Origin of the sequence: Mycobacterium simulans, assembly GCF_900232995.1 — a bacterium.
Classification (GTDB): domain Bacteria; phylum Actinomycetota; class Actinomycetes; order Mycobacteriales; family Mycobacteriaceae; genus Mycobacterium; species Mycobacterium simulans.
In genome coordinates this window covers 1657195-1714081 of record NZ_OCVX01000003.1, presented here as the reverse complement: position 1 = coordinate 1714081, position 56887 = coordinate 1657195, and the positions used below count along the sequence as shown (strand labels likewise).

The following is a 56887-nucleotide window of genomic DNA, read 5'->3' as shown; positions in this document are numbered from 1 at the left end:
TTGGTGATACCCGAGGAGTTGGGCGGAGCCGGCGGCGAACTAGCGGATGCGGCAACGGTTTTGCAGGAGCTAGGCCGCGCGTTGGTGCCCTCTCCCCTGCTGGGCACGACGTTGGCAGAGCTGGCGCTGCTGGCCGCCCAGGATCCGGACGCCCAGACTCTGGAAGCACTGGCTTCCGGTAGGTCGGTCGGTGCACTGGTACTCGACCCCGATTACGTAGTTAACGGCGACGTAGCCGACGTCGTCATCGCCGCCGCGGACGGCGAGCTGACCCGGTGGACCCGATTCGACGCACATCCCGTTGGCACCATGGACCCCACCCGCAGGCTGGCCCGCGTTCGGCCCGAAGAGGCCGAAACTATAGGCACCGACCCCGGCCTTGCGGACGCTGCGGCAATCCTGCTGGCGGCCGAACAGATCGGCGCTGCCGAACGCTGCCTGGAATTGACCGTCGAATACACCAAGAGCCGGGTGCAATTTGGGCGCCCCATCGGCAGCTTTCAAGCGCTCAAGCATCGGATGGCCGATCTGTATGTGACAGTCGCCGTGGCCCGGGCGGTCGTCAACGATGCGTGCCACGAACCCACACCCACAAATGCCGCCACCGCGCGGATTGCCGCCACCGAAGCGCTGAGCAAGGTGGCAGCCGAAGGCATCCAACTTCACGGTGGCATCGCGATCACCTGGGAACACGACATGCATCTGTATTTCAAACGCGCACATGGCAGTATGCAGCTCCTCGACTCGCCACGAGAGTTGCTGCACCGACTGGAAGCAGAGGTCTGCCCGGAGGCACCCGCCCCGTGAACAATCGAGTTGCCCTGCGCGCCGGCATCCCACCGTTCTATGTGATGGATGTCTGGCTGGCGGCCGCGGAGCGTCAGCGCACTCATGGCGACCTGGTCAACCTTTCGGCGGGCCAGCCCAGCGTAGGGGCACCAGAGCCGGTGCGTGCGGCCGCGGCCGCAGCATTGCACCTCAACCAACTGGGTTACACCGTGGCACTGGGCATTCCAGAATTGCGCGCCGCGATCGCGGCGGATTATCAACGCCAGCACGGCATCTCCGTCGACCTCGATGCGGTGGTGGTGACCACGGGCTCTTCGGGTGGCTTTTTGTTGGCCTTTCTGGCGTGCTTCGATGCCGGCGATCGGGTGGCGATGGCCAGTCCCGGTTACCCGTGCTATCGAAACATCCTGTCCGCTTTGGGGTGTGATGTCGTAGAGATTCAATGCGGACCAGAAACACGCTTCCAGCCCACCGTACAGATGCTCGACGAACTCGACCCACCGGTCCGGGGCGTGATCGTCGCCAGCCCGGCCAACCCCACCGGAACTGTGATACCGCCCGAGGAATTGGCGCCGATCGCGTCTTGGTGCGATGCGTCCGGAGTTCGGCTCATTAGCGATGAGGTTTACCACGGCCTGGTCTACGAAGGGGCGCCGCGTACCAGCTGCGCGTGGCAGACATCGCGAAACGCTGTGGTGGTCAACAGCTTTTCCAAGTATTACGCAATGACTGGCTGGCGGCTGGGCTGGCTACTGCTGCCGACCGAACTGCGCCGCGCTGTGGATCGCCTGACCGGCAATTTCACCATCTGCCCACCGGTGCTGTCGCAGATCGCCGCGGTGGCGGCATTCACCCCAGAAGCGGCAGCAGAAGCCGACGGCAATTTGCAGCACTACAGCATCAATCGATCGCTGTTGCTCGACGGGCTGCGCAGCATCGGCATCGAACGGCTGGCCCCCACCGACGGCGCGTTCTACGTCTACGCCGACGTGTCCGACTTCACGACCGACTCGTTGGTGTTCTGCTCAAAGTTGCTGGCCGACACTGGCGTTGCCATTGCACCGGGCATCGACTTTGACACCGTGCGGGGCAACTCGTTTATCCGGATGTCGTTCGCCGGGCCCACCAGCGACATTGAAGAATGCTTACGCCGTATCGGCGGCTGGTTGCCAGGACAGTAACCGGTCGATACGAGCCTCGAGCAGGCTGCGCTCGCCGACGTCTGCCACGTTGATCCCGAACCGCTCGCTCAACGTATCGACAACCGCGGCGGCATTTTCGAGAGTAATTTTTTCGGTCCCCTCGGCGCGGTGGATGGCGAGGCTGCCGCCAGACAGGTTGAACCGCGCGTCCTGTGTGACCGTCGACGCCATCAAGCCCGTCACGAAGTGGGACGACGGATGGGTTGACACATACCAACTGCCGACCGTCAGGTCGATCTGTGGCCGGGTCTGCGTGGTGAATTCGTACAGCGTCTGCCACTCCTCACGGACCATGGCCTGCAGGATCAGTCCGTCGTTGCGGTCCTCGAGTCGGAACGGTTCGTGCGTGGTCTGCTGGACGCTGCCGGTCTCGAAGCGCAGCGGTGAGGTCGGTGTCTGACCCCCGAAGCCGACGTCAACGAGATAGGAACCTCGAGATCCAGGGAACGTGACGGCCAACACCGTGTGCGACTGAGCCGGCGGCGGTGCTTCCGGCGGGCGCATCCACACCACCCGGCCGGCAAATCGGCGCACCCGATAGCCGAGTTCGGCCAGCACGTAGCCCATTAATCCGTTGTGCTCAAAGCAGTAGCCACCCCGACCCCGATGCACGAGTTTGTCGGTGAGCGCCTCCGGATTAAGGTCGTCGACCGGCACGCCCATAAATGGGTCGAGATTCTCGAACGGAATCGCTCGAGTGTGGGCCGCCACCAGATTCTGCAGCACCTCAAGGGTTGGCTCGGTGGGGCCACCGTAGTTGATGCGGTCGAAGTATCCGGTCAGATCCAATGCCATAGAGCCATTCTGTCCTGACCGCCGAGTCAAAGCGCGGCGGAAGCGGTTTCAGCCTCACGATCCAAGATGTGATGCATCCACCGGGGCTGATTGCCCGATCGGGCACGGCTCACCTCGATGCTCGTGGTGGAAATCTTGGTCAGGCACTCCGTATGACGCTATCGCGGTGTCACGGAAAGCTGCGGCCGAGGGCGGCAGATATCTATTCGCCATCCAACCGATTGCAATCGGTCTGACCAGTTCGTCGTCGTCGACGGGGATCTCGACGACTTCTGGAGGTGGTGTCGGCTCCCGCGGCATGATGCCGACTCCCAGGCAGGATCCAATGAGGCCTCGCAGCATTGCCATGTCGGTTCCCTCGAAGGCGATAGTGGGCGTGATGCCATGGCGCGAACAGGCATCGTCGAAGATCCTGCGCAGGGTGTAGCGCTGGTCGAGGGCGACGAAGGGTTGGCCGGCGAGTTCCTCAAAACCGACCAGCTCGCGGTCGGCGAGCGGGTGGTTTCGGTTGACGACTGCGACGAGTGGTTGGGTGAACAGACAGTGCCACTTCACGCCCGACAACTCGTCAAATGCCATCGGATAGCTGAGGCAAATGTCGATGAGACCGGCGGCCAGATCACGCACCAGCGCGGAGCCGGGATTCGAATGCAGCTCAAAGCGCGCTGCGGGATATTGATCATGATGCTGGCGGATCAGCCTGGGCACAGTCGTCACACCCAGCGAAGTGAGGAAACCGAGCGCCACGGTTCCAGCATCGACGCCCGCAAGCCGACGGACGTCGGCGACCGCGGTTTCGAGGCTTCGCTGAACCGCGAGACTCGACCGTAGGAACGCCTGCCCGAAGCGGTTGAGCACCTTTGCCCTGCCGCGCCAGGTGAACAGCTCAACCCCAATCTCGGACTCGAGCTGGGTGATGGCTCGGCTGACCGATGATTGAGAGACCGCCAACTGTTCAGCGGCATCACGCAGCGTGCCGGTCTCGGCGACGGCTTGGAAGTAGTGCAGCTGATAGAGCTCCACCTAATACACACCCTTTGACTGGACTGCAGCTACGGGGGTTCGTACTTCGATGGCTCCCGTGCGGGCCGCATCCATTGCGACCCCGTCGGCTCCGCTCGTGGTGTCGTTGCGCTCGCCAAAGCTCCCCAAGAGCTTCCCGTTCGCGTCGAACTTCAGGATCGGATCGAGCGCCGATCCTGCGCAAGCGCAACGCTTGGCAACCCATACCGTGGTGCCCCTATTCTGGTTACCCCTATATGGATTCCGCAGAAAATTGGCGGGAGCCGCCGAAGCGACCGGAGATTTCGAAGCACTCGGTTGATGCGAGGATTGGCAAACACAATAGAGCGAGTGGTTGCAGAACGCCATGTCGGGTACTCCAAGGGACTGCTGACGGATTTTCTAGAGCAAAGGTCGCAGCACCACAAATGCGTGGCCGTACTCGCAATCCGTCACACTAAATATGCGCCAGTACATTTGCTGGACCAATACCTGCAATCGTCAACATCGACTACTTTTGTCCACCAACGTTCTCCAATACAGCGAACAAATTCGCAGGCACGCATACGCAGTTTATCCGTGGCATGCTCTGGGACAATGGACATGCTGCTGAAGCGATGGCCCGAATATCCGTGCAGAATGCACAGCGGATCGCGCTGGTCGCTTGCCGCGGCTTCGGGAAGTAGCCCGGGCGCCCTGCTCCGTGTGGCGTCGCCGGGGCTACCGTCCGGGTGCCGGGCCGGGCTCCGGTGGCGCCAGCTGGTCCGCGTTCACCGCGTGACTGCCGGTCTTTGGCCCAATGTCGGAGACCTGCCAGCCGTCACCGACCTTGTTGACGGTGATTTGCAACAGGATGAGCGACACCCGCGGCTTGGGGTTCTGCAGGTTGCGAGTGGTCTGGGCGGCCGACACCACCACCTGGTATACCTGGCCGGGCTGGACGACGGCATCGGTCGCGAGCACCTCACCGGTGGAGGTGACCTGCGCCTGCAGCATGACGCCCTTGAGGATGTCGGTGGCATTGACGTACTTGTCTTTGAGTGCCTGCGAGACACCGCCCTCCACAGATCGGAAGAAGGCATCCGGATCCTCGAAGCTATAGGTGAGTGACTTCAGCGCGTATTCCTTGGCGAGCTTGGCCGCGGCGTCGCGATCGGATTCTGCCCGACGTAGAGCCGCCAATTCATCGGCGACGCTGCTGTATTCGTCAAACCCAAACACCCCGCCGGCGATCAGTACCGCCAGGGCAAGGGTAGAAACCCACCGCTTCCTCGGCCAACGGAACCTCGGCTGGTGTTCCTCAACAACCACGGCGCTCGGCTCAGCGTGCTCAGCCACTTCGGTCTCATCGACGGTGTCGATCGTCATATTCGATCCTTCACTGTTGGTGCCCCTCTGGCACATTCACCTGCACACGCAGTCCACCGGCGTCGTTGAAGGTCGACTCCCAGAAATCCAGCCAGTGCCCGGCGTTGATCTTGAATCCCCGCAACGGCGCCGTCGCCGGCTCCAGGACCGCGGCGAAGGTACTCAGAGGTCCGGACAACATGTCTACGTACTGGCCGAGGTTGGCGACCAAGGTCGGGATCGGAGCGCCCGGTGCAAAGGCTCCGTCGCCGGCGCGTGTGTACTCATCGGTGTCGCGGACCAGCTTGGTCAACGCCAACACCGCGCCCGGCAGTAGCGTGCCTGCCTCGCTCAGCACTGCGCCGGCGTGCAGCTCGTCCAGATCGGTAGTCAGCGTCGAGACATTGCCGAAGAGGGTCGCGAGCAGTTGTCGGTTCTCCCACTCCATCTTGGCGACCAAACCCGCCGCTGTGGCCAACGAGTCCAGGGTGTCGTCGTTGCCGGCGAGCGCCTGCGAGACTTCTGCGACGATGGTGCGGACGTAAGTCGGATTGAGCGCCGAGAGCAGTGTGTTGGCTCTGGCCAGCAAGTCGCTCACGGTGACGGCGCGAGCGACTCGGTCGGCGGGAACGACGGCCCCGTCGCTGAAGTACGGCGGCGTAATGCGTTTCGGCTTGAAGTCGATGTACTGCTCGCCGACCAGGGAGAGGTTTTGCACGCTGATCACGCTGTCCGCGGGAACCGGATGAGCCCCGTCGAGGTCGATCGCCACTTTCAGCCCCGTCGCGGTGGTGCGGATTCCAGTCACCCGGCCAACCTGGATGCCACGCATCGTCACCTGCGATGTGGGCAACAGCCCGCCCGAATCGTCCAGCATGAGCGTTAGCCGGGTTGCCTTTTGGGTGGGATCGATGTTCAGCACGCCGAGCGACAGATAGCCCGCACCAAGGACCGTCATGATCGCCAGGATCACCAAAGTGGTTGCGGCATTCACCTTCATGGGAGCATCCCCATCGTCCGCATCGCCGAAATCGTCTGGTCGGCCCTGGCTCCGGGATCAACCGAGACACTGAATTTCGGTCCGCCATTTCCGAAGAACGGAATGAGTTTGTCGCGGATCAGCCCGACCACCTTGTCGGCAATGAGCGGCACCGTGGTGTCAGCAGTCGCCACGGATCCGACCAAAGGTGTTATGTAGGAGAGCATCTCGATCACGTCGGGCGCATTGGGCGCTAGCAGTTGTCCACCGCTTCGGCCCAGGTCCTGGAAATCGACGACAAGTTCGATAATGTCGGGTAGTACGCCGGCCATCGCCTCTAGCTTGCCCGGGCCTTCGGTGATCAGCCGATCGAACACCCCGGTGTTGGCGATCAGGCTTCTGCCGATATTCTCTGTGCTGGATAGGATTTCGTCGATGGTGTCTTGGTTCGCCGCCAGGTCGTGCAGCACCGTCGCCAATTTCCGTCGGATCCGGTCCTGTTCGGCCGGGTCCTTCGGAAACGCCTTGTTGAAATTGATCACCGCGTCTTGCAGGGTGTTCAGCGAGCCGCCCGACACCAGGTTCGACACTCCCCGCAAGATGTCCTCGACATTGTCGGCCGGGGCCGTATTGCGCAGCGGGATGGTGTCACCGTCATGCAGCGGCGTTGCCGCTGGGTTGTCCGGTGGCAGCAGCGCAATATAGATATCGCCCAGGACCGTTGCCTGACGCAGTTCGGCACGGGTGTTCTGCGGCAGCTTTACGCTCCCGGACACATCGACGTAGGCGACCGCGGTACTGCCGACCAGCTGAACCCGGTCCAGGACACCCACCCGTACCCCGCCGAAGTCCACCTTGGCCCTGGCGGGCAGGTTCAGCACACTCGAAAATTCGACCTTGATCGTGTACTTGTCGCCGGGGACATAGGAACCGGGTACCGGTAAGCGGGTGGGGTCCAGTGAACAACCGGCTGTCAGGCTGACTAACAGGGCACCGAGCAGTGCCGCGATCGATCGTCGGGTCATGGCAGTGCCGCCCCAAGAATGAGATCGGTCAGGCCCAGCGTGACCGGATCGGAGGTTGCGCCGGGTGCGCACGCCGCTTGGGATCCAGGGGTGTTGCGTTCCCGCAGGACAGTACAGATGGCATTGGCCTGCGAGGGTGAAACCGACACCTGTGGAGGCAGATACGTGACATTGTGCGTCCCCCAAGCCGGCTCGTATTTCGAGGCGAGCCAATTTGTCACCGGTGGCAAACCGTTGATGACACCGACGATCTGCGGGGTGAAGGCGTTGAGGACATCTCTGATCCAGGGGATCAGCTTGTCGGTAACGTTGTGATACACGCGGGGCGCGAACCGATTCAACGCCTCGACCAGGATCGGCAGCGAATGTGCGAGATGGTGCAGCGCCGACCCGAAGCCGTCCGCCAGACCCTCGATCATTCTGAGGCTGTCCGGCAGGGTCTGCATCACGGTGGCCACGGTGCCCCAGTTCTGCAGCAGTGTCGAAGTGAGGATCTCGCCGTTCTCGATGAGCTGCCGGTAGTCGGCGTCTGCCTGGTAGGGGTCGCCGATGATGGCGACCAGGTCCCGCAGTGCCGTATTGAGGTGTGGTCCGGTGCCCTCCAACGACCGACTTGCCGCTTGGAGGCTGTCATTAATGGCCTGGGCGCCGGGCGAATGCGACGGGTCCGCTGAGGATCCCAAGATTGCATTGGCGAGTTTGTCGACGGCAGCGAAGGTTTCGCTGACACCGATCGGAGTCTTGGTGGATTCGAGCTTGATGCACTGCGAGCCGGTGAACTTGGGGCCACTCGCGTACGGTTTGGTCAGTTCGACATGTCGATCGCTCACGATCGACTGCGAGTAGGTGACCGCCCCAACGTCGGCCGGCAGGTCGAGATCCTTGGAAACGGTGAAGTCGACCTGGACGTGATCGGGCTCGTTGGTGACCGCGGTTACCGATCCGACCTCGATGCCCAACAGCTGCACCTTGTTGCCCGGGTAAAGCCCGACTGCGTCGGTGAATTCGGCGCATAATGCCCTGGTGTTGTTGAGCTCGGGCAGCACGACCTTGACGCCGATCACACCGGCGATCCCAACGCCCGCGGCTACGGCGATGGCAATCATGGCACGCTTCTTCCTCATATCAGCAGTGCCTCATGATGTTTGGCAGACAGAGATTCTGTCCGGACACCAACCGGCGGCTCTGGTCGAGGACGACACCGTTTCCGCTGAGCATCGGGCCAACGATGTTGAGGATTTGGCCGAGGCCCTCGGCCGCCCTGCCGATGCGGTCGGGATGGGTAAACAGGGTGTCGAAGATGTCGTCGATACCGTTGAGTGAGGGCGCGACCTCTCGGTCGTAGAACACCATGATGCGGTCCACGATGCGGGTCAGTTCCCTTAGCAGGGTGAAGAACTCGACGATATCGACGGACTTTGCGGTGTAGCGTTGCCCAACCAGTGCGAATTGGTCGATCAGCGCGACCAGCTGCTGGCGACCCGCGGCCAGCGCACCGGTGGAATTGTTGACGAAGTCCAGCCCGCGATGCAGGTCGCCGGTCATCTTGCTCAACAGCCTGGTCAACTCGGTGGCGGACTGCAGAATATCCCGCACCGCATTGGGATACTTATTGGCGGCTACGGCGACCTCGGTGAAGGTGTCGTGGATGATCTGGCCGTTGACTTCCTTGATGAACGGCGTGATCTCCTGGATCATGTCGCTGCCCTCGAACGGCGATTTCACGCGCTGCGGTGGAATCGCACTGTGGCCCAACCGTGTGCCGCCCTGCGGATCGAGCGCCACATAATGGCCGCCGAGTGGGGTCAGCAGCTTGATCTCAAGGGTGGACAGCGCACCGACGACCACCGACCGCTTGACATCGAACTTTATTTCGACGACGGTCCGGTTCAGCCGGACGCTGGTGACCTTCCCGACTGGGACACCGGCGATGCGGACTTCGTCGCCGGAGCGCACACCGCCGGAGGTGCCGGCGTTTGCGGTGTAGCTGGCCTGTCCGGTCGGGTTGAGGTAGGCGAGCCCGGTAGTCGCCAGAACGGCGAAGACGACGACGATACCAACGACCCCGAGCCGACGGCTGCGGGTCGCCGCGGCGCGCTCATCGAGGACCCGATGGTACCTGCGCAAGATCATTACCTGCACACCACCAAATCCTGTTGTGCGAACGACACTTCGCCGATTCCCGGGAGATGGACTTGACCGTGGGAGCAGTCAAAGGTCGCGGTCGCCTGCTGATCGTCGACGAGCGAGTCGCGCAGCCCCTGAATCAGCGACGGCACCAGGGACAGACTGGCGATGATGGTTGGCGTCTGCGGAAACATCCGGCTCGTAACGTCATAGAGCGGGACGGTCGATCCGTCAAAGGTGCGTTCGGCATATTGCAGGATGCGCACCAAGCTTCTCAGCAAAGGCAGCTCGATGTCGATCGAGGCGCGAAAATCGTCGGCCTTGGACGTGAACGTGGTCAGCAACTGGGTCAGCGTGGCGATGAGATGGAACAGCTGTTGCGACTTGCCGCCGAGATCATGCGAAATCTCGCCGAGGTTGCGGATCAGCACGGTGATGGCAGCCTGACGGTTGACGGCGAACTTGGAGATGGCGTCCAGATCGTGCAGCACCGGGCCAAGCCCAGTGTCGTCGCCTTGAATTAGCCGCAACAGGTTCTCGCCGAACTGGTTGAGCTGGGCCGTGTCGAGCGTGGCGAATACCGGCCGGAACCCATTGAACAGCTTGGTGATATCGAATGACGGAACCGTCTGCCCGATCGGAATCGTTGCCCCCGCGGCCAACCGTTCACCGCCCGCGGCCGGTTGCACCAGCTCCAAGTACCGCTGGCCCAAAAGGTTCTGAAAGCGCACGGCGGCAACGGTATTCCGATACACCGCGTGTTCGTTGAGCGCGCTGAAGTCGACCTTGGCAGCACGGCCGTCGAGACGAATGGCCTCGACCTTGCCCACTTGCACACCGGAAATGCGGACGTCGTTGCCGACGTCGAGGCCCGAAACATCAGTGAAGCTCGCAGTGTAATGCGAGACCGGGCCGTTGACCGGACTACGCAGTGCGGTGACCACGACGATCGCGCACACCGTGGCGATCGCCGTGAACACGGTCAGCCACAGCACCGATCCGGACACCTTTCTCAACGGCCACCCCCAGGAGCTTGAAGGATGACCTCGGTGCGCATCCGGACCTCGCCGTCGATAACCGGAAAGGCGGCACTGGTGCGATCGAGGAGGCCGGAAAGCCGGTCATAGGCCGGTGCCAGACTGCCCATGGCGTACATGGCCGGGATCTCGATGTTCATGATCGCGCCGACCAGCTGGATGAGCCACTCGTTGTTGCGCACTGAAATCTGCCCGGCATCCCGCAACAGCCGACCGGTTTGGCGCATAACCAGATTCGTGCGATCGACACCTTTTGAACCGCCCGGTGCTACCAGCGGGTCCAGTCCGTCGAGCAGATCGGGTGCCAGCTCAAGCGCCGGCATGGCGGCGCCCAGGCCGTTCAAGAACGACGCTAGGACCGAAAGTGATTGGGAGACAGGCATGGTCTGGGAGTCGGCCATGATCCTCGCGAGATCTAGCCCGGCCCTGGCCGCCGGCTCGACGATGTCGGCGTGCCGGCGCAGCACCTCGATCACGTGGTCGAATTCGGGCGTATCCAGGATCCGGCTAACCCTTTGGCCCTGTCGCAGCAACCCGGTAACCGACGCCGCCTGGGCGTCGGTGCGCAAAACCAAGGTTTGGTTCGCGGGCAACCGGGGGCCCCTGCCCTCGCTGACGAGTTCAACTGCCGCCGTGCCAAAAACATTCGACGACGTGAACCTGGCTATGGTGTCGGCGGTCAGCACCTTCGCCTGGCCCGGGTCGAGCAGCACCGTCATCGTCTGCTTGTTGTATCCCGTCGATTCCAGCGTCTTGACCGATCCGATGGCCAGCCCGTGGAATTTCACCTCCGCGCCGGGGGCCAAGCCTTCGCCTATCGTGTTGGCGACCACGGTCAGCTTGAACGTGTCGTCATACTTGCCGGTGGCCGCCTGATACAAAGTGATGCCCGCGATTGCCAGCACCACGGACACAATCAGGCCCCTGATTCGTAAGGACCTTCGCAGCGCTTGTGAACTGGGTGTCCGCATGCCTTACCCCGACAGCCTCAGGCCGGGGTTGTTGCCCCAAAACAGCAGTGTCAGCACCATGTCGGCGATGACGACGGTGATCAGGCTGGCGCGGATCGCTCGACCCGAGGCGTGCCCGACTCCCTCGGGACCACCGCCGGCGTAGTAACCCTCGTAACAGTGGATAGCGACGATGAGGGTCACGAAAACGATCGCCTTGACCACCGAGAAACCCACGTCCGACGGTTGGATGAACGAGTCGAAGTAGTGGTAGTAGGTGCCCGACGCTTGATGCAGGTCGACCACCAGCGCGCAAGACAGATAGCTCAACGCAAGGGCCAACAGGTACAGCGGAATGATGGTGATCATCCCGGCGATGACGCGGGGCGTCACGACATATGGGATGGACGGGATGGCTTGGGCCTCAAGCGCATCGATTTCCTCTGCGATGCGCATGGCGCCGATTTCGGCGGTCATCCGGGTACCGGCTTGGGCTCCGAAGCCGATTGCAGCGATCATCGGGGCCATTTCCCGGGTGTTCGCATAGGCGGAGATGAACCCGGTCAGTGGCCCCATACCGACCATGTCCAGGACGGCATATCCCTCGACCCCGACCGAACCCCCTATCGCGGCACCCATGAACGCCAGCACGCCGATGGTGCCGCCACCTACCACCAGCGAACCGTTGCCCCAGATCATGTCGACCAAGATCGCTCCGGTCTGGCGCCGGTAGCGGGCGACTGTCCGCGGAATCGCGCCGAGCACCAAAGCCACGAAGGTCGCCTGATGCCCGAGGCGCTCGAACATCGAGCCGCACCTCTCGGCGACCCGCAGAGTCGTAGCCAATCCAGGCGGCAGATGCCGTGCAGGTGTTGCCATCAGCCCACCTTCGTCGGCATGAACAGGGTGACAAACTCGGTGATCACCAGGTTGAGCACGAACACCGTGACCACCCCGAGGACGACGGCCGCGTTCACCCCATCGGCCACCCCTCGCGGGCCGCCCTTGGTCTCCAGACCGCGCTGACACGCGATCAGCGTCACGATCACCCCGAAGAGCCAGGTCTTCAGCAGCGCGACAACAACATCCGTGATCGTGGCGAACGATCCAAACGAGGCGATGTAGCTACCGGGAGTACCGGACTGAAACCCCACATTGATCACATAGCCCGCCGAGAGCCCCATGAAGACGATGAAGATGCACAACGCCGGCGACACCAAGATGATCGCCGCCAGCCTTGGCGTGACCAGTCGTTGAACCGGGTCGATACCCATGACACGCAACGCGTCAACCTCGTCGCGGATGCTGCGAGCGCCCAGGTCGGTGGTTATCGCCGCGCCGGCGGCGCCACCCAGGAGCAATGCCGCGACGATCGGCGCGGCCTGGCGGATGACGCCAAGGCCGCCGGCCGCACCGGAGATCGATGTCGCGCCCACCTGCTGGATGACGCTGCCCACCTGCACGGCGACGATAACCCCGAACGGGATGGATATCAGTAACGCCGGAATCGCTGTGACACCAACGATGAACGAAGCCTGGGTGAGGGTGTCTCGCCACGGATGACGTAACCGGAAAATGTCGGTGATGAGGTAAATAGCGGACTGTGCGGCCAACTCGAAGAAGCGGCCCAGCGTCTGCAACGATCCGTCGGCCTGTCGTAGGACGTGGCGCCACGATCTGATGGCCATCACTACCAGGGGCCGCGCAATCGGTGATCTTTTTGGCCGGTCGTCCGCCGCCGACGCAGCCAGGAAGTCTGGCTTTGTAAACAAAAGCGACATGGCGGTTCCCTTGATCACTTAGGTGCTTCACGCGTGATTTACGGATGGTATTGAGTTCGCAACGAACCGCACCGGACGTTATAGAACAGAGACTGATTCGTTATATATCCGTTATAGATTGCTAGCGTCAACACATTTGACAATGTCGCAGCTCAGCCGGAGGAATAGATCACCATAATGTAAATGATCTTGACAATCGTCCCGGCAATCTTTTTTCTCAGCCAATTCGACCCAAACAGCGACGCCGGGGTCTACGCTGCCGTACTTATTCATGAAACGGAGGTTGCAATCATGACGGAAATAGCCGCGGCTCTGGCGACATCAACGAGTGCGCTACGCAGCGAGTACGACGTCTTGATCCTCGGCTCGGGCTATGGCGGCGCCATCACCGCCGCGCGACTCGGGGTCGCGAATGCAGCTGCCGGCGGCAAACTCAACATCGCCGTTTTAGAACGCGGCGCCGAGCATCCGACCGGCACCTTCCCGGAGAGTGAGACGGCCGCCGCGGCCGAACTTCGTTCACCCTTGAATCCGTTGGGGCTCATTGGGATTGAGCGATTCAAGACCATCGACGTGATTCACGCGAACGGGCTCGGGGGGACCTCGTTGATCAACTTCAATGTGGCGATCGTGCCCGATCGGGAAGTGTTCCTGTCGTCGTGGCCACGGGAGTTCCGCAAGCTCGTCGAGCAACAAACCGATGGAGTGGGCGGGCTGGCGGAATACTACGCGCGAGCGCGCCACATGCTCGGCGCGGTGCCTTACGCGGAGCATGTCCCGCTGCCCCGAGTGGAGGCATTCAGGCAGATCGCCAAAAACGCCGGCGCTCAGATGCAGGTCCTCGACATCACGGTTAGCACCGAGGATCGGGTGACCAAGTACGGCGTACAGCGGCGGCGCTGCCCCAACCATGGTGGCGACGGTACCGGCGACAACACGGGTTCGAAGAACACCTTGATGACCAACTACCTACCGATGGCGGCACACTTCGGCGTTCGGTTGTTCGCGGGCATCGAAGCTCAACGCATCGAACCGACCACCGATGGGCGGTGGCGGGTGATCGCCCGTCGCACCGGCGCAGAAAAGGAGGCCGACGAGGTCCGCGAGATCGTCGTCACCGCCCGTCGCGTCGTGGTCTCCGCAGGCACCCTCGGCAGCAACGGAATCCTGCTGCGTTCGCGTCGGGCGGGACTGCCGCTGTCGACGCGGTTGGGCAAGAACTTCAGCGGCAACGGCGACAATTTCGGCATCGCGTACAACACCGACATGCAGACCGACACCCAAACCTGGGCGACCACCGACGGGCCGCCCCGATCGGAGCTCGCATGCGGGCCCAGCATTACCGCCGTAATGCGTTTCGGCGCAGACCAATCCGACTTGCGCAAACGGTTCGCCGTGCAGGACTTGTCGCTGCCCCGCGCGCTCATCGACAGCTTCCGTTTCGGGTTGATGGGGCTTGCCGCCACTAGCTATCGCGACTTCCGGCGGGCCAAACTCGACCGGTGGCGCCGCGACATCATGTTCAACACCGACGGAGCGATGAACCACTCACTCGGATTCTTGATCATGTTGCACGACAACTCCGATGGCGAACTGGTGCTTCGCAAAAACGGCACGGTCAAGATCGACTGGCCGGGGGCGCCGACAGAGCGGATCTACCACGACGTCGACGCGATCATGAAGCCGGCGGTCGAGGCCATCGGCGGGACGTACATGAAAAACCCGCGATGGGACAAGCGCATCCTCGGCAAGCACTTGATCACCGCGCACCCGATGGGCGGGTGCGCCACCGCAGACAACGTCGACGCGGGCGTGATCGACCACGCCGGACGAGTATTCCGGCCCGACGGCGGCACGTACGACGGGCTCTATGTCTGCGACGCGTCGGTGATCCCGCGCGCGATCGGGGTCAACCCATTCCTGACCATTTCGATGTTCGCCGAACGCACCGCCGAACTGCTGCGGAACGAGCTTGGCCTGCCCGGCTACGACCCCGGCGCCGAGGCCGACGACCGGGTCTGAGCGGCTAGGTGCGCAGGGCGAAGAAACCGATCATCGCGTAGCGGTTGCGGGGCAGCCGGAAGAGAATCTTTCCCAGATACGTACCCGGCACGACCTCGACCAGCTCGTCGCGGATGCTCCTGATGATTAGCCGTGGGTTGTCGCCGACCTCGGCGTAGTCGATGACCATCACCTGCACGTCGGGATCATGCTTGCCGGCGTCGGTAAAGGTTTTGAAATCGAAGGCGAGTTTTCCGTCGGCGGCATCCTTCATCTTGTACAACGGCCACAACAACTTCGACGCGATCCTTGCCCCGGAGGTCATGCGGTTGTCGCCGGTGCGCTTCGCCGCGTCGAACCGCTTGCCCTGCCACGGCATCCACAGGCTGGTGACCAGGCGAACGGCCGCGTCCAGGACCGGGTTGATCGTCGTCATCACGAGGATGCCGTTGGTCGGTCCGTCGAGACTTGTCGGCGGCGTGCCAAGTCTGAAGATCGCGTTGAGTTGCGCGTCCGCCGCGGCGCCGTTCGACTTCGCCTGTTCCTTGAGGTCGACTATCCATTGCCAGGCTTCGGCGGCGGCATCGCGGTTTCGGAGATCGGAGACGCGAGATTCAGCGGTTTGGAGTGACATTTTCTTACCCTTATCTGTGGTCAGGAACTCCCAGATGTTAGCGCCGCAATAGGTGCATCGGAATAGCTTTTTCTAAAAATGTTTGCGCAGCTCACAATGTCAAAATATTTGACAAATTGATTAACGACCGGCCGCGCGCATAATTGCCCAGCAGACGCAAAAGCGCCCGAAACACCGGCGAAATGGGGCTTTTGCGTCTGCTCGCCGGACTAAAGCCAGGTGTCCTTGGTGGTGGTGGTGAGAAACGCTTCCAGGTCGTCGCGCCATTGAGCTGGCGTGGTCTTGTCCGGCTCGATGCCGGTGTAGTCGCCGCGATAGAAAAGCAGCGGCCGCGGCTTAATCTTGGGAGCCTCAGACAGCGATTCGACCGCACCGAACACCACAAAGTGGTCGCCGCCGTCGTGGACCGACGCCACTGTGCAGTCGATGTATGCCAGTGACCCGTCAATGATTGGTGAGCCGAGTTGTGAAGGGCGCCAATCGATACCGGCGAACTTATCGGCTTCCTTCGACCCAAATCGCGCCGACACGTGCTTCTGCTTCTCAGTGAGCACGTTGACACAGAACCGGCCGCTGGCCTCGATGGCCTTCCAGGATCGCGACACCTTGGTAGGACAGAACAGCACCAGTGGCGGGTCCAGCGACAGCGCCGCGAACGACTGGCACGCAAAGCCGATGGGTGCGTCGTCGTGGACGGTGGTGATAATGGTGATCCCGGTGCAGAACTGGCCCAGCACGTTGCGGAACATCCGCGGGTCGATCGGCGCCCCAGTCATTTTCGGCGTCAGCCGCTTATGCCGACCGTGAAGTCGTGACCCCACAGACTGACGGCCGTACTTTCCCGGGCGATCCAGTCGCGGTCGTCGACCTGTCTTCCCTCGCAACCGAATTCGACATCGAATCCACCGGGGGTCTTCATGTAGAACGACAGCATCAGGTCGTTGACATGGCGGCCGAGGGTAGCCGACATCGGCACCTTCCGGCGCAGCGCGCGGTCCAGGCACAGACCTACGTCGTCGGCGTTTTCGACCTCGACCATAAGGTGCACGATGCCGCTGGGCGTCGGCAGCGGCAGGAAGGCCAAGGAGTGGTGGCGCGGGTTGCACCCGAAGAAGCGCAGCCACGCCGGCGGCCCGTCGGCAGGCCGTCCCACCACCTGCGGCGGCATGCGCATAGAGTCACGCAGCTTGAAGCCCAACACATCTCGATAGAAATGTAACGCCTCGGCGTCGTCGCGGGTGGTCAGCACGACGTGGCCCAATCCCTGCTCACCGGTGACGAACTTGTGCCCGTACGGGCTGACGACGCGGCGATGTTCCAGGGCGGCGCCGTGGAAGACCGCCAGCGGGTTGCCCGACGGGTCGGCGAACAGGATCATCTCGTCGACTCGCCGTTCCGCCAATTCCGCGGCGGTGGCTTCCTTGTACGGCGTGCCCTCCACGTCGAGTCGATTGCGGATCTCTTGCAGGCCTTCGGCATTCGCGCATTCCCAGCCGGCCTCTGCCAGTCGGTCGTGCTCACCGGGCACGATCACCAACCGGGCGGGAAAGTCGTCCATGCGCAAATACAGGGCACCCTCGGTGGTCCCCTTACCCTCGACCATGCCGAGAACCTTCAGGCCGTACTCGCGCCAGGCGGCCATGTCGGTGGCTTCGATGCGCAGATAGCCCAGCGACCGGATGCTCATCTCGCACCTCCTAAGAAATCGATCGTCAGCTTGTTAAATTCGTCGAACTTCTCCACCTGCGCCCAGTGTCCACACTGCCCGAATACGTGCAGTTGCGCACGCGGGATGGTCTTTAGCGCGACCAATGCGCCATCGAGCGGGTTGACCCGGTCCTCACGGCCCCAGATCAACAGCACCGGCTGACGCAGCCTGTACACTTCGCGCCACATCATGCCCGCTTCGAAATCTGCTCCGGCGAAAGACTTTCCCATCGCCCGAGTTGCCGTCAGCGATTCCGGGGTGCTGGCCAACTCGAAACGCTGGTCAACCAACTCACGCGTGATCAGTCTCTGGTCGCAGACCATGACGCGCAGGAACGCCTCGAGATTTTCCCGGGTGGGCTCGATGGAGAACTTGCCCAGCCTCTTGACGCCCTCGGTTGGATCGGGCGCAAACAGATTGATGCTCAGGCCACCCGGACCCATCAGCACCAAGCGTCCGGCCAGGTCCGGGTAGTCCAGTGCGAACCGCACCGCGGTGCCGCCACCTAATGAGTTGCCCACCAAAGGAACCCGTCCCAGGCCGAGCTGTTCGAACAGACCCTTGAGCGCCCTGGCGGCATAGCGGTTGAACTGCCCGTGCTCGGCACGTTTGTCGGAGTGGCCGTACCCGGGCTGATCGACGGCCAGCACATGAAAGTGCTGAGCCAGCACCGCAATGTTGCGCGAGAAGTTCGTCCAGCTGGACGCACCGGGCCCACCGCCGTGCAGCAGTACCACCGTCCGGCCGCTGCCTGCAAAGGACGAGCCCGCTTCGTGGTAGTGCAACTTCAGCGGTCCATCCACGTCCACTTCCACATAGCGCGAGGTGGATTCGAACGTGAGCTCCTCTGCAACTGTCATGGCCTAGACCATGGTGTCGCCGGGCGGCAACCCGAACTCGTTGTTCCCGAAGATCACATACGCCCGCTCTGGGTCGTTGGCCGCGTGCACCCGACCGGCGTGCGCGTCACGCCAGAACCTTTGAATCGGAGCGTCATTCGACAGGGCCGTGGCACCCGAAGCTTCGAACAGCCGGTCGATGGAGGCGATCGAGCGCCCGGTCGCGCGCACCTGGTCACGACGCGCCCGGGCGCGCAGTTCGAAGGGAATCTCCTTGCCGGCGGCCAACAGTGCGTACTCGTCGCCGACGTTGCCCATCAGCTGACGCCACGCCGCGTCGATGTCGCTGGCCGCTTCGGCAATTCGCACCTTGGCGAACGGGTCGTCCTTGGCCTTCTCCCCGGCGAACGCGGCGCGCACCCGCTTGCCCTGATGCTCCACGTGCGCGGCGTACGCGCCGTAGGCCATGCCGACGATCGGCGCCGAGATGGTGGTGGGATGCATTGTGCCCCAAGGCATTTTGTAAACCGGAGCGGTGTTGGCCTGCAGGCCGCCCGCGGTGTGGTCATTCATTGCCTTGTAGGACAAGAACCGATGCCGGGGCACGAAGACATCCTTGACCACCAGCGTGTTGCTGCCGGTGCCTTTCAAACCGACCACAAACCAGGTGTCGTCGATTTCGTATTCAGTCCGAGGGATCAGGAAGCTGCCGAAGTCGACCGGCCGGCCGTCCTTGATGACAGGGCCGCCGACGAACGTCCAGGTGGCGTGATCACAGCCCGACGACCAGTTCCACGCCCCGTTGACCAGATAGCCGCCGTCGACAACCACCCCCGCCCCCATCGGGGCATACGACGACGAGATCCGTGTTTTCGGATCCTCGCCCCAAACCTCTTCCTGAGCCCGTTGGTCGAACAGCGCCAGATGCCAGTTGTGCACGCCGACGATCGAGCTCACCCAGCCGGTGGAACCGCACGCGCTCGCCAGCCTGCGCGTCGCTTCGTAGAATAGCGTGGGATCGCATTGCAGGCCGCCCCACTGCGCGGGCTGCAACAAGGTGAAGAAACCGATGTCGTCGAGCGCCTTGACGGTTTCGTCGGGCAGTCGCCGCAGCTCTTCGGTCGCCTGAGCGCGGTCCCGAATCTCCGGAAGCAGATCGTCGATCGCAGCGAGGACAGACTGCGCATCACGCTGTTGAATGGACGTCACTTAGTTTTGCCTCCTGGGCCGGACTTACGCAGCGGACTTACACAGAAGACTAGAACACGTTCCGATTCGTGTCGAGCAGGGTATTCCTGCGGCTGGTGGCGACACCAATTCGGTTTTTTGTAACATGTTCTAGTTGGGAGAAAGAGAGGGCAGTTCTTGACATCGGATATCCCCGGGGGCGTTCGCGACGAGCCACTCGGCGACCACGTCCTGGAACTGCAGATCGCCGAGGTAATCACCGAAACCGAGGATGCTCGATCGCTGGTGTTCGCGGTACCGGATGGACCAGACGATCCGAAGATCCCGCCGGAGCGGCTGCGCTACGCGCCCGGCCAGTTCCTGACGCTGCGTGTTCCCAGCGACCGCACCGGCTCGGTGGCGCGCTGCTACTCGTTGTGCAGCTCACCGTTCACCGACGACGCGCTCACGGTCACGGTCAAACGAACCGCCGACGGATACGCGTCGAACTGGCTGTGCGACAACGCCCACAAGGGCATGCGCGTCCACGCGCTGGCCCCGTCCGGCAACTTCGTACCCAAGACCCTCGACGACGACTTTCTACTGCTCGCCGCGGGTAGCGGAATCACGCCGATCATGTCGATCTGCAAGTCGGCACTCTCCGAAGGCAGCGGGCAGGTGACGCTGTTTTACGCCAACCGCGACGACCGCTCGGTCATCTTCCGCGACGCGCTGCGCGAACTGGCCGACAAGTATCCGGACCGGCTCACGGTGGTGCACTGGCTGGAGTCACTGCAGGGCTTGCCGAGTGCGCCCGCGCTGGCGAAACTGGCCGACCCATACACCGACCGGTCGGCATTCATCTGCGGGCCAGGTCCGTTCATGGAGGCGGCGCGTGTTGCCCTCGAAACGCTGAAAGTTCCGGCCCAGCAAGTGCACATCGAGGTGTTCAAGTCGCTGGATTCGGATCCGTTCGCGGCCGTCAAGATTGAGGACACTGGCGACGAGGCGCCCGCCACCGCCGTGGTAGAACTCGACGGTGAAACCCACACCGTGTCCTGGCCGCGCAACGCCAAATTGCTCGACGTCCTCCTCGCCAAGGGCCTGGATGCGCCATTCTCCTGCCGGGAAGGCCACTGCGGTGCGTGTGCCTGCACGCTGCGCAACGGCAAAGTCAGCATGGAAGTCAACGACGTGCTCGAGCAGCAGGATCTCGACGACGGGCTAATTTTGGCCTGTCAATCTCACCCGGAATCTGATTCGGTAGAAGTAACTTACGACGAGTGAGTCGAGTAGTCGCCGAGCTAAGGGGTTCACGATGAGGTGGCTGGTATCGGGCGTTACAACACTCGGACTCATGCTGACGTTCTTCGCCAGCTCGATTACACCGATTTCCAAGGCGGCAAGCAACAGCGCCACAACCCTTTTCCCGGTCGACGACGCAACCCAGTTGGAGACGCACGCTTTCGTCGATTGCCACTCGAACGGCAGCTGCGACTTCGTCGCAGGCGCGAATCTGCGTACGCCCGACGGCCCGGCAGGGTTTCCGCCCGGTCTGTGGGCGCGCCAAACGACTGAGATCCGGCCGACGAACAGACTGACCTACCTGGATGCACATGCCACCAGCCAGTTCGAGCGGGTCATGAAATCGGGCGGGTCCGACGTGATTACCACCGTCTATTTCGGCGAGGGCCCACCGGACAAGTATCAGACGACCGGCGTCATCGACTCGACCAGTTGGTCGACCGGCCAACCGATGACCAACGTCGGCGTCATCGTGTGTACCCATATGCAGGTGGTCTACCCGGGCGTCAACCTCACCTCGCCCAGCACCTGCGCGCAGACGAACTTTTCTTAGACGCCGAGACTGTAGATCTGCAGACAAAGTGCGAGTAAGGGCCTGCAGAAGTACAGGCTCGGCGAGAATCGACTCAACGGGGCAGACCTAACAACCGCTCGGCGGCGACGGTGAGCAGGATCTGCTCGGTACCGCCGGCGATCGTGAGGCAGCGGGTATTGAGGAAGTCGTGTACCGCGGTGTTCTCGACGAGGCCGCCAGCCTCGGACGCGTCCATCATGAACTCGGCCAGCGCCTGACGATACCGGACTCCGATGAGTTTGCGCACGCTTGATTGCGAACCGGGATCCTGGCCGCCCAGGGCCAGTTGCGCGATCCGCTGGTCCAACAGCGCACCGGCCTGAGCCAACAGGATCAGCCGGGCCAGCCGGTCCTGTTGCGCGACATCGAGTTCCATTTCGGCCAGCACCTTGAGCAGCTCTTCCATCGGGTCGCCCAAGGCAGTCCCGGTGGCCATCGCGACGCGCTCGTTGGCCAGCGTGGTGCGGGCCAGCCGCCAGCCGTCGTTCACGGTGCCGACGACCATCTCGTCGGGAACGAACACGTTGTCCAGGAACACCTCGTTGAACAGCGAGTCACCGGTGATTTCACGCAAGGGGCGGATCTCGATGCCGGGTGAGGTCATGTCCACCAGAAAGTAGGTGATGCCTTTATGTTTCGGCGCATCCGGATCGGTGCGCGCCAAGCACACACCCCACCGCGCCTTGTGCGCCGCCGACGTCCACACCTTCTGACCGGTGAGCAGCCAGCCACCCTCGCCCCGTATCGCCTTGGTGCGCAGCGAAGCCAGGTCGGAACCGGCTCCCGGCTCGGAAAACAGTTGACACCAAAGGAATTCACCGCGCAGGGTGGCGGGCACAAAACGCTCAACTTGTTCCGGCGTGCCGTGCTCGAGGATGGTCGGCGCTGCCCACCAGCCGATCACCAAGTCCGGCCGCACGATGCCGGCCGCCGCCATCTCCTGGTCGATCAGCAGCTGCTGCGCCGGTGACGCGCCGCGGCCGTACGGCGCCGGCCAGTGCGGCGCCAGCAGGCCGGCGTCGGCCAGGGCCACCTGACGCTTCGCTAAATCTTCGCTGGGCAGGGCTGCAATTTCGGCGACGGCTGTGGCGATCTCAGGTCGCTGGCCCTCGACCTCGGACAGCTCGATGCTGAGACGACGGCGGACACCGGCCTGGGTCAGCGTGGTAACTCGGCGCAGCCACCGCTCGGCGCCGCCGAGAAAGCGGCCGATGCTGTGGGCGCGCCGCAGATACAGGTGCGCGTCGTGTTCCCAGGTGCAGCCGATGCCGCCGAGCACCTGGATGCAGTCTTTGACGTTAGCCTTGGCGGCGGTGATACCGATGCTGGCAGCGATCGCCGCCGCAATGGAGAACTGGGCGTCCTCGGAGTCCCCGGCGGCGCGCGCCGCGTCCGAGGCGGCCACCTCGACCTGTTCGGCGCGGCACAGCATCTCCGCGCACAGATGCTTGATGGCCTGAAAGCTGCCGATCGGTTTGCCGAACTGTTCACGCACCTTCGCGTAGGCCACGGCGGTGTCCAGCGCCCATCGGGTCACACCAGCCGCCTCGGCCGCAAGCAGCATCGCGGCCAGGTCCTCGACACGTCGCCCCGATACCGGAGTGGCCGGCGCGGCCGTCAGCACGACCCGAGCCAGCGGCCGGGAAAAGTCGGTGGCGCGCAACGGTTCCACCAGCACACCGTCGCCGCCGGTGTCGACCAGCAGCCAATCGGTGCCGGCCGGTAACAGCAGCACGCCACCGGGTGCGCCACCCAACACCCAATCGACGACGCCGGATGCCGTCTCGCCGTCGAACCGAACGTCACCTTCGAGCGCGAGCCCGGCGAAGCGTTCACCGGAAATCAGCCCGTCGAGCAGTTCGGGATCCTCGACGACGAGGGTCGCCAGTGCGGTGGTGGCGACCGGCCCGGGTACCAACGCCTGCGCCGCTTCCGACACCATGGCGCACAGGTCCTCGACGCTGCCGCCGGCGCCCCCGCGGTCCTCCGGGACGGCGACGCCAAAGAGTCCTAGGTCGGCCAGACCCGCGAAGACGGGCCGCCAGGCATCGACGTCGCCCCGTTCGATCGCGCGGCAAGCCGCCGTCGCCGCCTCTCCTGAGGCCGCCGTGCGGGCCCAGTCGCGCACCAACTCACGGGCGGCGAACTGTTCGTCGGTGACGGTCGCTACCACGCTGCAGCCCTCCGGATCATCAATTCACAGGACAATAAATCCTTGTTGCCCACTAGAACGTGTTCTAATAGTGGAGGCGACCAACCGTCAAGTTGACGCCTATTACGCCAGTACACGCCGTTGTCTCGGCAGCAGGGAGGTGGGAGATTAACGCTGCGCATGCGTATCGTTTGCGGTCGAACCGCCCGGAAGAGGAGCTGCCCACTAGATGTCACAACCCCGCGAGGTCATGAACGTGGCAGTACTGGCTGAGTCCGAATTGGGTTCGGAGGCACAGCGCGAACGCCGTAAACGAATCCTGGACGCCACCATGGCCATCGCGTCGAAGGGCGGGTACGAGGCCGTTCAGATGCGTGCCGTGGCGGACCGTGCCGATGTCGCGGTCGGGACGCTCTACCGCTACTTCCCGTCGAAGGTGCATCTGTTGGTCTCGGCGCTGGGCCGGGAATTTAGCCGCATCGACGCCAAGACCGACCGTTCCGCGGTTGCCGGCGGAACGCCGTTTCAGCGGCTGAACTTCATGGTTGGCAAGCTCAACCGCGCGATGCAGCGCAATCCGCTGCTCACCGAGGCGATGACGCGTGCATATGTCTTCGCCGACGCATCGGCGGCCAGCGAGGTCGACCAGGTCGAGAAGCTCATTGACAGCATGTTCGCCCGCGCGATGGCCGACGGCGAACCAACCGAAGACCAGTACCACATCGCGCGGGTGATCTCGGATGTGTGGTTGTCGAACCTGCTGGCCTGGCTTACCCGCCGAGCCTCGGCGACGGACGTCAGCAAGCGTTTGGACCTGGCCGTGCGGTTGTTGATCGGCGACACTCAGGAGGGTTAGGCAGGCGGGCCCGCGGTACGGCCGCGGATCAGTTCGGTGTCCAGCAGCTCAACCACCGGCAGGCCGGAACGCGGCGGCTTCTGCAGCAGCTCGCCCGCCCGTCGACCTTTTTGCAGGCTCGGCTGCGCCACGGTGGTCAACCCCCGGCTGATCGCTTCGGGTACGCCGTCGAACCCGGTGATCGCCATCTGGCCCGGCACGTAAATGCCATGTCCGCGTAGATAATCCATGGCAGACAGGGCCAATATGTCCGCGGTGCACATCAGCGCGGTGATCCGCGGATTGGCCTCCAGCGCCACCTTGGCGGCATCGCCGCCCGACGCGGGCTGATGCTCGTAGCTTTCCACTACGGTCAGCGAATCCGGGTCAACGCCGGCGGCGGTCATTGCGTCCCAGACGCCGAGGATGCGTTCGCGTTGCACATCGAAGGTCGGCGACTTCAGCCGTTCGGAGTCCACCAGGTCTTGACGCCGGTCCCGACCCAGGCGCATGGTCAGCAGCCCGATCTCGCGATGCCCCAATCCAAGCACGTAGTCGGCCAGCTCGCGCATTGCCGCCCGGTCGTCGATGCCGACCCGGGACACTCCGGCGAGGCCCTTGGGCTGGTCGACCACAACCACGGGCAACCGCCGCTGCAGCACCACTTGCAGGTAGGGATCGTCGTCGCACACCGAGTACACCACGAAGCCGTCCACTCCGGCACCCAACACCGCGGCCGTGCCTTCCTCGAGATTCCGGCTGGAGCCGACGGCCACGAGCAGCAGACCCTGACCGACCTCTTCGCATGATTGCGCAACGCCCGCAACGAAATCCCGCGCCGCCGGATCACTGAAGAAGTAGGTCAACGGCTCGGCCATCACCAATCCGACCGCACCGGCTTTGCGGGTCCGCAACGATCGCGCCACCGGGTCGGGGCCCGCGTAACCCAACCGCTTTGCGGTGGCGAGCACCCGCGCCCGGAGATCGGCGGACAGCTGATCCGGGCGGTTGAACGCATTCGAGACGGTGGTTCGCGACACCTTGAGCTCGGCCGCCAACGACGCCAGGGTTGCCCGGCGCCGCGGTGTGGGACTCACGTTCGGTGAGGCTACAGCGGGTTCGTCAGCGCGGCTACGCGGCTCCGCCGCCGAACTTTCTAATGGAAACGATTTTCATTTACTATGTGGTCGGCTGGGCGGCCGGCGAAAGGGAAACATGAGGTGCGTATGGCGCTAGTCAGGCCGGCGCATCGGTTGCCGGCCATTCTCCTCATTGGTTCGGCGGCGCTGATCGGCTGCGGGCCCGCTGGTACAGCGCATCCGGGCGCTACTGCGGTGGTGGCGTCCACCGACGTGTGGGGCAGTGTCGCGCGCGCTGTGGCCGGCGGCCGGATCGCTGTGAAGTCCATCATCACCGGCGTCGAGGTCGATCCGCACTCGTACCAGGCGACTCCAGCGGACGCCGCGGCGGTCGCCGACGCGGATCTGGTCGTCTACAACGGCGGCGGTTACGACCCGTGGGTGGACAGAATGCTGGCCGGCCATAGGGAAATCCCGGCGATCGATGCCTACTCGTTCCTTGGGGCCGGGAACGAGGCACCCGACGAGCACGTCTTCTACAACCTGAGCGTCGCGAAGTCGGTCGCTGCCACGATTGCCGACCGGCTGGCAATCATCGACCCTGGCAATTCCGCGTATTACCGCGCCAACGCGGCTGAATTCGGCCAGGGCGCAGACGCGATCGCCAATTCCGAGCGCGCCATCGCCACCGCATACCCGGCCGCCGGAGTCATCGTCACCGAGCCCGTCGTCAACTACCTGCTGGCGGCGTCCGGGCTGATCAATCGCACCCCGATCACCTTCGCCATGACCAATGAAAACGACGGCGATCCTTCCCCAGCCGACATGGCATCGGTCCTCGACCTCATCGACCACCGCGAGGTCGCGGCGCTGTTGATCAACCCGCAGACATCGAGCGCCGTGACCAAGGACCTGCAAGCTGCGGCCCAACGCGCCGGCGTACCGGTGGCCGAGGTCACCGAGACACTACCCACGGGCACCGACTACCTGACCTGGCAGCGCGACACCGTCAACCGACTGACCGCCGCGTTGCGGTCGAGCCGCTGACCCGACCGTGAGCCACCAAGCGGTCGCGCTCACCGGCGCCAGATTGGCTTTCGGTGATCGCGTGCTCTGGGATCAACTCGACCTGTCGGTGTCGCCCGGGGAGTTCATCGCGGTGCTGGGCCCAAACGGCACCGGCAAGACGTCGCTGCTCAAGGTGCTGCTCGGACAATTGCCGCTCACTGCCGGCCTCGTGGTCGTGAATGGCCGCATAGGTTTTGTGCCGCAACACCATCCGATCGATCGGGAAGTAATGCTGCGCGGGCGCGACCTGGTCCAGCTGGGCGTCGACGGGTGCCGCTGGGGTGCCACGCCGGTGCGATCCGCAGGCCGGGACCGCCGGCGCGAGGCGGTGCGGCTGGCGCTGCGACAGGTCAACGGGGAACACCTAGCCAACGTTCGGGTCGGGCTCATGTCGGGCGGGGAGCTGCAGCGGGTGCGCGTCGCCCAGGCGCTAGCCGGCAACCCGACACTGATGCTGTGCGCCGAGCCGCTCTTGACCCTGGATCCGGCTAACGCCAACCTCGTCGCAGCGCTGATCGATCAACGCCGTCGGGAAGCCGGAACCGCGGTGATCGTCGTCACCCATGAGGTCAACCCGATCTTGCCGTATGTGGACCGGGTGCTCTATCTGGTCGACGGCCGATTCCGGATCGGCACCGTGGAGCAGGTGATGACCTCGGAGACACTGTCAGCGCTTTACCGGTCCGACATCGAGGTGGTCAAGGTCGTCAAAGACAACCGCACCCGCTATGTCGTAGTCGGCGAGCCCACATGAACGACCGGCTCGCCGACATGCTGGACCATTTGTTCTCCTTCGATCTGACTGTCCACCTGCTCAGGCACGACTTCGTTCAACAAGCACTGGTCGCGGCCGCACTACTGGGCCTGGTGGCCGGACTGATTGGGCCGTTCATCGTAATGCGGCAAATGTCGTTCGCCGTACACGGTTCGAGCGAATTGTCGCTGACCGGAGCCGCATTCGCCCTACTCGCCGGCTTCGGAGTGGGTGTGGGCGCGCTGATAGGCAGCGCCCTGGCCGCGGCGATGTTCGGCATTCTCGGCCAACGCGCCAGGGAGCGCGATTCGGTGATCGGCGTGGTGCTGGCGTTCGGGCTGGGCCTGGCGGTGCTGTTCATCCATCTCTACCCGGGCCGGACCGGGACTAGCTTCGCACTGCTGACCGGACAGATCGTCGGGGTGGGCTACTCCGGGCTGGCCATGCTGGCGGTGGTTTGCCTGGTTGTCATCACGGTATTGGCGGTTTGCTATCGACCGCTGCTGTTCGCCAGCGTCGATCCGGAGGTGGCCGCCGCACGCGGTGTGCCGGTGCGCGCCCTGGGTATCGTGTTTGCCGCATTGGTCGGTGTGGTGGCGGCCCAGGCTGTGCAGATCGTCGGGGCGCTACTGGTGATGTCGTTGCTGATCACACCCGCCGCGGCAGCCGCCCGGGTGGTCGCCGCGCCGGCCCCGGCGATCGTGACCTCGGTAGCGTTCGCCGAGGTCGCCGCCGTCGGAGGCATCGTGCTGTCGCTGGCACCCGGGGTCCCCGTATCGGTATTCGTGGCGACCATCTCGTTCCTGATCTATCTGATTTGCTGGTTGCTCGGGCGCCATCGGCAGCTCTGAGATTAAGCTTGTCGCACATAGTTCGGGGAGGAAGCAGTGCGCCAGCAAATAGCCACGATCGCCGCGCTGGCCGGCGCGTGCGTGCTTGTCGCCGCTTGCACGGACACCGTTGACGGCAGTCCCGTCGCCGCCGACACGTCGGGCCCGATGAATCAAACGCCGATTCCGGTCTCAGCCCTGGACGGGCTGCTGCTTGACCCCGGGCAGATCAACGCCGAGCTGGGTGCCACGTCGATGAAGGTGTGGTTCAACGCCAAAGCGATGTGGGACTGGAGCAAGAACGTAGCCGACAAGAACTGCCTGGCCATAGACGGCCCCGCTCAAGACAAGGTGTATGCCGGCACCGGGTGGACCGCTATGCGCGGCCAGCGACTCGACGACAGCGTGGACGACTCCAAGAGGCGCAGTCACTACGCCATTCAGGCGGTCGTCGGATTCCCCAGCGCCCGAGACGCCAACTCGTTCTACAGCGATCAGGTGCAGAGCTGGAATTCCTGTTCGAACCGCCGGTTTAGCGATGTCGGCCCAAATCAGCCCGACACCATCTGGACCGTGGCCGGCGTGACAAGCGATAACGGAACTCTCAGCACCTCGCAGGTCCAAGAAGGTGGCGAGGGATGGGACTGTCAGCGCGCCCTGACGGTTCGCAACAACATCGCCATCGACATCGTGACGTGCGCCTATAGCCAAAACAGTTCGACGGCAATCGATATCGCTAACCAGATTGCGGCCAAGGCCGCTAAGCAGTAGGCGCTGAAGTCAGTCTGAGCAAGGGTATGTGCAGGGCAATTCGATGGCCGGCCATCCTGCTTGCAGCGGTGTTGGCGGTCGCGGGATGCACCGCCACGGTCTCTGGAACCGCGCTACCAGCGACGACCCTCGGCCACACCACGACGACCGCCACCACCGGCCCAACACCGCGCATTATTGGCGTGTCGGTACTCGAAGGCTTGCTGCTGACTGGGGACCAGATCGTCGGTCTGGTCGGCGGTACGAACATGGTCTCGGTCGGCACGATCAACAACACGTCGGATGCGGCGACGATCATTGACGACCGAACGTGCATAGGCATCGGCTCGATCGCGGATATGTCGGTCTACTCCAACAGTGGCTGGCGATACAGCTTTCACTCCTCCAACGGCAATCACAGTTCCATGGACACCGGATCCGTTCGGGGCAGCGGCTCCCGCATGGACGTGTTGCTGCGCCAGGAAGAAGACCCGCGGTGGGCGTGCACGCATGCGATGGCTGTACAAGACTCGGTCTTCATCGAGGCGCGGGTGTGCTTGCTCAATAAGGACAGCACCGCGGCCGTCAACAATCTCCTGGATCAGGTAATCGCCAGGATCCCGCAATAAGCTAGCCTGCGTGGCTGCTATCGACCTCAATGCCGACTTGGGCCAGGGATTCGGCGTTTGGCGCCGCGGTGATGTAGATGCCATCACTGTGGAATCGATTTGCGTGCATGGCGATTCGCCGACCAAGGCGCCCCGCTAATGCGGCTGAACCGCCTAAGACTTAGTCGCCCCGACCTCGTCCGGTATTCGGATCGGTTCAGCGTGCCTGCGGCGGAGACCGATGCGCCGCTGTCGGTGACATGGATGGGCGTGGCGACGCTGCTGATCGACGACGGATCCTCGGCGCTGATGACCGACGGCTACTTCTCGCGTCCCAGCCTGGCGAAGGTGGCGGCCGGCAAAGTGTCACCGTCAGCGGCGCGCGTCGACGGCTGTCTGGCGCGGGCCAAGGTTTCCCGGCTTCTCGCCGTCATCCCGGTCCACACTCATATCGACCACGTCATGGACTCCGCGCTCGTCGCCGACCGCACCGGCGCCCGGCTGATCGGCGGCGAGTCCGCGGCCAACGTGGGGCGCGGATACGGGCTGCCCGAGGACCGAATTGTCGTTACCGCTTCCGGTGAGCCAATCACGTTGGGCGACTACGAAGTAACGCTGGTGGAATCGCGCCACTGCCCACCCGACAGGTTTCCCGGGGTGATCAGCGCACCGGTGATACCGCCGGTGCGGGCATCGGCCTACCGCTGCGGTGAAGCGTGGTCGACGCTGATTCACCACCGGCCGTCAGGGCGGCGGCTGCTGATTCAAGGCAGCGCGGGTTACGTCAAGGGCGCGTTGGACGGCTGCCGCGCCCAACGCGCCGAAGTCGTGTATCTCAGTGTCGGCCAGTTGGGCCTGCAGCCACGGTCGTACCTGGTGGAGTACTGGACCGAGATCGTGCGGGCGGTGGGCGCGCGCCGTGTGGTTCTGATCCACTGGGACGACTTCTTCCGCCCGTTGTCAAAGCCGTTGCGGGCCTTGCCATATGCGGGCGACGACCTAGACGTATCCATCCGTATCCTCGACGAGCTGGCCACAGCAGATGGCGTCGCGCTGCAGATGCCGACGGTGTGGCGGCGCGAGAACCCCTGGGCCTGAAGCGACATGAGACCTTGACGCTGACCGTTGCCCTGATACTGCTTGTCGTTGTCCTCGGGTTCGCGGTTGCCCGCCCGCGGGGTTGGCCGGAGGCTCTGGCGGCGGTGCCGGCGGCCGGCATCCTGATCGCGATCGGGGCGATCTCGCCGCAGCAGGCGGCGGCACAGGTGTCCGGGCTGGCGGGGGTGGTCGCGTTCTTGGGTGCGGTGCTGGTGCTGGCCAAATTGTGCGACGACGAGGGCCTGTTCGAGGCGGCCGGTGCCGCGATGGCGCGAACCAGCGACGGTCCGCACAGCTTGCTGCGGCAGGTGTTCGTCATCGCCGCCATCATCACCGCGGCGCTCAGCCTGGACGCTACGGTGGTGTTGTTAACCCCGGTGGTGCTGGCCACCGTGCGGCGGCTGCGAACGCCGGTGCGCCCCTATGCATACGCCACCGCCCACATGGCCAATGCCGCCTCGCTGCTGTTGCCGGTGTCGAACCTGACCAACCTGCTCGCATACCACGTCGCCAATATCTCGTTCACCAGGTTCACCATGCTCATGGCGTTGCCGTGGCTTTCCGCGGTGGCCACGGTGTATCTGGTCTTCCTCTGGTTTTTCGCCCGGGATCTGCGCGTCGAGCCCGATCGTGAGCAAGTCGGTCCACCACCTCGGCCGCCGGTGTTTGTTCTGGCGGTGGTAGCGCTAACGTTGGCCGGGTTCGCCATTGCCGAGTCGGTGGGAATAGCCCCCGCGTGGGCCGCGCTCGCCGGCGCGTCGATATTGGCGGTGCGAAGCCTATGGCGCAGGCACACCTCGGTCCGAGACATCGCGCGGTCGGTGAACGTGTCGTTTTTGGTGTTCGTCCTCGCACTCGGCGTCGTGGTGCACGCGGTCATGCTGAACGGGATCGCCACCAAGATGTGTGCCGTGTTGCCGACCGGTTCGGGGCTGCCCGCACTGCTCGGTATCGCGGCGGTGGCGGCGGTGCTGGCCAATGTGGTCAACAACCTGCCCGCGACGCTGGTACTGGTGCCGCTGGCGGCAAGCGGCGGGCCCGCAGCCGTCCTGGCGGTGCTCATCGGGGTCAACATCGGGCCCAACCTGACCTACGTCGGCTCGCTGTCCAACCTGCTATGGCGGCGCGTGCTACGAAAGCACAACGCGGCGGCCAGCATCGGCGAATACACCCGGCTTGGGTTCGTTACTGTGCCTACGGCTTTGGTGGCCGCGGTGCTCGCGCTGTGGGCAAGTGTGCGGCTTTTAGGGATCTCCTAACTCCCGTGAGCAGACACAAAAGCCCCAGAAAACCACGGTTTTCGGGTGCTTTTGCGTCTGCTCGCGGGAAAAGTCAACTCCTGCGCTGGCGGGCGATTTCCGCGAGCACCACCCCGGCGGCCACGGACGCGTTCAGCGATTCGGTCTGACCTGCCATTGGGATGGACACGACTTCGTCGCAGTTCTCCCGCACCAACCGGGACAGCCCCTTGCCTTCCGAGCCGACGACCACCACCAGCGGGTCGTTGCCGTCCAAGTCGTCCAGCGCGGTGTCGCCGCCGGCATCCAGGCCCACCACGCGCATCCCGCGATTGGCCCAATCCTTCAGTGTCCTAGTGAGATTGGTGGCCCGTGCCACCGGAATCCGGGCGGCCGCCCCGGCGCTGGTGCGCCACGCGACCGCCGTCACAGAGGCCGAGCGACGTTGCGGGATCAGCACGCCATGGCCACCGAACGCCGCCACCGACCGCACGATCGCGCCGAGGTTGCGTGGATCGGAGATGTTGTCCAATGCGACCAAAAGCGCCGGCGGCGCGTTGATGGCGGCCGCCAGCAGGTCGTCCGGATGTGCATAGTTGTACGGCGGCACCTGCAGCGCGATGCCCTGGTGCAGGAGGTTAGCGGTCATCCGGTCCAGATCGGTGCGCGGTACCTCAAGAATTGAGATCCCCAAATCGGATGCCCGGGAAACAGATTCGGTCAGCCGCGGGTCAGCTTCGGTGCCGAGCGCGACGTAGAGCGCGGTAGCCGGCACGCCGGCGCGCAGGCATTCCAGCACCGGGTTGCGGCCGAGTACGGTCTCGGTTTCGTCAACGCGCTTGGCGGGACGGCGTGGCTGTTTGGCGGCCCGCTTGGCTGCGGGATGGTTAGGACGCATATGCGCCGGCGGTGTGGGACCACGCCCTTCCAGACCGCGACGGCGCTGGCCCCCCGACCCGACCGTAGGGCCTTTTTTGGTGCCGGATTTGCGAACGGCCCCCCGGCGCTGCGAGTTACCAGGCATCTACTTACTGTCACCACCCAGCGACCACTGCGGCCCGTCGGCGGTATCGGTGACCTCGATGCCGGCCTTTTTGAGTCGGTCGCGGATCTCGTCGGCCAGCGCCCAGTTTCGCTGCTCGCGGGCCTTCTCCCGGTTCTCCAGCTCGGCCCGAACCAACACGTCAACTGCGGCCAGTGCGGCCGAGGTTTCGTCGCGAGATTCCCAGCGTTCGTCGAGCGGGTCACAGCCCAGGATACCCATCATCGCGCGAATTGCGCTGGCGCTCTTCAACGCACCGTCGTGGTCGCCGGCGTCGAGCGCCCGGTTGCCTTCCGCGCGCGCATGGTGAATCTCGGCCAGTGCGATCGGGACCGAGAGGTCGTCGTCTAGCGCTTCGGCGAATCGCGGGGTCCACTCGCCCGGAACGACCGCACCCGCGCGGCTGCGCACCCGATGCAAGAATTCCTCCACTCCCACATAGGCTTTCACCGCGTCCTGCAGGGCGGTCTCGGAGAATTCCAGCATCGACCGGTAATGGGCGCTGCCCAGGTAGTAGCGCAGTTCGGCGGGCCGAATCCGTTGCAACATCACCGGTATGGACAACACGTTGCCCAACGACTTGCTCATCTTCTCCCCGCCCATCGTCACCCAGCCGTTGTGCAGCCAGTAACGGGCGAAGCCATCTCCGGCGGCGCGGCTCTGCGCGATTTCATTTTCATGATGGGGGAATACCAAATCCATTCCGCCGCAATGGATATCGAACTCGGGTCCCAAATAGGCCCGGGCCATCGCCGAGCACTCCAGGTGCCAGCCTGGACGTCCGCGGCCCCACGGCGTCGGCCACGAGGGTTCGCCGGGCTTTTCGCCCTTCCACAAGGTGAAGTCGCGCTGGTCGCGCTTGCCGGCGGCGACGCCCTCGCCCTGGTGGACGTCGTCGATCTTGTGGCCGGACAGCTGGCCGTACTCCGGGTAGCTCAGGACGTCGAAGTAGACGTCGCCGGCAGCGGCATAGGCGTGGCCCCTCTCGATCAGGCGCTCGATCATTTCGACCATCTGGGTGATGTGCCCGGTGGCCCGGGGTTCTGCCGACGGCGGCATCACATCCAGGGCGTCGTAGGCAGCGGTGAAGGCGCGCTCGTGGGTGGCGGCCCACTCCCACCACGGCCGGCCCGCCGCGGCGGCCTTGGTCAGGATCTTGTCTTCGATGTCGGTCACGTTGCGGATGAATGCGACGTCGTAGCCGCGCGCAAGCAGCCAGCGGCGCAGGATGTCGAACGCCACCCCGCTGCGGACGTGCCCGATGTGCGGCAGCCCTTGCACGGTGGCGCCACACAGGTAGATGGAGACGTGCCCATCGCGCAATGGAACAAAGTCACGCACGACGCCGGTCGCCGTGTCATGTAGCCGCAAGCGGGCGCTATCGGTCACGACGTGCCAGCTTACCTGGCCAATTGCCGCGATCCGCGCGCAGCGAGCGCTCGCGAGCGTCACGTCAGCGTGGCGGTCGGCGCCCAGCGCCACGCTAGCGTGACGCTCGGCGCGGTATTGGGCCGCGCCGCGAGCTATCGAAGCGAAACCACCAAGGCCGTCGCGATGGCGGCCCGACCCTCGCCGCGCCCGGTGAGGCCGAGCCCGTCGGTGGTGGTGGCCGATACTGCGACCGGCGCATTGAGGTCGCGCGACAGCACCGCCTGCGCCTCCAGACGGCGCCAGCCGATCTTCGGCCGGTTAGCGATGACCTGCACGGCAGCGTTGCCGACCCGATATCCATGCTGATTGATAAGCCCGACGACATGGCGCAGCATCGCGGCGCCGCTGACGCCTTCCCAGCGCGGATCGTCGACTCCGAACACGTCGCCGATATCGCCGAGCCCCGCGGCCGACAACACGGCGTCGCACAGCGCATGCGCGGCGACGTCACCGTCGGAGTGGCCGGAGCAGCCATCGGCACTCGGGAACAGCAGCCCCACCAGCCAACACGGCCGCCCGGGTTCGATCGGGTGCACGTCCACGCCCAAGCCGACGCGTGGCAGCTCGATCACCGGCGCACAATCGCTTGGGCCAGCAACAAATCCAGCTGGGTAGTGATCTTGAACGCCAACGGATCGCCGTCCACCACTTGGACCTGGGCACCGATATGTTCGACCAGGGACGCATCGTCGGTGAATCCGGCGGCGTCGCCTTCCCTGGCGCCCGAATAGGCGTGGTACGCGCGCACCAGCAGGTCGGTTGCGAACCCCTGCGGGGTCTGCACCGCCCGCAAGCCGGCACGCTCGGGTGTGCCCAGCACCACCCCGTTGGCGTCCACGGCCTTGATGGTGTCAGGGACCGGCAACGCGGGCACCACGGCGGCGTTTCCGGACCGCAACGCGTCAACCACACGCGCAATCAACGCCGGGGGCGTCAGCGGCCGTGCCGCGTCATGCACTAGCACAAACTCCGGCGCTGAAGCCCCAGACAGAGCCGCTAAAGCCAAGCTGACGGATTCGCTACGGTTGGCCCCGCCGGCCACGATCGTGGCCTTGCTGCCGAGGATCAGCTTTGCCTCGTCGGTGCGGTCCGCGGGTACGGCTACGACGACGGCGTCGACGACCCCGGAATCGAGCAGTGCCTGCACGGCCCGTTCCACAAGGGACTGCCCATCAAGCTGACGAAACGCTTTAGGCACACCGGCAGCCAGCCGCTCACCCGAACCTGCGGCAGGGACGATTGCGACTACGGTGCCCGATTCCCCGACCACCTACAGCCCTGAGCGTATTCAGGACGCTTTAGGAAGCCGCCGCCAAAACCTCGTCGAGGATGGTTTCCGCTTTGGCGTCATCGGTGCTCTCCGCCAGCGCCAGTTCCCCGACCAGAATCTGGCGGGCCTTGGCCAGCATCCGCTTCTCGCCGGCGGACAAGCCCCGTTCCTGGTCGCGGCGCCACAAGTCGCGCACCACTTCGGCCACCTTGTTAACATCCCCGGAAGCGAGCTTCTCGAGGTTGGCCTTGTAGCGGCGCGACCAGTTGGTCGGCTCTTCGGTGTGCGGTGCGCGCAAAACCTGGAAAACCTTGTCGAGGCCTTCTTGGCCGACGACGTCGCGAACTCCGACGTATTCCGCGTTCTCAGCGGGCACTCGAACGGTCAGGTCCCCCTGCGCCACTTTCAAGACGAGATATTCTTTTTGCTCCCCTTTGATGGTCCGGGTTTCGATCGCCTCGACTAGCGCAGCACCGTGATGCGGGTAGACAACGGTGTCGCCGACCTTGAAAATCATCTGATTCGAGCCCCTTTCGTTACTACATGCTAACACGGGCCTCTCACGGCCGCCGAACAACGGTGCAGGTCAGGGGCACCGCCGGTGAACATTGGGGGTTGACAGGCGGGCCAAGACGTGCAATGCACAAGCTCCGGCGCGGTCAGTCACCTTGGCAACAGGCGTCCCAGCAGCGTCTGCGTGGGCGCGGGGCTGCGCTACCGTCGACGGCACCTAGCTACTACTGTGCATAGTTGACCGCAGCCAAGATGATCCCGGCCCAGCAGGAGGCTTTGAGTGAACCGCTTCAAGATCCGCCTCCCATCGACCGTCCTGATTGCGGTGGCCGCCGTCGCGCTCAGCGGCTGCGGCGCGGGTCAGGTATCCCAGACCGCAATGCAGGAACCCGCCGTCAACGGCAACAAGGTGACCATCAATAACGTTGCCCTGCGCGATATCCGGATCCAGGCTGTGCAGACCGGCGACTTCATCCAGCCCGGCAAAGCCGTCAACCTGGTGCTGGTCGCGGTGAACCAATCTCCGGATTTGGCGGACCGGCTGACGGGGATCACCACTGACATCGGCACGGTGACCATTAGCGGCGATGCGCGGCTGCCCGCCGGCGGGATGCTCTTTGTCGGTATGCCAGACGGTCAGGTCGTAGCGCCGGGCCCACTGGCATCCAATGAGGCGGCGAAGGCGAGCATCGTATTGACCAAACCCATCAGCAACGGCCTCACTTACAACTTCACCTTCAAGTTCGAAAAGGCCGGTCAGGGAAGCGTGATGGTGCCTATTTCGGCCGGACTGGCCACGCCGCAAGAACTGGCGCCGGCTCCGGCCAACCATTCGTAGCGATCTCGGCGATCTCGGAGCTGTCACACCCTCCCGATACGGTCGGGGCGTGGTCAATACGCGTTCGCAGTACCGATGCTCGGAATGCCGCCATCTGTCCGCCAAGTGGGTGGGGCGCTGCATGGAATGCGGTAGTTGGGGCACCGTCGAGGAATTGACCATCCTGAGTGCGGTCGGGGGCGCGGGGGTTGGCAAAGGCCGCCGCACCGCAGCTCCGACATCGCGAGCCGTTCCGATCCGTTCGGTCCAGCCAAACCTCAGCCGGCACCGGCCCACGGGCGTAGCCGAACTCGACCGGGTGCTCGGCGGTGGTGTGGTTCCCGGCTCGGTGACGCTGCTGGCCGGTGATCCCGGAGTAGGCAAATCGACGCTGCTGCTCGAGGTCGCCCACCGCTGGGCACAGTCCGGGCAGCGCGCGCTGTATGTCTCCGGCGAGGAGTCGGCCGGCCAGATCCGGCTCCGCGCCGATCGGATCGGTTGCGGCGGCGGAGAGGTCTACCTGGCGGCCGAATCCGATCTGCTTGCCGTGCTGGGCCACATCGATGTGGTGCGGCCCGCATTGGTCGTCGTGGACTCCGTGCAGACGATGTCCACCAGCGAGGCCGACGGTGTCGCGGGTGGGGTGACGCAGGTGCGTGCCGTGACGGCTGCGCTGACCGCCGCCGCCAAGGCCAACGGGGTCGCGTTGATTCTTGTCGGCCACGTCACCAAGGACGGGGCCATCGCCGGACCTCGCTCCCTGGAGCACCTCGTCGATGTGGTGCTGCATTTCGAAGGCGACCGCAACGATACGTTGCGGATGGTCCGCGGGGTGAAGAACCGATTCGGCGCGGCGGACGAAGTCGGATGTTTCCTGTTGCACGACAACGGAATTGAAGGCGTCGCCGACCCGTCGAACCTGTTTCTGGACCAGCGGCCAACACCGGTCCCCGGCACCGCGATCACGGTAAAGCTCGACGGAAAGCGGCCGCTGATCGGGGAAGTTCAGGCATTGCTGGCAACACCACCTGGCGGCTCGCCGCGGCGGGCAGTCAGCGGGATAGACAATGCCCGGGCCGCAATGATCACCGCAGTTCTGGAAAAGCATGCGCGGCTGAACGTCGCCGTCAACGACATCTATCTGTCCACGGTGGGCGGCATGCGGTTGACGGATCCGTCGTCGGACCTCGCGGTGGCGATCGCGCTGGCTTCGGCGTACGCGAACTTGCCGCTACCCACCACCGCGGTGATGATCGGCGAGGTGGGCCTGGCGGGCGACCTGCGACGGGTCAACGGCATGGACCGGCGGCTAGCCGAAGCCGCCCGTCAGGGGTTCAACATCGCGCTGATCCCACCGGGCTGCGACGCCGCCCCGCCGGGGCTGCGTGTCCTGTCCGCACCCACCATCGTCGCCGCGCTGGAGCACACGATCGACATCGCCGACCACCGCAGCAGCACCCCCGCTGGGCCGCATCGACTAGACACTCCTCCATCGCACGCCCGCCGGGCGTAGCAGAATGCACGCTGTGACTCGTCCGACCCTGCGCGAAGCCGTCGCCCGCCTGGCACCGGGCACCGGGCTGCGAGACGGCCTGGAACGCATCCTGCGCGGCCGCACCGGTGCCCTGATCGTGCTCGGCCACGACGAGAACGTCGAGGCCATCTGCGACGGCGGCTTCTCCCTAGATGTCCGGTATGCGCCGACGAGGCTGCGCGAGCTGTGCAAAATGGACGGCGCCGTGGTGCTGTCCGCAGACTGCAGCCGCATCGTGCGGGCCAACGTGCAACTGGTCCCGGATCCGTCCATACCTACCGACGAGTCAGGAACACGTCACCGCTCAGCGGAACGGGCCGCGATCCAGACCGGCTATCCGGTGATCTCGGTCAGCCATTCGATGAACATTGTGACGGTTTACGTTGGCGGGGAGCGCCATGTGCTGACCGACTCGGCGACCATCCTGTCGCGAGCCAATCAGGCCATCGCAACCCTGGAACGGTACAAGACCAGGCTCGATGAGGTCAGCCGGCAACTCTCGCGGGCGGAGATCGAAGACTTCGTCACGCTGCGCGACGTGATGGCGGTGGTACAGCGGCTCGAGCTGGTGCGCCGCATCGGTCTGGCGATCGACTACGACGCCGTCGAACTCGGCACCGACGGGCGTCAGCTGCGGCTACAGCTGGAGGAGTTGCTGGGAGGCAACGACATATCCCGGGAGTTGATCGTGCGGGACTATCACGCCAACCCTGAACCGCTGTCCAAGGTGCAAATCGATGCGACCCTGGACGAGCTCGATTCCCTGTCGGACTCCGACCTGCTCGAGCTCACGGCATTGGCAAAGATTTTCGGATACCCAACGACGGCCGAGGCCCAGGATTCGGCGCTGAGTCCACGAGGGTACCGCGCGATGGCCGGGATCCCCAGGCTGCAGTTCGCTCATGTCGACCTGTTGGTCCGATCATTCGGAACGCTGCAAGGCCTCCTGGCGGCAAGCGCCAGTGACCTGCAATCCGTCGACGGAATCGGCGCTATGTGGGCCCGCCACGTGCGCGAGGGGTTGTCACAACTGGCGGAGTCGACGATTGCCGACCACTGAGCTCAATTAGCCCCCGTTGCCCTGTCCCCCGGCCGGCGGCGCCTCAGGCGGTGGCGCTAGCGCCGGACCCGGGGCAGGAACCGGCCCGGGTGGTGGCGGCGGCTGGTTGAGCACGAACGGAACGGGCTGCGACCGTAGATTGCCCAACTGGACGACCAGGTTGTAGGTACCCGCCCCAATCGCCGGCCGCGGCAACGGACAATGCGGCGCCGATCCCATCCCCGTCCAAGTCACCGCCGTCGTCACCTGCTCCCCCGGCGTAAACGTCTTGACCAAGGTCTCATTGGACGGCGCGCAGTCGAGGTTGGACCACAGCCGCTTGTTGTCCAACGAATACACATATGCCGCGAGCACCGCGGCTCCGACGTCGCGCTTGCAGGACACCAGCCCGATGTTGGTGACGACCATGGTGAATTTCGGCTGGTCACCGATGTAGTACTGCGGCGAGTTGGTCAGGCCCTTGACGGCCAGTGTCGAATCAGGGCAGTCATCGCCGTCTTTGAGCACCGGCGGCGGCTGCACCGCGGCGGTGGGCGTGGGCGTCTCCGGGTTTGGGCCCTGAGGCGGTGCTGCAGGAGCGTTTCCCTCGGTTTGCCCGGCCGGCTGCGGCGGCGCCTGGGCCGCCGGTGAATGCCCTTGCGCGGTAGCCGGTTTCTCGGCATTGGCGGGTTTGGCCCCGGCGCTGCTGCTGACAAATGCGATGACCGTGGCGACCGCGATACCGATCACGACGACCGCGATGCCCAGGGCTAGCCCCCTGCGCCGCCAGTAGATCTCGGTAGGTAGCGGGCCACGCGGTTCCAGATCCAGCACGTTTACACCGTAGGCCCAGGTCACGTCGTCTCGTTTGACCCGCTTCGGCGTGTCGCGAGGTTAGCTGGGCCCTAGCAGTGTTAGGAGCGGCGGAAAATCAGAGTTCCGCACCGATGTCGCCGATGTGACCGCGCAAGACCGCCCGCCCGTCGTCGAGTTGATAGGTGACACCTACGATCGCTAGGTCACCGGCCGCCACGCCCTCCGCTATCGCCGTCGAACGCGCCATGAGCTGCGACATCGTCTCGTGTACATGTCGTTCCTCGAACTCGTCAACTCGACTGAGGCCGTCACGCCTGCCCAACAGGATGGACGGCGCCACCCGTTCCACTACATCCCGCACGTAGCCGCCCGGCAGGTTGCCCTCGTTGATCGCCGACAGCGCGGCGTTGACGGCGCCGCAGCTGTCGTGGCCAAGGACCACGACGAGCGGTACGCCGAGCACTGTCACCGCGTACTCGACGGAGCCCAGCACCGCCGAGTCGATGACATGGCCAGCCGTACGCACCACGAACATGTCGCCCAGGCCCTGATCGAAGATGATCTCGGCTGCGACCCGGCTATCCGCGCAGCCGAAGATCACCGCCGTCGGCTTCTGCCCTGTCGCAAGGCGGGCTCGATGGTCGACGCTCTGGCTGGGATGCTCGGGCTTGCCGGCGACGAATCGCTCGTTACCCTCTCTGAGTGCTTTCCATGCGGTTACCGGATTGGTGTTGGGCATGGCACACATTGTGCCGGAGCCGCCGGTGACTGGCGCTTCGTCCATATCAGTTACCAATCTTGTCGACTGGTACGACCGGACACGCCGCGACCTGCCTTGGCGGGAAGCCGGCGTCAGCCCATGGCAGATCCTGGTCAGCGAGTTCATGCTGCAGCAGACGCCGGTGTCGCGGGTGCTGTCGATCTGGCCGGCTTGGGTGCGGCGCTGGCCCACCCCGTCGGCTACGGCGGCGGCCAGCGCCGCCGATGTGGTGCGCGCTTGGGGCAAACTGGGCTATCCGAGACGCGCCATGCGCCTGCACGAGTGCGCCACGGTTATCGCGCGTGACCATGGGGATGTGGTTCCCGACGATATCGAGGTCTTGCTCACCCTGCCGGGTGTGGGGAGCTACACCGCGCGGGCGGTGGCCTGCTTCGCCTACGGCCAGCGGGTACCTGTGGTGGACACCAACGTGCGCCGGGTGGTGGCCCGGGCGGTCCACGGTCGCGCCGACGCCGGTGCGCCGTCGGCTCCACGCGACCACGCCGACGTCGCGGCGTTATTGCCGAAAGATGGAGCGGCACCACTGTTTTCGGTGGCCTTGATGGAGCTCGGCGCCACGGTGTGCACCGCTAGGACGCCACGCTGCGGGTTATGCCCGCTGGTCGGGTGCGCCTGGCGGCATGCGGGTTACCCGCCCGCCGACGGTCCGCCGCGACGGGTCCAGCAGTATGCCGGAACCGACCGCCAGGTTCGCGGGCGGTTGCTGGATGTGCTGCGCGCCAAGGAGTTTCCGGTTACCCAGGCCGAGCTGGACGTGGCGTGGCTGACGGATAGCCAGCAGCGCGACCGGGCGCTCGAGTCGTTGCTCGCCGACGGCCTGGTGACCCGCACGGTCGACGGCCGGTTCGCGCTGGCGGGCGAGGGATTTTAGCCCGGTTGACCGTCGGCGCCGGCGGCACCGAAGCCGCCGGGATCGCCGGGCTGGCCAGCAACCGTCCCAGATCCCGCGGCGCCACCTGCGCCGCCGGTTCCGCCGGCGCCGCCGTGACCCCCGGCACCGCCTGCACCTTGGACACCCGCGTGGCCGAACATTCCGGCAGCGCCTGCCGCGCCGCCGGCACCACCGTTGCCGCCGGTTCCGCCCGCGCCGCCTGCACCGCCGTTGCCGCCGTCACCGCCGACGCCGGAGACCTGATCGTTCTCGTCGGTGCCGCCGTTGCCCCCGACACCACCGTCGCCGCCCTCGGCGCCGATGCCGCCGACACCTCCGGCACCTCCTGCACCCCCGTTACCGCCATCGCCGAACAGCAGCCCGCCACGCCCGCCGGCACCCCCGACACCGCCGTCGCCCCCGGTGCCGGCGTTATTTGCGCCAGCGCCGCCGTCACCGCCGTCGCCTCCGCTACCGCCAAGCGACGGGCTGCCATCCAATGAGCCGCCACCTCTGCCGCCGGCGCCACCATCAGCGCCGGTGCCGCCGCGACCGCCGGCGCCACCGTTGCCCCCGGCACCGGTGCCATCGCCGAACGCTGCGGCGCCGCCGCCGTTGCCGCCAGCACCACCTTCGGCGCCGGCCCCGCCGTCGCCGCCGTTGCCGCCGTTGCCCCCGTAGGCTCCGCCGACTTCGTTGAGACCGCTGCCGCCGGCACCGCCCTTCCCGCCGGGCGCGCCGGAGGCTCCGTCGCCTCCGTTGCCACCGTTACCCCCGGTAACGGGGCCTGGGATGTTGGTGCCGGCTGAGCCGCCGTCGCCGCCGTCGCCGCCGGCCTGCCCCACTCCACTGCCCGGGTCACCAGGCAGGCCGGGACCTCCCGCGGCTCCGAAGCCCGACTCACCATCATTGCCGTCTGCCGCCTGCCCGGTCTGGTTCGGCGTCGGGTTCACCCCGTTGGCTCCGGTGGCGCCGACCCCGCCGACGCCGCCGTCGCCGCCGGTTCCGATCAGGCCCGCGTTGCCGCCAGCGCCCCCATTGCCACCTGCACCGCCATCACCGAACAGCCAACCGGCCCCGCCCGCCCCGCCGACACCACCGGCGCCGCTCGCATTGGTGCCGCCGGCGCCGCCGTTGCCGCCGCGGCCGAACAGCCCGGCGGCACCGCCGTTTCCACCGGCACCACCAACACCGGCTACGCCGGACCCGCCATTGCCGCCATTGCCCCACAGCAGCCCACCGGCCCCGCCGGCCTGCCCGGTCCCGGGCGCCCCGTCGGCGCCGTTGCCGATCAGCGGGCGCCCCAGCAGCGTCTGAGTGGGCGCGTTGACCGCGTCGAGCAGAATCTGTTGGATGTTGTTCGCCTCGGCGCTGGCATAGGACCCCGCGCCTGACGTCACGGCCCGCACGAACTGGTCGTGAAACGCCGCTGCTTGGGCGCTTAGCGTCTGATATTCCTGCGCGTGCGAGCCGAACAGCGCCGCCACCGCCGCCGACACCTCGTCCTCGGCCGCGGCCAGCAACGCCGTCGTCGGGCCTGCAGCCGCGGCGTTCGCCGCGCTAAGAACCGAACCGATACCGGCCATATCCGAAGCCGCTGAAACCAGGGCGTCCGGCACCGCGATCACAAACGACATCAGCCACCTCCACTACCACAAGGCCAGACGCCGATCGTATCGTCAACCTGGTCTCGTCATGCGTTCTTTGCCGCAAGAGGCCGAATAACCAAGCGGCGTCATTGTTTTCAGTAGCTCTGATGGAGTGCGCCACGTTCAGGTTACTCGGGAAGCGACCCCTCAGATCCGCGGATGGCTGGCGGATATGTTGCGCGCCAAGGAATTTACCGTCACCAGAGCCGAACTCGACGCGTTGGCGTGGCTGACCGATTGCGCGCAGCAAATAGCTCTCTTAGCCAGGTTGGCCGTCGGCAAGGGCTTATAGGTAGACTTAGTTCATGACTAAGTCCGCTCCGGCGTCCAACGCTATCAGGGTCGGCGTCCACGAAGCGAAGACCCGTATGTCGGAGCTGCTGCGACTGGTCGACAGCGGTCAGGAAATCGAGATTGCCCGCGGCGGTGAACCCGTGGCAAAGCTCGTGCCGTTCCACCCCCGCGAGACCCGCCGCTTAGGTATAGACCAGGGCGTGTATACCGTGCCCGAGGATTTCGACGCTCCGTTGCCGGACGATGTCCTTGCGAGCTTCAATCGGTGAAGCGCTACCTCGTAGACACCCATGTTTGGCTGTGGATCCAGTCAGAGCCTGACCGGCTTCGCGACGAAACACGGGCAATCGTTGCCGACGTCCGCAATAACGTCCTTTTTTCGGCCGCCAGCGCCTGGGAGATCGCGATCAAGTATCGGCTCGGCAAGCTCGCGTTGCCCGAAGCACCGGCTTCGTATGTGCCCGATCGCATGCGTCGCTCCGGAACGGCAGCGCTGCCGGTCGAGCATGCGCACGTGCTGAGGACCGCCGAGCTTCCGGATCACCATAGGGATCCGTTCGACCGTGTCCTCGTCGCCCAAGCACAGCTGCTCGACCTGACGGTCGTCACCGCCGATGACCAGTTGTCTGCCTACGATGTCGCGGTCGTCGCCGCCTAGTGTCCCGACGCGGACCCACTCGGCCATCCCAAGAAGGACTCGACGGCCTGCCGGTATGTCTCCGGCGCTTCGTCGTGCACCAGGTGACCCGCCTCGGCGACCTTTAAATATGTTGTTTCACAGCCTGTTTCGGCCATTTGCAGCATCTGACCGGGCGGCGTGACCGAGTTGCCGGCCTCGATGAGCAATGCCGGCGAACGCACGGCCCGCCACTGCGCCCAGTAGTCGCGGGTGCCCCACTCGGCGGCGATCTGGATCCATCGTGAGGTGTGGCCATGCAATCGCCAGCCGGTGGCGGTGCGGTCGAAGGCCTCCAGAAAATACTGGCCAGCCACCGGTCCGAACTCCGCGAATACTTGTTCGGCAGAATCGAATTCGACCGGGAGGGCATGCAGCCACGGCTCCCATGGACCGGTCGTGCGCCCCACGAAGTCCGGCGCCATGTCCTCAACCACCAGCGCCGAAACCAACTCCGGACGCTGCGCGGCCAGACACCACGAATGCAGGGCGCCCATCGAATGCCCGACCAGTCTGACCGGCACATCCAACGCCGTCACGGCATCACCCAGATCGGCGACGAAACGCTCGGTGCTGATCGGGTATGGATCGTCGACATCGCGGCCTCGATGCCACGGCGCATCGTAGGTGTAGACACTGCCCAGCCGGGTCAGCCACGGCAACTGACGCGACCAGGTGCTACCCCGGCCCATTAGGCCATGTACCAGGACCAATGGCTCGCCCAGTCCACCGCGATGGGTCAACAGATCGGTGGGCATGCCGGGCACGGTAGCCTAGCGACATGCCAGTGGTGAAGATCAATGCCATCGAGGTACCCGCCGACGCTGGCCCTGAACTGGAGAAGCGTTTCGCCCACCGCGCCCACGCGGTCGAGAACTCTCCCGGTTTCCTCGGCTTTCAGCTGCTGCGTCCAGTCAAGGGTGAAGACCGCTACTTCGTCGTGACGCACTGGGAATCCGAGGAAGCCTTCCAGGCGTGGGCGACTGGGCCCGCGATCGAAGCGCACGCCGGACACCGGGCCAACCCCGTGGCGACAGGGGCGTCGCTGCTGGAATTCGAAGTTGTGATGAACGTTGGCGGGACCGGCAAGACTAAGTAGTCGCCGGGTGACTCAGCGCCGTGGGTTGGCGTTGGGCGTCGCAGCTGCATTGGTAGTGACCCTGGCGCCGGGTTGTGCGTCCTCCCCTACGCCGTCGGCGAACGCAGCAAACCCCGGGCACCGCATCGACACCAGAACCCCGCCCGGTCTACGGGCCCAGCAGACCATGGACATGCTCAACTCCGACTGGCCGATCGGCCCGGTCGGGGTTGGCACCCTGGCCGCGGCCGACAAGGTCGACTCCGTCGAAAGAACAATGGAAGAGCTGTGGTGGGATCGTCCCTTCACCCTCGACAGCGTCGACATCGGCGCCAGTGTGGCCACACTGCACCTCATTTCCTCCTACGGCGCGCGACAAGACATCCGCATTCACACCGACGACGGTGGCTGGGTCGACCGGTTCGACCTCAATACGCAGCCACCACCGTCGATCACCTCGTGGGGCGACGTTGACGCCGTGTTGAGCAAGACAGGTGCCCGCTACTCATATCAGGTCGCCAAGGTCAACAACGGTCACTGCGACCCGGTGGCCGGCACCAATACCGGCGAATCTCTGCCGCTGGCATCGATTTTCAAGCTGTATGTACTACACGCACTGGCCGGCGCGGTCCGCAACGGTACGGTGTCCTGGGACGATCAGCTGACGGTCACCGCCAAGAGCAAGGCAGTGGGCTCCTCCGGCCTGGAATTGCCTCCGGGGGCACAGGTTTCAGTTCGCACGGCCGCCGAAAAGATGATCGCAACCAGCGACAATATGGCCACCGACCTGCTGATCGGAAGATTGGGCACGCGCGCAATCGAGGAAGCCCTGGCCACCGCCGGCCATCACGATCCGGCGAGCATGACGCCCTTCCCCACCATGTATGAGCTATTCTCCGTCGGCTGGGGTCAACCGGATCTGCGCGACCAATGGAGGCGGGCGAGCCCACAGGTCCGCGCCCAGTTGCTGCAGCAGGCGAATTCCACTCCCTACCAACCTGATCCAACTCGAGCTCACACGCCTGCCTCTAGTTTCGGCGCGGAGTGGTACGGCAATGCCGAGGACATCTGCCGAGTGCACGCGACCCTGCAGGCCGATGCGGTCGGACGGGCCGTACCCGTCAGACAGATCCTGTCGGCCGTCGCGGGTATCCAGCTGGATCGCGACGAATGGCCCTATATCGGCGCGAAAGCCGGTGGCCTGCCGGGCGATCTGACGTTTAGCTGGTACGCCGTTGACAAGACTGGGCAGCCATGGGTAGTGAGCTTCCAGCTGAACTGGCCACGCGATCACGGTCCCACGGTTACCGGCTGGATGCTGCAGGTCGCCAAGCAGGTCTTCGCGCTCGTGGGCCCGAAATAGCTAGAGCCGCAACGTCCAGCGCTGTCCGCGGTAATGCATGACAGTGTGGCTTAGCGGCGCAATGTCGATGCGCCAGAACGATTTTGGTGGGATATCGAGTGCAACCAGGATAGCTGCGCGAATCACTGCTGGATGCGTGACCGCCACCGTATTGCCCGCCAGCGACTCCAGCCACCCGCCCACCCGAACGATGAGGTCCACGATCGACTCTCCGCCGTGGGGCGCTTGGGCCGGATCGGTGAGCCACACCTGCAGCTCGTCGGCGTCCAGGTTCTGCAAGGTTTGGCAGCGCCACCGTTCGCAATCGAGGTCGGCGAGTCGCGGCTCCGTTGTGGCGTTGAGGCCCAACAACTCCGCGGTCTCCCGAGCACGCCGCTCGGGACCGGAGAGCTGGGACATGTGGTCCCGGATGTCAAGGCGCGCAGCGGCTTCGGCCTGCCGGCGGCCGATGTCGCTGAGCGGTTCATCGGCGGGAAAACGCGCGGCTGCCATGGCCTCAGTCATCGCGTGCGACACCAAAGTCAGGCGGATGACTCGACCCTTTCGGCACGTTTACCCAGCAGCCGGCCCGCGAGCACCGCGAAGACCAGCCCGATGGTTACCCACAGCACGAGTTGCGTGCCAAGCGAAACCAACCTGAACTCGTAGAGAACGTCGGCGGGAAAGCCGGGATAGATGATCGCTCCCGAGGCGTCGCGAATCGGTGCGGGCGTCTCGTCCACGGTCGGCAACACCAGCATGACCATCGTTATCGCCACTAGGTAGGCCGCAGCTGCGCTGAGTCCGGCGTTGAACGCGTCAAGTCGCGCCCCGAGCCGTCGCGCCAGCCACACCGCCGCGATCGCCAGCACCGCCGACGTCAGCACCATCACCAAATACCACAGCGTCCGCGATCCGATCGTGTCCGCCTGACCGACAGCCGGCGGATTGGGCGGATACTTCACAAACGGCACCAGATACACCACCGTGAAGGCTCCCGCTGCCAGCCGGAGTGAAAGATCCCGTGGTGCAGCGCTTTCCACGCGCACGTAGACAAGGCAGAACGCAACCGCGAACAGCGCACCCACGGCAATGCCGAATATCAGTACACCGAAACCCAATCCGGCATTGCCCTGCACGCCGCGGGTGAACAATTCGACGCCATGCTCGTGCACGCCCTGCGCGTGCGCGGCTTCGGTACGCCCATCTTCATATTCGATTGCACGGCCGATTACGGGCTCGGCGAACAAGCGGGCGAAGACAAACGCCAGCACCGCGGCTACCGCGCCCGCCAGCAGACCACGTGCTATCAGACGCTTCTCCACGACAGCGTCTTAGTGGCAGGGGAAGCCGAGTAAATGCCTTGCGTCGTGGAAGAACTCGTGCAGGTGCGAGGCGCTGCCGAACCGCGATACCGCCCCCTGGTCGATGCCGACGAAGTACAGCGCCATTAGCGCCAGGACGGCAGTGGCCGCCAACCAGAGCGCCGACCTTGCAGCCGAAAGATCAACCGATCCGACTTGGGTTGCCGGGGAGTTCGCCACCATCGGCTCCTTTCGGGGACCTCGTTGCTACTCGGCCGACCCTTCGCCGCCAGCGCTGTGCGCTCCAGCCTTGGCCAGATCGGTCTCGGCGGGCGGCTTACGGGTTCCGGTGAAGGTGAAGACCGCGTCCTCACCGGCGCCTTCGCCGTCCCAGTTGTCGACGTCGACGGTGACGATCTGTCCCGGCCCGACCTCCTCGAAGAGGATCTTCTCGGACAGCTGGTCCTCGATCTCGCGCTGGATGGTGCGCCGTAGCGGACGTGCACCCAGCACCGGATCGAAGCCACGCTTGGCCAGCAGCGACTTGGCCTTGTCGGTCATCTCCAGAGCCATGTCTTTGCTCTTGAGCTGGCCGGCGACCCGGCTGATCATCAGGTCGACCATCTGGATGATCTCTTCGCGAGTCAGCTGGTGGAAGACGATGATGTCGTCGATGCGGTTGAGGAACTCCGGCCGGAAGTGCTTCTTGAGTTCGTCGTTGACCTTCTGCTTCATCCGCTCGTAATCGTTCTCACCGCCGCCCTTGGTGAAGCCCAGGCCGACGGGCTTAGAAATATCGGATGTCCCCAAGTTCGACGTAAAGATCAGCACGGTGTTCTTGAAGTCCACTGTGCGGCCCTGCCCGTCGGTGAGCCGGCCATCCTCGAGTACCTGCAACAGGCTGTTGTAGATCTCCTGATGCGCCTTCTCGATCTCGTCGAACAACACCACGGAAAACGGCTTGCGCCGCACCTTCTCGGTGAGTTGGCCGCCCTCTTCGTAGCCGACGTATCCAGGCGGAGCACCGAACAGCCGCGACGCGGTGAACCGGTCGTGGAACTCGCCCATGTCGATCTGGATGAGCGCGTCGTCGTCGCCGAACAGGAAGTTGGCCAGCGCCTTGGACAGTTCGGTCTTACCGACGCCGGATGGGCCGGCGAAGATGAACGAGCCCGACGGGCGCTTGGGGTCTTTCAGCCCGGCGCGGGTACGGCGGATCGCCTTGGAGACGGCCTTGACGGCATCCACCTGACCAATAATCCGCTTGTGGATCTCTTCTTCCATACGCAGCAGGCGGGTGGTCTCGGCCTCGGTGAGCTTGAACACCGGGATGCCGGTCCAGTTGCCCAGCACCTCGGCGATCTGCTCGTCGTCCACCTCGGCGACCACATCGAGATCACCTGAACGCCACTGCTTTTCGCGTTCTGCGCGCTGCGCAACCAATTGCTTCTCGCGATCGCGCAAGCTGGCGGCCTTCTCGAAGTCCTGGGCGTCGATCGCCGATTCCTTCTCCCGGCGGGCCTCGGCGATCTTCTCGTCGAACTCACGCAGGTCTGGCGGCGCGGTCATGCGGCGAATCCGCATCCGCGCGCCCGCCTCGTCGATCAGGTCGATCGCCTTGTCCGGCAGGAATCGGTCGTTGATGTAGCGGTCGGCAAGGGTGGCGGCGGCCACGATCGCGCTGTCGCTGATCGAAACCCGGTGGTGGGCCTCGTAGCGGTCGCGCAGCCCCTTGAGGATCTCGATGGTGTGCTCCACCGTCGGCTCGCCAACCTGGACGGGCTGGAAGCGGCGCTCCAGCGCGGCGTCCTTTTCGATGTACTTGCGGTATTCGTCGAGCGTGGTGGCGCCGATCGTCTGCAGCTCACCGCGGGCCAGCTTGGGCTTCAGGATGCTGGCCGCGTCGATCGCGCCCTCGGCCGCCCCCGCCCCGACCAGCGTGTGCAGCTCGTCGATGAACAGGATGATGTCGCCGCGGGTGTTGATCTCCTTGAGCACCTTCTTCAGGCGTTCCTCGAAGTCACCTCGGTAGCGCGAGCCGGCGACCAGCGATCCCAGGTCCAGCGTGTAGAGCTGCTTGTCCTTCAGCGTCTCGGGAACTTCGCCGTGCACGATGGCCTGTGCGAGTCCCTCGACGACGGCCGTCTTGCCGACGCCTGGCTCGCCGATAAGCACCGGGTTGTTCTTGGTGCGCCGGGACAGCACCTGCATCACCCGCTCGATTTCCTTCTCGCGGCCGATAACAGGGTCCAGCTTGCCCTCCATCGCGGCCGCCGTCAGGTTGCGGCCGAACTGGTCGAGCACCAAGGACGTAGAAGGGGAACCGGACTCTCCGCCCCGGCCCCCGGTCCCGGCCTCGGCGGCCTCCTTGCCCTGGTAGCCGGACAGCAGCTGGATCACCTGCTGGCGCACCCGGGTCAGCTCGGCACCCAGCTTGACCAGCACCTGGGCGGCAACGCCCTCACCCTCACGAATCAGGCCCAGCAGAATGTGCTCGGTGCCGATGTAGTTGTGGCCGAGCTGCAGCGCCTCACGCAGGCTCAGCTCGAGAACCTTCTTGGCGCGCGGGGTAAACGGGATGTGCCCCGACGGCGCCTGCTGGCCCTGGCCGATGATCTCCTCGACCTGGCTGCGAACGCCTTCCAGCGAGATACCCAGCGACTCCAGCGACTTGGCAGCGACGCCTTCGCCCTCGTGGATCAGACCCAGCAGGATGTGCTCGGTGCCGATGTAGTTGTGGTTGAGCATCCTGGCCTCTTCTTGCGCCAAGACGACGACCCTGCGGGCACGGTCGGTAAATCGTTCGAACATCGGTCGTTACCTGCTCTCCCTAACCATCGGTACAACCCTGTTACCGGTCTTGGGACCGGAACCGCGTACCTGCCGTCCACTGTAATGGTCGGCCTGCCAGGGTTCCTAACCTTGCGGTCCGCCCCGACAACAGAACGCAACGGTTAAACGACGAAAACCACCAATGCGTTTCCAACGCTGCCCGGCGATCGGTTACGCCGGCAGCGAACACTGGTGAGAAAAGGCCTAAAGCGCCTTAAAGCACCGGCGCCCAGGCTTTGAACCTGGGCGCCAGTAAACAAATGTCAGGTTGCAGCGTGGAATGCGTCGATGACGTCGGCCGGGATGCGGCCACGAGTCGATACGTTGTGCCCGTTGCGACGAGCCCATTCCCGGATCGCGGCACTCTGCTCACGGTCGATCGCACCGCGACCGCGTCCAGAGCCGGAACGCCCACGCCGACGACCGCCGACGCGACGGCCCGCCGCCACCCATTGCTTCAGGTCGCCACGCAGTTTCGTGGCATTCTTGGTCGAAAGGTCAATCTCATAGGTCACCCCGTCAAGCCCGAATTCGACCGTTTCGTCAGCGGCGCCTGAACCGTCGAAATCATCGACCAAGGTGACGGTTACTTTCTTCGCCATTGGCTTACCCTCGCGTTTCTTCCTGTGCAGTTAGTGTGTTGTACGGATTGACTCCCCGGTCACCAATCTGCCATAGGAACGCAAAATACTCAATCCAGACACAACACGCGCAGTTCAGTCGGAGTGAGGTCGAACAATCGGGAACAAAACTGTCTCCCTAATTGACAGTCCAGTCAGAGACATCAACAACCGATCGATACCCATTCCAGTTCCCGTGCATGGTGGCATCCCGTACTCGAGAGCAGCCAGAAAATCCTCGTCAAGTGGCATCGCCTCGTCATCGCCGGCGGCTGCGGCACGGGCTTGATCCGCGAATCTCTCGCGCTGCACAACGGGATCGTTTAATTCCGAGTACCCGGTCGCCAGTTCGACTCCTCGCAGGTAGAGGTCCCACTTCTCGGTCACTCCGGGGATACTGCGGTGCTGGCGCGTCAATGGAGTTGTCTCTACCGGAAAATCCTTGACAAATGTGGGAGCGGTCAACGTCTTGCCTACTGTGTGCTCCCAGAGTTCCTCGACGAGTTTGCCGTGACCAACACCACGCTTGTCAAGAATGTCAACATCCAGTCGATGTGCTATGGCGCGTAACCGATCGATCGACGTCTGTGGTGTGATCTCTTCACCAAGTGCCGCAGACAACGACGGATACATTTGTATGGTCGCCCATTCTCCGTCGATGTCGTAGACACTGCCGTCGGGCATCGGCAGTTGTCTGGTCCCGATCGCCTCGTCGGCTACCTCTTGAATAAGCTCTCGTGTGATGACTGCCGAATCGTCATAGGTTCCGTACGTCTGGTACGTCTCCAACATGGAGAATTCCGGGGAATGCGTGGAATCGGCACCTTCGTTTCGGAACACACGATTAAGTTCGAAGACCTTGTCGAAACCACCGACTATGCATCGCTTGAGGAACAGTTCCGGCGCGATCCGCAGGTAAAGATCGATGTCCAGGGCATTGGAATGGGTGACGAACGGCCGGGCCGCAGCACCACCGGCCAGTGTTTGCAACATCGGCGTCTCGACTTCGAGGAAACCGCGGCGTTCCAGCCCATTGCGTATCGCACGCATGACCGCGATCCGCTGACGGGCGACCGCGCGTGCTTGCGGGCGGACGATTAGGTCGACGTAGCGCTGCCGAACGCGCGATTCCTCGCTCATCTCCTTGTGCGCGACGGGCAGGGGCCGCAACGACTTGACTGCCATGCGCCAAGAATCGGCAAGAACGGATAACTCCCCGCGGCGTGAATTGATCACAGCGCCGTGCACGTAGACGATGTCGCCGATATCGACGTCGGCCTTCCACGCATCGAGGGCTTCCCGACCTACCTTGTCCAGGCTGATCATCGCCTGTAAGTGGGTGCCATCGCCGTCCTGCAGCGTCGCAAAGCACAGTTTTCCGGTGTTACGGGCGAATACCACCCGGCCCGCGACACCGACGACGTCATCGGTGGCTTCATCGATTGCCAGGTCAGGATGGGCGGCACGGACCTCGGCCAGCGTGTGGGTGCGCTCCACCGCGACCGGGTAAGCCTGGTGGCCCTCCGCCAACAAGCGAGCGCGCTTGTCCCGGCGGATCCGGAACTGCTCGGGAAAGTCGGTATCGGCTTCCTTATCCTGGGCACTCACGACGTGCCAGCTTAAGGGGTCGCGGCTGCGCTGGCGCCATCGAGCCTGCGCTGGCGGTGCGAAAATCGGCGTTTCTGCTGCGCTGCACGCAGACTCGATGCAGCCCCGTCAGCGCGCAGTCTTTAACCGGCGTTGAGCGTCCTGGTTACGTTCGAAGACGAGCCGCAGACCGTGCAAGGTCAGGTGCTGGTCGTAGTGCTCGACGGTATGCAATTCGGGCAGCAAAAGTGGCGCGGTATGCCCTGTGGCCACGACCGCGACGTCGTCGCTGGCACTGAATCCCAGCACATCTTCGCGGACGCGGCTCACTAGACCGTCGACCAGGCCGGCGAAACCGAATACCGCACCGGCCTGCATGCATTCGACGGTGTTCTTGCCGACAACCGAACGGGGACGCGCCAATTCGACGCGGCGAAGGGCGGCAGAGCGGGCCGCCGCCGCATCGGAAGACACCTGCACACCGGGCGCAATGGCGCCACCAAGAAATTCACCCTTGGCTGACACCACATCCACGCATATTGACGATCCGAAATCGACGACGATCGACGCCTTGCCGAACTTGTGGAACGCGGCAAGACAGTTCACGATCCGGTCGGCACCCACCTCTTTCGGGTTGTCGACCAGCAGTGGGATACCGGTACGCACGCCTGGCTCGATCAGCACATGAGGGACCGACGGCCAGTACTGGTCGAGCATGATCCGACCCTCGTGCAGCACCGACGGGACGGTGGACAAGCCGGCAGCGCCGGTGAGCCGCTCGGAATCCTCGCCGATGAGGCCGTCGATAGTTAGCGCCAGTTCGTCCGCGGTGACTTCGGATTCAGTGCGTATCCGCCACTGCTGCACGACCTTTGCGTGCTCTTTGGCTCCGGAGAGCAGGCCGACGACGGTGTGGGTGTTGCGGACGTCGATCGCCAGTAGCACGGCTACCGCACGCTCATCCGCGGGTCCAGTAGCTCATCAACGCCGTCGGGCACAAAGGCCGGGTCGTGGCCCAGGTCGATCTGCTTATTCTGAGCGTCGACGAACACGATCCGCGGCTTATAAGCGCGGGCCTCGGCGTCCTCCATGGTTCCGTACGCAATCATGATCACCAGGTCGCCCGGATGAACGAGATGCGCTGCGGCGCCGTTGATTCCAATAACGCCAGTGCCACGTTCCCCGGTGATCGCATAGGTGACCAGCCGGGCACCGTTGTCAATATCGACGATGGTCACCTGCTCGCCCTCGAGCAAGTCCGCGGCGTCCATCAAGTCCGCGTCGATGGTTACCGATCCCACGTAGTGCAGGTCGGCCTGCGTGACGGTGGCGCGGTGGATCTTCGATTTCAGCATCGTCCGTAACATCAGTTCCTCCAATGTGATTGGGCGAATTCGGCCCGAGGTTCGTCCGGTCCGACGGTACCGGCGACAGTTCCGATCTGTATCTCAACGTTGTCCAGGAGCCTGGTGGCGCCTAGCCTGGCGGCAACTAACAGCCGGCCGGATTTGTGGAGCTGTACCGGACCAAGCCCCGCATCACGCAGCTCCAGGTAGTCAACCGAGAGCTCTGGCACAGCGTCGAGCACCGCGCGAGCCGCGTCCAGCGCGGCCTGGGCACCGGCCGTTGCCGCATGCGCACCGGCGGAGAGCGCCGCAGAGAGCGCCACGGCGGCTTCACGCTGAATCGGGTCGAGGTAGCGGTTGCGCGATGACATCGCCAAGCCATCGGCCTCCCGAACCGTCGGCACCCCGACCACCTGGACAGCGACGTTCAAGTCCGCGACCATCTGGCGGATCAGCACCAGCTGCTGGTAGTCCTTCTCGCCGAAGAACGCCGCGTCCGGTCGCACGATCTGAAACAGCTTGAGCACTACGGTCAGCACGCCGGCGAAATGCGTTGGGCGCGGGCCGCCTTCGAGTTCGACAGCCAGCGGGCCGGGCTGGACGCTGGTGCGCAGGCCGTTGGGATACATATCCGAGGCGGTCGGCGCGAAGACGATCTCGACACCTTCGGCGCGCAATTGCGCCAGGTCGCCGTCCATAGTGCGGGGGTAGGCGTCAAGATCTTCCCCGGCGCCGAACTGCAGCGGGTTGACGAAGATCGACACCACCACCACCGAGCCGGGTACCCGCTTGGCCGCGCGCACCAGGGCAAGGTGGCCCTCGTGCAGCGCTCCCATCGTTGGAACCAACATCACCCGCCGACCGGTGTGTCGTAGCGCACGGGTCACGTGGGTGACATCACTGGGTGCCGCGTACACATTCAGCTCGCCGGGATTGAAGGTGGGCTTCGTCATCGCGCCAACACCTCGACGACGTCGTCGGGAGCGTGGGCACGTTGCGCGGTCCGCAGCGCGTTCACCCGATATGCCTGGGCCAGTTGTGGATCCGCCTGCGCCAGTGCGGCCAAGTGTCCGGCAACCGCGGCCGCGTCACCGCGGGCCACCGGCCCGGTGAGCGCGGCCTGCCCGCGCTGCAGCGTGTTCTCCAGCGCCGCACGTGCCAACGGTCCGACGATGCGTTCGGCGATCCCGCCGGGCTGGTTGTCGACGAGTTGTTGGCCGAGCAGTTCGGTGCCGCGCAGGGCGGTGCGCAACGCCTCGACGGCGTCGGCCAGAACAGTCACCAGGTGGTTGCTCGCGTGGGCCAGGGCCGCGTGGTAAAGGACGCGTGCGTCCTCGTGCACGCTGAATGGCTCGCCACCCATCTCCAGCACCAGTGACTGCCCAATCGCGTATCCGACATCGTCGGCGGCGGTAATCCCGAAGCAGGTGTCTGGCAACCGGCTGATGTCCTCGTCGGAGCCGGTGAAGGTCATTGCCGGGTGAATGGCCAGCGGTGTGCAGCCCTGCTGGGTCAACGGCGCGAGAATTCCGGTCCCGTTGGCGCCGGACGTGTGCGCCACAATCGTGCCGGGACGCACCGCCGAGGTGGCCGCCAGGCCGGACACCAGGCCCGCAAGTTCGCCGTCCGGAACTGCCAACACCAGCAGCTCGGCGCCGGCGGCAACATCGGGCGGCGGTAGTACCGGGGTATCAGGCAGCCTGCGCCGCGCCCGCTGCAGGGACGCATGGGAGATGGCGCTGCACGCCACCACAACGTGGTCGGCGCGCTCCAGCGCAACGCCTAACGCGGTGCCTACCCGGCCGGCAGAGATGATCCCCACCTTGAGCCTGGCCGGGCGCAAACCGTCGAACTGCACCACAGCAGACGACCTCACATGCTTCTTGGTTCGTTCCAGTCCCATCGATCGGGTACCGGACGGTCACTATGACTGTAGTCGATTTGTTAGGCGGTACCCAGTGTCATCCGTCACGGCGACGACGTCGACCGCCTCCGCTCGGCTCGACCTGAAGTCGCGCCATCAGATCGGCGACCGACTGACCACCAGTTCTTGGGGCGCGTTCGTCCGGGGCATCCGGGCCATCTGGGCCCTCGGTCACCGCATCCGCACCGCGGTGCCGCGGCGCAGGCTCGGGAGGTGGCGCCGGGGCCAGTCGGGGTGGCGCTGGGGCAGCAGCAGGACCGCTTGCGGGTGGAGGAGTGCCGACCAGGCCGGCCACGCCATAGTCGCGGTATTCCGCCGAATGGCGAGACCGGGACCGGCGTCCGCCATACTCCGCCGCGATATCGGCCTGGGCCGGCGGGCTCTCCTCGTGGTCCTCCGGGTTCGAGTGCCGGGCACGCCGCCGTCGGCCCTCGTAGGGTGGGGCGG

59 protein-coding genes and 2 pseudogenes (1 of these 61 cut by a window edge) are annotated in these 56887 nt (G+C 64.6%); 23 read left to right on the top strand and 38 right to left on the bottom strand.

Annotated elements, in window-relative coordinates; genetic code table 11:
• Nucleotides 1-807, top strand: the 3' portion of a protein-coding gene (ipdE2, locus tag MSIMFI_RS08610; protein ID WP_186245005.1) for an acyl-CoA dehydrogenase IpdE2. The gene continues 159 nt to the left of window position 1, outside the view; the window shows 807 of its 966 coding nt (coding positions 160-966); its start codon lies beyond the left edge, outside the window; it ends in the stop codon at nt 805-807.
• Nucleotides 804-1970, top strand: coding sequence for a pyridoxal phosphate-dependent aminotransferase (locus tag MSIMFI_RS08605; protein ID WP_191496893.1), 1167 nt, complete (start codon nt 804-806; stop codon nt 1968-1970). The genes ipdE2 and MSIMFI_RS08605 overlap by 4 nt, the downstream gene beginning before the upstream one ends.
• Here MSIMFI_RS08605 and MSIMFI_RS08600 read toward each other — a convergent pair.
• From MSIMFI_RS08600 to MSIMFI_RS08550, 11 genes are all read right to left on the bottom strand, one after another.
• Nucleotides 1935-2786, bottom strand: a complete 852-nt coding sequence (locus MSIMFI_RS08600; RefSeq protein WP_191496892.1) for an arylamine N-acetyltransferase family protein — start codon at nt 2784-2786, stop codon at nt 1935-1937. The two genes, MSIMFI_RS08605 and MSIMFI_RS08600, sit on opposite strands and share 36 nt — an antisense overlap.
• 54 nt (nt 2787-2840) lie before the next feature.
• On the bottom strand, nt 2841-3809 hold the full coding sequence (locus MSIMFI_RS08595; protein ID WP_191496891.1) for a LysR family transcriptional regulator: 969 nt from the start codon (nt 3807-3809) through the stop codon (nt 2841-2843).
• Nucleotides 3810-4508: 699 nt separating this feature from the next.
• Nucleotides 4509-5156, bottom strand: a complete 648-nt coding sequence (locus MSIMFI_RS08590) for a hypothetical protein (protein ID WP_191496890.1) — start codon at nt 5154-5156, stop codon at nt 4509-4511.
• A 10-nt stretch (nt 5157-5166) separates the two neighbouring features.
• Nucleotides 5167-6135: an MlaD family protein gene (locus MSIMFI_RS08585; protein ID WP_191496889.1), complete on the bottom strand. Its 969-nt coding sequence runs from the start codon at nt 6133-6135 to the stop codon at nt 5167-5169.
• On the bottom strand, nt 6132-7139 hold the full coding sequence (locus MSIMFI_RS08580; protein WP_191496888.1) for an MlaD family protein: 1008 nt from the start codon (nt 7137-7139) through the stop codon (nt 6132-6134). The genes MSIMFI_RS08585 and MSIMFI_RS08580 overlap by 4 nt, the downstream gene beginning before the upstream one ends.
• Nucleotides 7136-8245 (bottom strand): MlaD family protein, encoded by a 1110-nt coding sequence (locus MSIMFI_RS08575; protein WP_224770121.1) that lies wholly within the window; start codon nt 8243-8245, stop codon nt 7136-7138. The genes MSIMFI_RS08580 and MSIMFI_RS08575 overlap by 4 nt, the downstream gene beginning before the upstream one ends.
• 19 nt (nt 8246-8264) lie before the next feature.
• Complete coding sequence (locus MSIMFI_RS08570; RefSeq protein WP_191496886.1) at nt 8265-9272, bottom strand: MlaD family protein; 1008 nt, start codon at nt 9270-9272, stop codon at nt 8265-8267.
• Nucleotides 9272-10282: an MlaD family protein gene (locus MSIMFI_RS08565; RefSeq protein ID WP_191496885.1), complete on the bottom strand. Its 1011-nt coding sequence runs from the start codon at nt 10280-10282 to the stop codon at nt 9272-9274. The genes MSIMFI_RS08570 and MSIMFI_RS08565 overlap by 1 nt, the downstream gene beginning before the upstream one ends.
• On the bottom strand, nt 10279-11217 hold the full coding sequence (locus MSIMFI_RS08560) for an MlaD family protein (RefSeq protein WP_224770119.1): 939 nt from the start codon (nt 11215-11217) through the stop codon (nt 10279-10281). Before MSIMFI_RS08560 ends, MSIMFI_RS08565 begins: the two co-directional genes overlap by 4 nt.
• Before the next feature lie 60 nt (nt 11218-11277).
• Nucleotides 11278-12132: an MlaE family ABC transporter permease gene (locus MSIMFI_RS08555; RefSeq protein WP_191496883.1), complete on the bottom strand. Its 855-nt coding sequence runs from the start codon at nt 12130-12132 to the stop codon at nt 11278-11280.
• Nucleotides 12132-12941 carry an MlaE family ABC transporter permease gene (locus tag MSIMFI_RS08550; RefSeq protein WP_191498087.1) on the bottom strand — a complete coding sequence of 270 codons (810 nt, stop codon included), beginning with the start codon at nt 12939-12941 and terminating at the stop codon, nt 12132-12134. Before MSIMFI_RS08550 ends, MSIMFI_RS08555 begins: the two co-directional genes overlap by 1 nt.
• A 384-nt stretch (nt 12942-13325) precedes the next feature.
• On the opposite strand from MSIMFI_RS08550, the gene MSIMFI_RS08545 reads away from it, so the two are divergent.
• Entirely contained in the window at nt 13326-15056 is a 1731-nt protein-coding gene (locus MSIMFI_RS08545; protein ID WP_191496882.1) for a GMC oxidoreductase, read from the top strand.
• Between the two features lie 4 nt (nt 15057-15060).
• Here the strand turns inward: MSIMFI_RS08545 and MSIMFI_RS08540 are convergent, their stop codons facing one another.
• The 5 genes from MSIMFI_RS08540 to hsaA all read right to left on the bottom strand — a co-directional run bounded on the left by MSIMFI_RS08540 (nt 15061) and on the right by hsaA (nt 19425).
• Nucleotides 15061-15669: a hypothetical protein gene (locus MSIMFI_RS08540; RefSeq protein ID WP_191496881.1), complete on the bottom strand. Its 609-nt coding sequence runs from the start codon at nt 15667-15669 to the stop codon at nt 15061-15063.
• Nucleotides 15670-15878: 209 nt separating this feature from the next.
• Nucleotides 15879-16445, bottom strand: coding sequence for a 3-hydroxy-9,10-secoandrosta-1,3,5(10)-triene-9,17-dione monooxygenase reductase subunit (hsaB, locus tag MSIMFI_RS08535; protein WP_186245019.1), 567 nt, complete (start codon nt 16443-16445; stop codon nt 15879-15881).
• 8 nt (nt 16446-16453) lie between these two features.
• The gene (hsaC, locus tag MSIMFI_RS08530) at nt 16454-17356 is read right to left on the bottom strand and encodes an iron-dependent extradiol dioxygenase HsaC (protein ID WP_191496880.1); all 903 of its coding nucleotides are present in this window, start codon (nt 17354-17356) and stop codon (nt 16454-16456) included.
• Nucleotides 17353-18237, bottom strand: coding sequence for a 4,5:9,10-diseco-3-hydroxy-5,9,17-trioxoandrosta-1(10),2-diene-4-oate hydrolase (gene hsaD, locus MSIMFI_RS08525; RefSeq protein ID WP_191496879.1), 885 nt, complete (start codon nt 18235-18237; stop codon nt 17353-17355). Before hsaD ends, hsaC begins: the two co-directional genes overlap by 4 nt.
• Before the next feature lie 3 nt (nt 18238-18240).
• Nucleotides 18241-19425, bottom strand: coding sequence for a 3-hydroxy-9,10-secoandrosta-1,3,5(10)-triene-9,17-dione monooxygenase oxygenase subunit (gene hsaA, locus MSIMFI_RS08520; RefSeq protein WP_191496878.1), 1185 nt, complete (start codon nt 19423-19425; stop codon nt 18241-18243).
• 168 nt (nt 19426-19593) lie between these two features.
• Between hsaA and MSIMFI_RS08515 the strand changes: the two genes are divergently transcribed.
• On the top strand, nt 19594-20670 hold the full coding sequence (locus MSIMFI_RS08515) for a ferredoxin--NADP reductase (protein ID WP_191498086.1): 1077 nt from the start codon (nt 19594-19596) through the stop codon (nt 20668-20670).
• A gap of 31 nt (nt 20671-20701) precedes the next feature.
• Nucleotides 20702-21241: a hypothetical protein gene (locus MSIMFI_RS08510; protein WP_191496877.1), complete on the top strand. Its 540-nt coding sequence runs from the start codon at nt 20702-20704 to the stop codon at nt 21239-21241.
• A gap of 73 nt (nt 21242-21314) precedes the next feature.
• Here the strand turns inward: MSIMFI_RS08510 and MSIMFI_RS08505 are convergent, their stop codons facing one another.
• Nucleotides 21315-23435: an acyl-CoA dehydrogenase gene (locus MSIMFI_RS08505; protein ID WP_191496876.1), complete on the bottom strand. Its 2121-nt coding sequence runs from the start codon at nt 23433-23435 to the stop codon at nt 21315-21317.
• 235 nt (nt 23436-23670) lie between these two features.
• Between MSIMFI_RS08505 and kstR the strand changes: the two genes are divergently transcribed.
• Complete coding sequence (gene kstR / locus MSIMFI_RS08500; protein ID WP_186245025.1) at nt 23671-24270, top strand: cholesterol catabolism transcriptional regulator KstR; 600 nt, start codon at nt 23671-23673, stop codon at nt 24268-24270.
• Here the strand turns inward: kstR and MSIMFI_RS08495 are convergent.
• The gene (locus MSIMFI_RS08495; RefSeq protein ID WP_191496875.1) at nt 24267-25346 is read right to left on the bottom strand and encodes a LacI family DNA-binding transcriptional regulator; all 1080 of its coding nucleotides are present in this window, start codon (nt 25344-25346) and stop codon (nt 24267-24269) included. The two genes, kstR and MSIMFI_RS08495, sit on opposite strands and share 4 nt — an antisense overlap.
• Before the next feature lie 129 nt (nt 25347-25475).
• On the opposite strand from MSIMFI_RS08495, the gene MSIMFI_RS08490 reads away from it, so the two are divergent.
• The 8 genes and pseudogenes from MSIMFI_RS08490 to MSIMFI_RS08455 all read left to right on the top strand — a co-directional run bounded on the left by MSIMFI_RS08490 (nt 25476) and on the right by MSIMFI_RS08455 (nt 31695).
• Nucleotides 25476-26375 (top strand): metal ABC transporter solute-binding protein, Zn/Mn family, encoded by a 900-nt coding sequence (locus MSIMFI_RS08490; RefSeq protein ID WP_191496874.1) that lies wholly within the window; start codon nt 25476-25478, stop codon nt 26373-26375.
• Nucleotides 26376-26382: 7 nt separating this feature from the next.
• Nucleotides 26383-27150: a metal ABC transporter ATP-binding protein gene (locus MSIMFI_RS08485; protein WP_191496873.1), complete on the top strand. Its 768-nt coding sequence runs from the start codon at nt 26383-26385 to the stop codon at nt 27148-27150.
• Nucleotides 27147-28001 carry a metal ABC transporter permease gene (locus tag MSIMFI_RS08480; protein WP_191496872.1) on the top strand — a complete coding sequence of 285 codons (855 nt, stop codon included), beginning with the start codon at nt 27147-27149 and terminating at the stop codon, nt 27999-28001. The genes MSIMFI_RS08485 and MSIMFI_RS08480 overlap by 4 nt, the downstream gene beginning before the upstream one ends.
• A 36-nt stretch (nt 28002-28037) precedes the next feature.
• The gene (locus tag MSIMFI_RS08475; RefSeq protein WP_191496871.1) at nt 28038-28751 is read left to right on the top strand and encodes a sensor domain-containing protein; all 714 of its coding nucleotides are present in this window, start codon (nt 28038-28040) and stop codon (nt 28749-28751) included.
• A gap of 26 nt (nt 28752-28777) precedes the next feature.
• Nucleotides 28778-29359, top strand: a complete 582-nt coding sequence (locus tag MSIMFI_RS08470; RefSeq protein WP_191496870.1) for a sensor domain-containing protein — start codon at nt 28778-28780, stop codon at nt 29357-29359.
• A gap of 10 nt (nt 29360-29369) precedes the next feature.
• Nucleotides 29370-29444: pseudogene (locus tag MSIMFI_RS08465) on the top strand (LamB/YcsF family protein); the annotation flags it as partial.
• Between the two features lie 53 nt (nt 29445-29497).
• On the top strand, nt 29498-30436 hold the full coding sequence (locus MSIMFI_RS08460) for an MBL fold metallo-hydrolase (protein ID WP_191496869.1): 939 nt from the start codon (nt 29498-29500) through the stop codon (nt 30434-30436).
• A 14-nt stretch (nt 30437-30450) separates the two neighbouring features.
• Nucleotides 30451-31695 carry an SLC13 family permease gene (locus MSIMFI_RS08455; RefSeq protein WP_191498085.1) on the top strand — a complete coding sequence of 415 codons (1245 nt, stop codon included), beginning with the start codon at nt 30451-30453 and terminating at the stop codon, nt 31693-31695.
• A 73-nt stretch (nt 31696-31768) separates the two neighbouring features.
• Here the strand turns inward: MSIMFI_RS08455 and rlmB are convergent, their stop codons facing one another.
• From rlmB to carD, 5 genes are all read right to left on the bottom strand, one after another.
• Nucleotides 31769-32698, bottom strand: coding sequence for a 23S rRNA (guanosine(2251)-2'-O)-methyltransferase RlmB (rlmB, locus tag MSIMFI_RS08450; RefSeq protein WP_191496868.1), 930 nt, complete (start codon nt 32696-32698; stop codon nt 31769-31771).
• On the bottom strand, nt 32699-34105 hold the full coding sequence (cysS, locus tag MSIMFI_RS08445) for a cysteine--tRNA ligase (RefSeq protein ID WP_191496867.1): 1407 nt from the start codon (nt 34103-34105) through the stop codon (nt 32699-32701).
• Nucleotides 34106-34239: 134 nt separating this feature from the next.
• Nucleotides 34240-34719, bottom strand: a complete 480-nt coding sequence (gene ispF, locus MSIMFI_RS08440) for a 2-C-methyl-D-erythritol 2,4-cyclodiphosphate synthase (RefSeq protein ID WP_191496866.1) — start codon at nt 34717-34719, stop codon at nt 34240-34242.
• Nucleotides 34716-35417, bottom strand: coding sequence for a 2-C-methyl-D-erythritol 4-phosphate cytidylyltransferase (gene ispD, locus MSIMFI_RS08435; protein ID WP_191496865.1), 702 nt, complete (start codon nt 35415-35417; stop codon nt 34716-34718). Before ispD ends, ispF begins: the two co-directional genes overlap by 4 nt.
• A 28-nt stretch (nt 35418-35445) precedes the next feature.
• A complete protein-coding gene (gene carD / locus MSIMFI_RS08430) occupies nt 35446-35934 on the bottom strand; it encodes an RNA polymerase-binding transcription factor CarD (RefSeq protein ID WP_003419482.1) in 489 nt (162 codons plus the stop codon).
• 276 nt (nt 35935-36210) lie between these two features.
• Between carD and MSIMFI_RS08425 the strand changes: the two genes are divergently transcribed.
• Genes MSIMFI_RS08425 through disA form a run of 3 tightly spaced genes read left to right on the top strand, consistent with a single transcriptional unit; the run spans nt 36211 to nt 39341 of the window.
• Entirely contained in the window at nt 36211-36768 is a 558-nt protein-coding gene (locus tag MSIMFI_RS08425; protein ID WP_191496864.1) for a hypothetical protein, read from the top strand.
• A 49-nt stretch (nt 36769-36817) separates the two neighbouring features.
• Entirely contained in the window at nt 36818-38260 is a 1443-nt protein-coding gene (gene radA, locus MSIMFI_RS08420) for a DNA repair protein RadA (RefSeq protein WP_191496863.1), read from the top strand.
• 4 nt (nt 38261-38264) lie between these two features.
• Entirely contained in the window at nt 38265-39341 is a 1077-nt protein-coding gene (disA, locus tag MSIMFI_RS08415; protein WP_191496862.1) for a DNA integrity scanning diadenylate cyclase DisA, read from the top strand.
• 6 nt (nt 39342-39347) lie between these two features.
• Here disA and MSIMFI_RS08410 read toward each other — a convergent pair whose 3' ends face one another.
• Both MSIMFI_RS08410 and MSIMFI_RS08405 read right to left on the bottom strand, forming a co-directional pair.
• Nucleotides 39348-40154 carry a hypothetical protein gene (locus MSIMFI_RS08410; RefSeq protein WP_191498084.1) on the bottom strand — a complete coding sequence of 269 codons (807 nt, stop codon included), beginning with the start codon at nt 40152-40154 and terminating at the stop codon, nt 39348-39350.
• Nucleotides 40155-40251: 97 nt separating this feature from the next.
• Entirely contained in the window at nt 40252-40875 is a 624-nt protein-coding gene (locus tag MSIMFI_RS08405; protein ID WP_191496861.1) for a carbonic anhydrase, read from the bottom strand.
• Here MSIMFI_RS08405 and MSIMFI_RS08400 point away from each other — a divergent pair.
• Entirely contained in the window at nt 40874-41788 is a 915-nt protein-coding gene (locus tag MSIMFI_RS08400) for an HhH-GPD family protein (RefSeq protein WP_191496860.1), read from the top strand. The two genes, MSIMFI_RS08405 and MSIMFI_RS08400, sit on opposite strands and share 2 nt — an antisense overlap.
• On the opposite strand, the gene MSIMFI_RS08395 is transcribed toward MSIMFI_RS08400, so the two are convergent.
• A complete protein-coding gene (locus MSIMFI_RS08395; protein ID WP_191496859.1) occupies nt 41785-43425 on the bottom strand; it encodes a PE family protein in 1641 nt (546 codons plus the stop codon). The genes MSIMFI_RS08400 and MSIMFI_RS08395 overlap by 4 nt on opposite strands.
• A 124-nt stretch (nt 43426-43549) precedes the next feature.
• On the opposite strand from MSIMFI_RS08395, the gene MSIMFI_RS29600 reads away from it, so the two are divergent.
• Genes MSIMFI_RS29600 through MSIMFI_RS08380 form a run of 3 tightly spaced genes read left to right on the top strand, consistent with a single transcriptional unit; the run spans nt 43550 to nt 44389 of the window.
• Entirely contained in the window at nt 43550-43729 is a 180-nt protein-coding gene (locus MSIMFI_RS29600) for a hypothetical protein (RefSeq protein ID WP_224770118.1), read from the top strand.
• Between the two features lie 13 nt (nt 43730-43742).
• Nucleotides 43743-44000 carry a type II toxin-antitoxin system Phd/YefM family antitoxin gene (locus MSIMFI_RS08385; RefSeq protein ID WP_191496858.1) on the top strand — a complete coding sequence of 86 codons (258 nt, stop codon included), beginning with the start codon at nt 43743-43745 and terminating at the stop codon, nt 43998-44000.
• Nucleotides 43997-44389 carry a type II toxin-antitoxin system VapC family toxin gene (locus tag MSIMFI_RS08380; protein ID WP_191496857.1) on the top strand — a complete coding sequence of 131 codons (393 nt, stop codon included), beginning with the start codon at nt 43997-43999 and terminating at the stop codon, nt 44387-44389. The genes MSIMFI_RS08385 and MSIMFI_RS08380 overlap by 4 nt, the downstream gene beginning before the upstream one ends.
• Here the strand turns inward: MSIMFI_RS08380 and MSIMFI_RS08375 are convergent.
• Nucleotides 44386-45174: an alpha/beta fold hydrolase gene (locus MSIMFI_RS08375; protein WP_191496856.1), complete on the bottom strand. Its 789-nt coding sequence runs from the start codon at nt 45172-45174 to the stop codon at nt 44386-44388. The genes MSIMFI_RS08380 and MSIMFI_RS08375 overlap by 4 nt on opposite strands.
• Nucleotides 45175-45188: 14 nt before the next feature.
• Between MSIMFI_RS08375 and mhuD the strand changes: the two genes are divergently transcribed.
• Together mhuD and MSIMFI_RS08365 are read left to right on the top strand one after the other, a co-directional pair.
• Nucleotides 45189-45506 (top strand): mycobilin-forming heme oxygenase MhuD, encoded by a 318-nt coding sequence (mhuD, locus tag MSIMFI_RS08370; RefSeq protein ID WP_191496855.1) that lies wholly within the window; start codon nt 45189-45191, stop codon nt 45504-45506.
• Entirely contained in the window at nt 45481-46848 is a 1368-nt protein-coding gene (locus MSIMFI_RS08365; protein ID WP_191496854.1) for a serine hydrolase, read from the top strand. The genes mhuD and MSIMFI_RS08365 overlap by 26 nt, the downstream gene beginning before the upstream one ends.
• Here the strand turns inward: MSIMFI_RS08365 and MSIMFI_RS08360 are convergent, their stop codons facing one another.
• The 11 genes and pseudogenes from MSIMFI_RS08360 to MSIMFI_RS27950 all read right to left on the bottom strand — a co-directional run.
• A complete protein-coding gene (locus tag MSIMFI_RS08360) occupies nt 46849-47352 on the bottom strand; it encodes a histidine phosphatase family protein (protein ID WP_191496853.1) in 504 nt (167 codons plus the stop codon).
• A gap of 17 nt (nt 47353-47369) precedes the next feature.
• Nucleotides 47370-48152, bottom strand: coding sequence for a CbtA family protein (locus MSIMFI_RS08355; protein WP_191496852.1), 783 nt, complete (start codon nt 48150-48152; stop codon nt 47370-47372).
• Between the two features lie 9 nt (nt 48153-48161).
• A complete protein-coding gene (locus MSIMFI_RS08350; protein WP_191496851.1) occupies nt 48162-48374 on the bottom strand; it encodes a CbtB domain-containing protein in 213 nt (70 codons plus the stop codon).
• A 24-nt stretch (nt 48375-48398) separates the two neighbouring features.
• Nucleotides 48399-50942, bottom strand: coding sequence for an ATP-dependent protease ATP-binding subunit ClpC (gene clpC1 / locus MSIMFI_RS08345; RefSeq protein ID WP_186245050.1), 2544 nt, complete (start codon nt 50940-50942; stop codon nt 48399-48401).
• Between the two features lie 284 nt (nt 50943-51226).
• On the bottom strand, nt 51227-51565 hold the full coding sequence (lsr2, locus tag MSIMFI_RS08340; RefSeq protein ID WP_085325264.1) for a histone-like nucleoid-structuring protein Lsr2: 339 nt from the start codon (nt 51563-51565) through the stop codon (nt 51227-51229).
• A gap of 114 nt (nt 51566-51679) precedes the next feature.
• Complete coding sequence (lysS, locus tag MSIMFI_RS08335) at nt 51680-53191, bottom strand: lysine--tRNA ligase (protein WP_191496850.1); 1512 nt, start codon at nt 53189-53191, stop codon at nt 51680-51682.
• Between the two features lie 108 nt (nt 53192-53299).
• Nucleotides 53300-54115, bottom strand: coding sequence for a type III pantothenate kinase (locus MSIMFI_RS08330; RefSeq protein WP_191496849.1), 816 nt, complete (start codon nt 54113-54115; stop codon nt 53300-53302).
• Nucleotides 54116-54117: 2 nt separating this feature from the next.
• A complete protein-coding gene (gene panD, locus MSIMFI_RS08325; RefSeq protein ID WP_191496848.1) occupies nt 54118-54537 on the bottom strand; it encodes an aspartate 1-decarboxylase in 420 nt (139 codons plus the stop codon).
• On the bottom strand, nt 54537-55469 hold the full coding sequence (gene panC / locus MSIMFI_RS08320; RefSeq protein ID WP_191496847.1) for a pantoate--beta-alanine ligase: 933 nt from the start codon (nt 55467-55469) through the stop codon (nt 54537-54539). The genes panD and panC overlap by 1 nt, the downstream gene beginning before the upstream one ends.
• Nucleotides 55466-56377: a Rossmann-like and DUF2520 domain-containing protein gene (locus MSIMFI_RS08315; RefSeq protein ID WP_191498083.1), complete on the bottom strand. Its 912-nt coding sequence runs from the start codon at nt 56375-56377 to the stop codon at nt 55466-55468. Before MSIMFI_RS08315 ends, panC begins: the two co-directional genes overlap by 4 nt.
• 100 nt (nt 56378-56477) lie before the next feature.
• A pseudogene (locus tag MSIMFI_RS27950) lies at nt 56478-56887 on the bottom strand (DUF6779 domain-containing protein); the annotation flags it as partial.

Bases quoted from the DNA above. Each gene is read 5' to 3' on its own strand.
- MSIMFI_RS08600 (WP_191496892.1), bottom strand. From the start codon at position 2,786: ATGGCATTGGATCTGACCGGATACTTCGACCGCATCAACTACGGTGGC.
- MSIMFI_RS08590 (WP_191496890.1), bottom strand. From the start codon at position 5,156: ATGACGATCGACACCGTCGATGAGACCGAAGTGGCTGAGCACGCTGAG.
- MSIMFI_RS08585 (WP_191496889.1), bottom strand. From the start codon at position 6,135: ATGAAGGTGAATGCCGCAACCACTTTGGTGATCCTGGCGATCATGACG.
- MSIMFI_RS08580 (WP_191496888.1), bottom strand. From the start codon at position 7,139: ATGACCCGACGATCGATCGCGGCACTGCTCGGTGCCCTGTTAGTCAGC.
- MSIMFI_RS08575 (WP_224770121.1), bottom strand. From the start codon at position 8,245: ATGATTGCCATCGCCGTAGCCGCGGGCGTTGGGATCGCCGGTGTGATC.
- MSIMFI_RS08570 (WP_191496886.1), bottom strand. From the start codon at position 9,272: ATGATCTTGCGCAGGTACCATCGGGTCCTCGATGAGCGCGCCGCGGCG.
- MSIMFI_RS08555 (WP_191496883.1), bottom strand. From the start codon at position 12,132: ATGGCAACACCTGCACGGCATCTGCCGCCTGGATTGGCTACGACTCTG.
- MSIMFI_RS08550 (WP_191498087.1), bottom strand. From the start codon at position 12,941: ATGGCCATCAGATCGTGGCGCCACGTCCTACGACAGGCCGACGGATCG.
- MSIMFI_RS08545 (WP_191496882.1), top strand. From the start codon at position 13,326: ATGACGGAAATAGCCGCGGCTCTGGCGACATCAACGAGTGCGCTACGC.
- MSIMFI_RS08540 (WP_191496881.1), bottom strand. From the start codon at position 15,669: ATGTCACTCCAAACCGCTGAATCTCGCGTCTCCGATCTCCGAAACCGC.
- hsaB (WP_186245019.1), bottom strand. From the start codon at position 16,445: ATGACTGGGGCGCCGATCGACCCGCGGATGTTCCGCAACGTGCTGGGC.
- hsaC (WP_191496880.1), bottom strand. From the start codon at position 17,356: ATGAGCATCCGGTCGCTGGGCTATCTGCGCATCGAAGCCACCGACATG.
- hsaD (WP_191496879.1), bottom strand. From the start codon at position 18,237: ATGACAGTTGCAGAGGAGCTCACGTTCGAATCCACCTCGCGCTATGTG.
- MSIMFI_RS08510 (WP_191496877.1), top strand. From the start codon at position 20,702: ATGAGGTGGCTGGTATCGGGCGTTACAACACTCGGACTCATGCTGACG.
- MSIMFI_RS08490 (WP_191496874.1), top strand. From the start codon at position 25,476: ATGGCGCTAGTCAGGCCGGCGCATCGGTTGCCGGCCATTCTCCTCATT.
- MSIMFI_RS08480 (WP_191496872.1), top strand. From the start codon at position 27,147: ATGAACGACCGGCTCGCCGACATGCTGGACCATTTGTTCTCCTTCGAT.
- MSIMFI_RS08470 (WP_191496870.1), top strand. From the start codon at position 28,778: ATGTGCAGGGCAATTCGATGGCCGGCCATCCTGCTTGCAGCGGTGTTG.
- MSIMFI_RS08460 (WP_191496869.1), top strand. From the start codon at position 29,498: ATGCGGCTGAACCGCCTAAGACTTAGTCGCCCCGACCTCGTCCGGTAT.
- rlmB (WP_191496868.1), bottom strand. From the start codon at position 32,698: ATGCCTGGTAACTCGCAGCGCCGGGGGGCCGTTCGCAAATCCGGCACC.
- carD (WP_003419482.1), bottom strand. From the start codon at position 35,934: ATGATTTTCAAGGTCGGCGACACCGTTGTCTACCCGCATCACGGTGCT.
- disA (WP_191496862.1), top strand. From the start codon at position 38,265: ATGCACGCTGTGACTCGTCCGACCCTGCGCGAAGCCGTCGCCCGCCTG.
- MSIMFI_RS08400 (WP_191496860.1), top strand. From the start codon at position 40,874: ATGGCACACATTGTGCCGGAGCCGCCGGTGACTGGCGCTTCGTCCATA.
- MSIMFI_RS08405 (WP_191496861.1), bottom strand. From the start codon at position 40,875: ATGCCCAACACCAATCCGGTAACCGCATGGAAAGCACTCAGAGAGGGT.
- MSIMFI_RS08395 (WP_191496859.1), bottom strand. From the start codon at position 43,425: ATGTCGTTTGTGATCGCGGTGCCGGACGCCCTGGTTTCAGCGGCTTCG.
- MSIMFI_RS08385 (WP_191496858.1), top strand. From the start codon at position 43,743: ATGACTAAGTCCGCTCCGGCGTCCAACGCTATCAGGGTCGGCGTCCAC.
- mhuD (WP_191496855.1), top strand. From the start codon at position 45,189: ATGCCAGTGGTGAAGATCAATGCCATCGAGGTACCCGCCGACGCTGGC.
- MSIMFI_RS08360 (WP_191496853.1), bottom strand. From the start codon at position 47,352: ATGACTGAGGCCATGGCAGCCGCGCGTTTTCCCGCCGATGAACCGCTC.
- MSIMFI_RS08350 (WP_191496851.1), bottom strand. From the start codon at position 48,374: ATGGTGGCGAACTCCCCGGCAACCCAAGTCGGATCGGTTGATCTTTCG.
- clpC1 (WP_186245050.1), bottom strand. From the start codon at position 50,942: ATGTTCGAACGATTTACCGACCGTGCCCGCAGGGTCGTCGTCTTGGCG.
- lsr2 (WP_085325264.1), bottom strand. From the start codon at position 51,565: ATGGCGAAGAAAGTAACCGTCACCTTGGTCGATGATTTCGACGGTTCA.
- panD (WP_191496848.1), bottom strand. From the start codon at position 54,537: ATGTTACGGACGATGCTGAAATCGAAGATCCACCGCGCCACCGTCACG.
- panC (WP_191496847.1), bottom strand. From the start codon at position 55,469: ATGACGAAGCCCACCTTCAATCCCGGCGAGCTGAATGTGTACGCGGCA.